At 58.5% G+C, this 57,671-nt stretch carries 43 protein-coding genes and 3 pseudogenes (1 of these 46 running past the window's edge); 26 read left to right on the top strand and 20 right to left on the bottom strand.

The genetic code is table 11. The annotated features are described in order from the left end of the window. The 3 genes and pseudogenes from ahcY to SO139_RS25095 form a co-directional block, all read right to left on the bottom strand. A protein-coding gene (gene ahcY, locus SO139_RS25105) for an adenosylhomocysteinase (protein ID WP_498540745.1) crosses the window boundary here: on the bottom strand, window positions 1–1,165 show its 5' portion. 257 nt of this gene lie to the left of the window's left edge; the window shows 1,165 of its 1,422 coding nt (coding positions 1–1,165); it begins with the start codon at window positions 1,163–1,165; its stop codon lies beyond the left edge, outside the window. Between the two features lie 123 nt (window positions 1,166–1,288). Continuing rightward, on the bottom strand, window positions 1,289–2,485 hold the full coding sequence (gene metK, locus SO139_RS25100; protein WP_498540744.1) for a methionine adenosyltransferase: 1,197 nt from the start codon (window positions 2,483–2,485) through the stop codon (window positions 1,289–1,291). Window positions 2,486–2,723: 238 nt separating this feature from the next. Continuing rightward, window positions 2,724–3,377 (bottom strand): annotated as a pseudogene (locus SO139_RS25095) (isocitrate lyase/PEP mutase family protein); the annotation flags it as partial. A 678-nt stretch (window positions 3,378–4,055) separates the two neighbouring features. On the opposite strand from SO139_RS25095, the gene SO139_RS25090 reads away from it, so the two are divergent. Continuing rightward, complete coding sequence (locus SO139_RS25090) at window positions 4,056–4,298, top strand: hypothetical protein (RefSeq protein WP_498540743.1); 243 nt, start codon at window positions 4,056–4,058, stop codon at window positions 4,296–4,298. Window positions 4,299–4,791: 493 nt separating this feature from the next. Then, window positions 4,792–5,556, top strand: a complete 765-nt coding sequence (locus SO139_RS25085; RefSeq protein ID WP_498540742.1) for an autoinducer binding domain-containing protein — start codon at window positions 4,792–4,794, stop codon at window positions 5,554–5,556. 1,122 nt (window positions 5,557–6,678) lie between these two features. Here the strand turns inward: SO139_RS25085 and SO139_RS25080 are convergent. Continuing rightward, on the bottom strand, window positions 6,679–7,425 hold the full coding sequence (locus SO139_RS25080) for an outer membrane protein (RefSeq protein WP_498540753.1): 747 nt from the start codon (window positions 7,423–7,425) through the stop codon (window positions 6,679–6,681). 310 nt (window positions 7,426–7,735) lie between these two features. Here SO139_RS25080 and SO139_RS25075 point away from each other — a divergent pair, with 310 nt between their 5' ends. Continuing rightward, the gene (locus SO139_RS25075; RefSeq protein WP_498540741.1) at window positions 7,736–8,389 is read left to right on the top strand and encodes a methyltransferase; all 654 of its coding nucleotides are present in this window, start codon (window positions 7,736–7,738) and stop codon (window positions 8,387–8,389) included. A 332-nt stretch (window positions 8,390–8,721) separates the two neighbouring features. Here the strand turns inward: SO139_RS25075 and mddA are convergent, their stop codons facing one another. Beyond that, window positions 8,722–9,507, bottom strand: coding sequence for a methanethiol S-methyltransferase (gene mddA, locus SO139_RS25070; RefSeq protein WP_498540740.1), 786 nt, complete (start codon window positions 9,505–9,507; stop codon window positions 8,722–8,724). A gap of 1,377 nt (window positions 9,508–10,884) precedes the next feature. On the opposite strand from mddA, the pseudogene SO139_RS25065 reads away from it, so the two are divergent. After that, window positions 10,885–12,977, top strand: a pseudogene (locus tag SO139_RS25065) (prolyl oligopeptidase family serine peptidase). Window positions 12,978–14,206: 1,229 nt separating this feature from the next. Here the strand turns inward: SO139_RS25065 and SO139_RS25060 are convergent. From SO139_RS25060 to SO139_RS25015, 10 genes are all read right to left on the bottom strand, one after another. Then, the gene (locus tag SO139_RS25060; RefSeq protein WP_498540739.1) at window positions 14,207–15,373 is read right to left on the bottom strand and encodes an aminotransferase-like domain-containing protein; all 1,167 of its coding nucleotides are present in this window, start codon (window positions 15,371–15,373) and stop codon (window positions 14,207–14,209) included. A gap of 11 nt (window positions 15,374–15,384) precedes the next feature. Continuing rightward, window positions 15,385–16,971, bottom strand: coding sequence for a class I tRNA ligase family protein (locus tag SO139_RS25055; protein WP_498540738.1), 1,587 nt, complete (start codon window positions 16,969–16,971; stop codon window positions 15,385–15,387). A gap of 1 nt (window position 16,972) precedes the next feature. Further along, window positions 16,973–17,302: a cupin domain-containing protein gene (locus tag SO139_RS25050; RefSeq protein WP_449382492.1), complete on the bottom strand. Its 330-nt coding sequence runs from the start codon at window positions 17,300–17,302 to the stop codon at window positions 16,973–16,975. 24 nt (window positions 17,303–17,326) lie between these two features. Further along, the gene (locus SO139_RS25045) at window positions 17,327–18,106 is read right to left on the bottom strand and encodes a phytanoyl-CoA dioxygenase family protein (protein WP_498540737.1); all 780 of its coding nucleotides are present in this window, start codon (window positions 18,104–18,106) and stop codon (window positions 17,327–17,329) included. A 24-nt stretch (window positions 18,107–18,130) separates the two neighbouring features. After that, the gene (locus SO139_RS25040) at window positions 18,131–19,378 is read right to left on the bottom strand and encodes an MFS transporter (protein WP_498540736.1); all 1,248 of its coding nucleotides are present in this window, start codon (window positions 19,376–19,378) and stop codon (window positions 18,131–18,133) included. A gap of 10 nt (window positions 19,379–19,388) precedes the next feature. Further along, window positions 19,389–20,699 (bottom strand): lysine N(6)-hydroxylase/L-ornithine N(5)-oxygenase family protein, encoded by a 1,311-nt coding sequence (locus tag SO139_RS25035; RefSeq protein WP_498540735.1) that lies wholly within the window; start codon window positions 20,697–20,699, stop codon window positions 19,389–19,391. Between the two features lie 404 nt (window positions 20,700–21,103). Further along, complete coding sequence (locus tag SO139_RS25030; protein ID WP_498540734.1) at window positions 21,104–21,688, bottom strand: anthranilate synthase component II; 585 nt, start codon at window positions 21,686–21,688, stop codon at window positions 21,104–21,106. Continuing rightward, a complete protein-coding gene (pabB, locus tag SO139_RS25025) occupies window positions 21,685–23,079 on the bottom strand; it encodes an aminodeoxychorismate synthase component I (protein WP_498540733.1) in 1,395 nt (464 codons plus the stop codon). Before pabB ends, SO139_RS25030 begins: the two co-directional genes overlap by 4 nt. Window positions 23,080–23,195: 116 nt before the next feature. Next, window positions 23,196–23,525 carry a Dabb family protein gene (locus SO139_RS25020; protein ID WP_498540732.1) on the bottom strand — a complete coding sequence of 110 codons (330 nt, stop codon included), beginning with the start codon at window positions 23,523–23,525 and terminating at the stop codon, window positions 23,196–23,198. A 157-nt stretch (window positions 23,526–23,682) separates the two neighbouring features. Then, on the bottom strand, window positions 23,683–24,315 hold the full coding sequence (locus SO139_RS25015) for a GntR family transcriptional regulator (RefSeq protein WP_498538828.1): 633 nt from the start codon (window positions 24,313–24,315) through the stop codon (window positions 23,683–23,685). Between the two features lie 114 nt (window positions 24,316–24,429). Between SO139_RS25015 and bioB the strand changes: the two genes are divergently transcribed. The 15 genes from bioB to SO139_RS24940 all read left to right on the top strand — a co-directional run bounded on the left by bioB (window position 24,430) and on the right by SO139_RS24940 (window position 42,095). Further along, entirely contained in the window at window positions 24,430–25,425 is a 996-nt protein-coding gene (gene bioB, locus SO139_RS25010) for a biotin synthase BioB (protein WP_498540731.1), read from the top strand. A gap of 54 nt (window positions 25,426–25,479) precedes the next feature. Next, the gene (gene panD, locus SO139_RS25005) at window positions 25,480–25,833 is read left to right on the top strand and encodes an aspartate 1-decarboxylase (RefSeq protein ID WP_498538826.1); all 354 of its coding nucleotides are present in this window, start codon (window positions 25,480–25,482) and stop codon (window positions 25,831–25,833) included. 79 nt (window positions 25,834–25,912) lie between these two features. After that, entirely contained in the window at window positions 25,913–27,067 is a 1,155-nt protein-coding gene (locus tag SO139_RS25000) for an 8-amino-7-oxononanoate synthase (RefSeq protein WP_498540752.1), read from the top strand. Beyond that, entirely contained in the window at window positions 27,064–27,708 is a 645-nt protein-coding gene (gene bioD, locus SO139_RS24995) for a dethiobiotin synthase (RefSeq protein WP_498540730.1), read from the top strand. Before SO139_RS25000 ends, bioD begins: the two co-directional genes overlap by 4 nt. Further along, complete coding sequence (locus tag SO139_RS24990; protein WP_498540729.1) at window positions 27,695–28,978, top strand: adenosylmethionine--8-amino-7-oxononanoate transaminase; 1,284 nt, start codon at window positions 27,695–27,697, stop codon at window positions 28,976–28,978. Before bioD ends, SO139_RS24990 begins: the two co-directional genes overlap by 14 nt. Window positions 28,979–29,115: 137 nt before the next feature. After that, a complete protein-coding gene (locus tag SO139_RS24985; RefSeq protein WP_498540728.1) occupies window positions 29,116–30,198 on the top strand; it encodes a hypothetical protein in 1,083 nt (360 codons plus the stop codon). After that, complete coding sequence (locus tag SO139_RS24980) at window positions 30,180–30,782, top strand: hypothetical protein (protein WP_498540727.1); 603 nt, start codon at window positions 30,180–30,182, stop codon at window positions 30,780–30,782. The genes SO139_RS24985 and SO139_RS24980 overlap by 19 nt, the downstream gene beginning before the upstream one ends. Before the next feature lie 961 nt (window positions 30,783–31,743). Further along, complete coding sequence (locus SO139_RS24975) at window positions 31,744–33,819, top strand: methyl-accepting chemotaxis protein (protein WP_498540726.1); 2,076 nt, start codon at window positions 31,744–31,746, stop codon at window positions 33,817–33,819. Between the two features lie 584 nt (window positions 33,820–34,403). Then, window positions 34,404–34,784 carry a hypothetical protein gene (locus SO139_RS24970; protein ID WP_498540725.1) on the top strand — a complete coding sequence of 127 codons (381 nt, stop codon included), beginning with the start codon at window positions 34,404–34,406 and terminating at the stop codon, window positions 34,782–34,784. Window positions 34,785–34,806: 22 nt separating this feature from the next. After that, window positions 34,807–36,156, top strand: a complete 1,350-nt coding sequence (locus tag SO139_RS24965; protein WP_498540724.1) for a ThiF family adenylyltransferase — start codon at window positions 34,807–34,809, stop codon at window positions 36,154–36,156. Further along, on the top strand, window positions 36,153–36,662 hold the full coding sequence (locus tag SO139_RS24960; protein ID WP_498540723.1) for a Mov34/MPN/PAD-1 family protein: 510 nt from the start codon (window positions 36,153–36,155) through the stop codon (window positions 36,660–36,662). Before SO139_RS24965 ends, SO139_RS24960 begins: the two co-directional genes overlap by 4 nt. Window positions 36,663–36,985: 323 nt before the next feature. Beyond that, a complete protein-coding gene (gene panB / locus SO139_RS24955) occupies window positions 36,986–37,858 on the top strand; it encodes a 3-methyl-2-oxobutanoate hydroxymethyltransferase (RefSeq protein WP_498540722.1) in 873 nt (290 codons plus the stop codon). A 14-nt stretch (window positions 37,859–37,872) separates the two neighbouring features. Next, window positions 37,873–38,721: a pantoate--beta-alanine ligase gene (gene panC, locus SO139_RS24950; protein ID WP_498540721.1), complete on the top strand. Its 849-nt coding sequence runs from the start codon at window positions 37,873–37,875 to the stop codon at window positions 38,719–38,721. Between the two features lie 1,750 nt (window positions 38,722–40,471). Then, a complete protein-coding gene (locus tag SO139_RS24945; RefSeq protein WP_498540720.1) occupies window positions 40,472–41,407 on the top strand; it encodes a S1/P1 nuclease in 936 nt (311 codons plus the stop codon). 484 nt (window positions 41,408–41,891) lie between these two features. Continuing rightward, the gene (locus SO139_RS24940; protein ID WP_498536658.1) at window positions 41,892–42,095 is read left to right on the top strand and encodes a hypothetical protein; all 204 of its coding nucleotides are present in this window, start codon (window positions 41,892–41,894) and stop codon (window positions 42,093–42,095) included. A gap of 463 nt (window positions 42,096–42,558) precedes the next feature. Here the strand turns inward: SO139_RS24940 and SO139_RS24935 are convergent, their stop codons facing one another. The 5 genes from SO139_RS24935 to SO139_RS24915 form a co-directional block, all read right to left on the bottom strand. Beyond that, the gene (locus tag SO139_RS24935; protein WP_498540719.1) at window positions 42,559–44,187 is read right to left on the bottom strand and encodes a radical SAM family RiPP maturation amino acid epimerase; all 1,629 of its coding nucleotides are present in this window, start codon (window positions 44,185–44,187) and stop codon (window positions 42,559–42,561) included. Window positions 44,188–44,272: 85 nt separating this feature from the next. Then, on the bottom strand, window positions 44,273–44,545 hold the full coding sequence (locus SO139_RS24930; protein WP_498540718.1) for a hypothetical protein: 273 nt from the start codon (window positions 44,543–44,545) through the stop codon (window positions 44,273–44,275). Between the two features lie 257 nt (window positions 44,546–44,802). After that, window positions 44,803–45,237 carry an IS66 family insertion sequence element accessory protein TnpB gene (gene tnpB, locus SO139_RS24925; RefSeq protein ID WP_498540751.1) on the bottom strand — a complete coding sequence of 145 codons (435 nt, stop codon included), beginning with the start codon at window positions 45,235–45,237 and terminating at the stop codon, window positions 44,803–44,805. Window positions 45,238–45,321: 84 nt separating this feature from the next. Continuing rightward, the gene (locus tag SO139_RS24920) at window positions 45,322–45,483 is read right to left on the bottom strand and encodes a hypothetical protein (RefSeq protein WP_449380716.1); all 162 of its coding nucleotides are present in this window, start codon (window positions 45,481–45,483) and stop codon (window positions 45,322–45,324) included. Window positions 45,484–45,706: 223 nt separating this feature from the next. Continuing rightward, window positions 45,707–46,744, bottom strand: coding sequence for a cytochrome-c peroxidase (locus SO139_RS24915; RefSeq protein ID WP_498540750.1), 1,038 nt, complete (start codon window positions 46,742–46,744; stop codon window positions 45,707–45,709). A gap of 487 nt (window positions 46,745–47,231) precedes the next feature. Between SO139_RS24915 and SO139_RS24910 the strand changes: the two genes are divergently transcribed. The 7 genes and pseudogenes from SO139_RS24910 to SO139_RS24880 all read left to right on the top strand — a co-directional run bounded on the left by SO139_RS24910 (window position 47,232) and on the right by SO139_RS24880 (window position 57,641). Next, window positions 47,232–47,909, top strand: coding sequence for a lytic polysaccharide monooxygenase (locus SO139_RS24910; RefSeq protein WP_498540717.1), 678 nt, complete (start codon window positions 47,232–47,234; stop codon window positions 47,907–47,909). Between the two features lie 354 nt (window positions 47,910–48,263). Next, the gene (locus SO139_RS24905; RefSeq protein WP_498540716.1) at window positions 48,264–48,875 is read left to right on the top strand and encodes a TetR/AcrR family transcriptional regulator; all 612 of its coding nucleotides are present in this window, start codon (window positions 48,264–48,266) and stop codon (window positions 48,873–48,875) included. 479 nt (window positions 48,876–49,354) lie between these two features. Continuing rightward, window positions 49,355–50,776 (top strand): annotated as a pseudogene (locus tag SO139_RS24900) (efflux transporter outer membrane subunit); the annotation flags it as partial. 9 nt (window positions 50,777–50,785) lie between these two features. Next, complete coding sequence (locus SO139_RS24895) at window positions 50,786–51,901, top strand: efflux RND transporter periplasmic adaptor subunit (protein ID WP_498540749.1); 1,116 nt, start codon at window positions 50,786–50,788, stop codon at window positions 51,899–51,901. A gap of 29 nt (window positions 51,902–51,930) precedes the next feature. Then, the gene (locus tag SO139_RS24890) at window positions 51,931–54,987 is read left to right on the top strand and encodes an efflux RND transporter permease subunit (RefSeq protein ID WP_498540715.1); all 3,057 of its coding nucleotides are present in this window, start codon (window positions 51,931–51,933) and stop codon (window positions 54,985–54,987) included. Window positions 54,988–56,053: 1,066 nt separating this feature from the next. Continuing rightward, the gene (locus SO139_RS24885) at window positions 56,054–56,332 is read left to right on the top strand and encodes a helix-turn-helix domain-containing protein (RefSeq protein ID WP_449380722.1); all 279 of its coding nucleotides are present in this window, start codon (window positions 56,054–56,056) and stop codon (window positions 56,330–56,332) included. Window positions 56,333–56,336: 4 nt separating this feature from the next. Further along, the gene (locus SO139_RS24880) at window positions 56,337–57,641 is read left to right on the top strand and encodes a type II toxin-antitoxin system HipA family toxin (RefSeq protein WP_498540714.1); all 1,305 of its coding nucleotides are present in this window, start codon (window positions 56,337–56,339) and stop codon (window positions 57,639–57,641) included. Window positions 57,642–57,671: the final 30 nt, after the last annotated feature.

Below are 57,671 nucleotides of genomic sequence, written 5' to 3'. Positions count from 1 at the left end.
CGTTGCCGAGGTTCACGAGGCGGCCTTCCGACAGCATGATGATGCGATGCTTGTCCGGGAATTCGATCTCATCGACCTGCGGCTTGATGTTGGTCCACTTCAGATTGCGCAGAGCCGCGATCTGGATCTCGTTGTCGAAATGGCCGATGTTGCACACGATGGCGCGATCCTTCATCGCGCGCATGTGCTCAATGGTAATGATGTCCTTGTTGCCGGTGGCGGTGACGAAGATGTCGGCGCGCGGCGCGGCGTCTTCCATCGTCACGACCTCATAGCCTTCCATCATCGCCTGCAGCGCGCAGATCGGGTCGACCTCCGACACCATGACGCGGCAGCCGGCCTGGCGCAGCGACGCCGCCGAACCCTTGCCGACGTCGCCGAAGCCCGCGACCATCGCGAGCTTGCCCGACATCATCACGTCAGTGCCCCGGCGGATGCCGTCGACGAGCGATTCACGGCAGCCATAGAGGTTGTCGAACTTCGACTTGGTGACGCTGTCGTTGACGTTGATGGCGGGGAACAAGAGCGTGCCCTTGTTGGCCATCTCGTAGAGGCGATGCACGCCCGTGGTGGTCTCTTCCGAGACGCCCTTGATGTTCTTGGCGATCTCGCCGAAGTAACCCTTGGGCTTCTCCTTCAGGAGGCGCTTGATCAAGGCGTAGAAGATTTCCTCTTCCTCGGAAGCAGGCTTATCGAGGAAGGCGGTGTCGCCCTTCTCGGCGCGGACGCCGGCATGCACCAGCATGGTCGCGTCGCCGCCGTCATCGAGGATCATGTTCGGCGTGCCGCCGCCATGCCAGTCGAACAGCTTTGCGGTGTAGTCCCAGTATTCGGTCAGCGTCTCGCCCTTCACGGCGAAGACGGGAATTCCGGCCGCGGCGATCGCGGCAGCGGCGTGATCCTGCGTCGAGTAGATGTTGCAGGAGACCCAGCGGATGTCGGCACCGAGGGCTGCGAGCGTCTCGATCAGCACCGCGGTCTGGATCGTCATGTGCAACGAGCCGGCGATGCGCGCGCCCTTCAGCGGCTGCTTCGGGCCGAACTCTTCACGGGTGGCCATCAGGCCGGGCATCTCGGTCTCGGCGAGCGAGATCTCCTTGCGGCCGAAATCGGCCAACGAAATGTCCTTGACGATGTAATCGGTGAAGCCGGGCTTCGCGTTCATGTCGAGCTTCCTGTTGTTTGAAAAAGTCGTTCCGGGGCGCTCGTGAAACGCGCGAACCCGGAATCCAGAGGTTCGAGATTCCGGGTTCGCCGCTGGCGCGGCGCCCCGGAATGACGGAATTGATCAGACCGCGCGCTTGAACGGCTCGACGAGGTCGGTCTTCTCCCAGGAGAAGCCGCCTTCATTGTCGGGCGTCCGGCCGAAATGGCCGTAGGACGAGGTGCGCGCGTAGATCGGACGGTTGAGGTCGAGATGGCTGCGGATGCCGCGCGGCGTCAGGTCCATCACTTCGGCTGCGGCCTTCTCGAGCTTGTCCTCGGAGACCTTACCGGTGCCATGCGTATCGATGTAGATCGACAGCGGCCGCGCCACGCCGATGGCGTAAGCGAGCTGGAGCGTGCAGCGATCAGCGAGCCCTGCGGCCACGATGTTCTTGGCGAGATAGCGCGCTGCGTAAGCGGCCGAACGGTCGACCTTGGTCGGGTCCTTGCCGGAGAACGCGCCGCCGCCATGCGGGGCCGCGCCGCCGTAGGTGTCGACGATGATCTCGCGGCCGGTCAGGCCGGTGTCGCCGTCGGGACCGCCGATGTAGAACTTGCCGGTCGGGTTGATGTGCCAGATGGTCTTGCCGTTGATCCAGTCCTTCGGCAGCGCCTCGCGCACATAGGGCTCGACGATGTCGCGAATCTGCTTGGACGAGATGTCCTCGACCAGATGCTGGTGCGAAACCACGATCTCGCGCACGCCGACCGGCTTGCCGTTCTCGTACTGCACGGTGACCTGGCTCTTGGAGTCCGGGCCCAAGACCTTCTCGCGGCCGGAGTGGCGCGCTTCGGAGATCAGCCGCAGGATCTTGTGGGCGTAGAAGATCGGTGCCGGCATCAGGTCGGGCGTCTCGTTGGTGGCGTAACCGAACATGATGCCCTGGTCGCCCGCGCCCTCTTCCTTGACCTCGCCCGGCTGAAGCGCATCGACGCCCTGCGCGATGTCGGCCGACTGCGGATGCAGGAGGATCTCGATATCCGCGGTCTTCCAGTGAAAACCTTCCTGCTCGTAGCCGATGTCCTTGATCGCGCCGCGCACGACGCTCTCGATCTGCTCGTTGGTGACCGATGCGGGACCACGGGTCTCGCCCGCGATCACGACCTTGTTGGTGGTCGCAAGCGTTTCGCAGGCGGCGCGGATCTGCCACGGGTCAATGCCGGCTTTCGGCCCCTCGCGGTAGAACAGATCGACGATCTCATCGGAGATCCGGTCGCAGACCTTGTCCGGATGGCCTTCAGATACGGACTCGCTGGTGAAGAGATAGGACGCTCGCATCAGTAACCCCTTGTCCCGCCCCGTTGGGCGGTCGTTTGCGATGTTTACTTTTGGATTATGTCAGTCACGCCGGCGCGAGATGACGTAGGAGTCGTCGTAAAACCAGAGCCCGTTGTACTTCCGCAGCACGTCCCTGGCGGCATCCAGAGTGCGGCCGTTTTGAGTCATTTCTGTCAATCGGTCGTTGACGCGTGGCTCAGCTGAACAGCGAGCTCTATGGGCAGACGGCTCGCTAGTGGTAAGCATCGGTGGGTTTGGCAACATAGTACTTTGTTAGGATGATCACGATGGGCAGTCGATTCTGCCAAGCACTCGCAAATCTAAGGATCTCGTCCGCAGTGCTCTTTCGCGAGTAAATGAGTATCGCGTCGGCTCCCGCGTCAGCGTAAGCGTGAGCGCGCGAAACCGCTTCGTCCATAGGACGACCAACAATCAGCGCTTCGATCCGCGCCACGAGAACCAAGCCTTATCCAACCGCATCCCTAACTGCCCGCAGACGGCACGAGAACTCATCGATGTCGGCGCTGCCATGCCGCTCGCCGACAAATGAGTTAATTTTCGGTAAACAGCTGTCCTGGAGCGCGAGACCGGCAGCCCCACATTGCAGGAGTTTGCGTGCAAGGAGACGCGCATTATTGAAGTTTCCGAAGCCGCTATCGCCGTCAACGAGCACCGGCAGATCGGTCGAGTCCACGATGCGTTCGACCACCTCGACGAGTTGGCTCCATGAAGTCTCATTGGCATCGCGGTAGCCGAGAGAGGAGGCGATAGACAGGCCTGAAGCCCACAAACCTTTGAAGCCTGCGCGCTGGGCGATTGCTCCCGAAAGCCCATCATGGGCTTCCATGAGAAAGGAGAGGTCGTTGTTCGAGCAAACCTGAGGTCGAAGCATATCGGCTGGCGGCGAGTTCGTGGCTGGATCGGGTCCGTTTGCGCGAACTGATCTATGTTGCATGCCGAATTTCCTGAGGCGTGACCCGCGCGGCTTTGGATAAGTATTGATTGGCACACCTCCGTCGTCTCGATCAATTGCTAACGCTGGTAGTTGACTGGAGCGCAAAGCTTTCGATGTCGACAATCGAAGGCAAAGAATGTCGGGCCTGGTGTTGGTCGACGACCATGATGCCTTGCGACGGGCTCAAAGGGTGCGGAGATGCATGAATCGTCCGGCGTCGACTGGTAAAAGCTTTTTTGATTGCTCGCGACCGTGCGGTTCCAGTTTTCACGCGGTTAGCCTTTTGAAATGCGAGGAGGAAATCGTATGCCGTCCTAGACCGGGAGAGTCTCGAGCCAGATCCACGGATGTCGCGGCTGATGCAAACGGCGTTGTCGTAATTCCGACGTGTGTCGCAGTGCTTCAATTCGGTTAAAGCCGGACGATCCTCGAAGTTTTGTCTGACAACTGAGTTTCGCGTGGGGGGCGACTGGTATGACACTTGCTGGTCTCATCTCAGTCCCTTGTGAAGGTACTTGGAGAAGTGCATGCACAGCGTCATTTGCATTAAGCAGGTTCCCGAGTCCACTCGAATTCGCGTGCGGCCTCTCGCCAATAACAGCGAGCGCCAGAGCGGTGACCATCATCGGTTGGCTCGAACGGCTCTTGCTGGAGGGGCTGGACCTGAGCGAGGAGTTCGACGGCGAAATTACCGTCCTCACAGTAGAACCTGCAGATGGATCGGAGTCCTTACCCAAGGCGGTGTCCCTATCCGAGCCCGCCGTGCTCTTCGCAGATCCCGGGTTCGCCGACGCCGGCTCACTGTCGATCAGCTATACGCAGGTGGCCGCGATCTACAAGAACTTGCAGGAGATATAGCCCGGCCGAGCTTATCTTCGCTCTCCAGAAGATCATCGAGGTTGAGTTCAAGCAGCTGGAGCCCGGCATCAGGCGGACCTGCGCACTGCAGCTCACGCAATTGGCCAAAAGTGGGGCGCGGAATATTGCCGCACGGGCTATCGAGCAGCCGGCGGACGCCGGACTGGCGGATCAGGGAGACCACCAAGGTCGTTCAGTGTATGCGTGACACGGGTGCAAGCGTTGCCTGCGCGATTCACCATCGTTGGGGCGGAGGGAGAACTAATGTGAATGCCGTCGTCCAAACCCGCGAAAACGCGTGGAAATCCGACTTCGCTTGTGTCGCCATCGTGTGCAGCTCCTACCTGCGCTTACAGCCGCTTTCGATCCGCAGGTATCGCCGCATTCGCGCGATCGCAATGGCTGGAGCAGTTCGGGAATAGCCCAAGCTCCGTCTGAATAAGTCAGTCGAACGGCGCAATAGCGGCCTTCTGCCGATCGCGTGAGGCGCCACATGAATCTCTTCAGCTTCGTCGAATGCGCTAATCAAACGCAATCTCTCAAAGCGCTGTTTGATCTGCTTGTGAGCTGTGCGAGCGAAGAGGGCTTCACTGAAGTCGCTTACGGAGCACTCACCTTCGCGGAGCCGCTTCGTCTGCCGGGGTGCCCACCGCCTCTTATAGCCATGAAGGTTCCGCCAGACTGGTGCCAGCGCTATTTGGAACGCAAGTACTATACGGTCGATCCGGTGGTCCGGCGGACTCCGATGTATGCGGGGCCGTTTCTATGGGACCAGCTGGCCAAGGAATATCAGCTTCAGGCATGTGAACAACGTGTACTCGAAGAGGCCAGAGAGGCGGGCCTGAAGCACGGCATCAGCGTGCCACTATTTGGGCCATCAGGCCGTATATCCGTGGTATCGTTCGCATCCCGTTTTGAAGATGCCAATCCTCAGCGGAATGTGATGCGTCTCAACGCGTTGGCTTGGCATTTTCATGTTGCGTTTGCGGAGGTCGCAAGACCTTTAGACAGCGCTAGCGATAGGAAAGTGACCTTATCAGAGCGCGAAAAGGATTGCCTGCGATGGGTGGCGGAGGGCAAATCGTCCTGGGAAATCGGGAAGATACTGAGCGTGAGCGAAAATACGGTGAATTTCCATCTTAAGAACGCAATACGAAAGCTCGGGACAGCGAACCGGACACAAGGTCTTGTAAAGGCCCTTCGTCTTGGTCTTATTGAATTTTCGGTGACTGCAGCGGCAACACCAATGTTCGCGTAGCTGGTGTGGCGTCTCCTCGCAGGACCACCTTGGCATCTGCAAAGGAGCGGCCTCGCGGTACCGCCGCGGCTGCGTTTGTCGCCATGTATCTCGGGGAACGTCTACTGGGTAGTGACTCCGACTGATTGGTGCTGCTATTCGATCGGCCGTGGTAGCAGACCAGCTTTGCCTGGCCTGGTGAATACCTGGCGTGCTCGACAAGATCACTTAGCGGGAGATGCATTGACTGATTCTGATTGGTCCCATCTATTTCTACACAAAGGTAGGCGCGTGCGAATGGCTTTCAAAATAGATCACCCAGGTATATACTTTGCGAGAGAAGCTTCTGCAGAAAACTGGGACTTGAAAACCGCGATAAAGCTGCCGCTTTTGCCGCTGAACCTAGTCTCAGCATGCCTTGGTACATGACTTATTGGACTGCTGTTGCCGAGCGCGACTTGACGCAACACACCGATCACAAGGGGCAACGGCGGGTCGATCGACCTATGCCTGGCTATTTCGATCTTCACGTGTGCGAAATGCGCGTGCGTCAGCGATTTCGCTGAGCGACGCCAAACGATGATGCTGCCGAAAATTGGCGGCGAGATCCATCTGATTTTCGCAAGCCATTGAGTAAGATACCCCTCGTAGTAACCGAGCGCTGCGGGGGATATTGAGAGGCATGCATCATCGCAACGTTCCAGATCATGCCGAAGAGTGGTGTAAGAGTGCCTCGCCGAGCACAATGGGAGATTGCCTGCCTGTTACGGCGCCTTGATTGCTGAACGCCAAAGTATTTGTGTGTCGAAGCTTTCAAAGTCAAAGTCGGAACACGGGAGTACCGCGGTGGTGGTTTCGGCGATGGTTCGACGCTGGATCACTGAGGGCGAGACAAATCTACCGTCTAGACCGAAAATCTTCCGGACCGATTACATGCTGGCGATTTGCGCAGGCGGTGTCGCTCAGCACTACTTCAGCAACGCATCCGTGGGCCGTCAGAGCGGACCTGAGTTACGTTAACGCGGAAATTCTCGCAAAGCACAAAAGGTGCTTAGGTGACCGTTGCATGCAGAGGAATATCTCGACAAAGAACCCCGGCCAACGGCCGGGGCTCTCGATCGCCGATTGAAGATCAGGTGACCGCTACTTGAGAACCAGGGGCCAGCCAAACTTGTAATTGACCCGCGCGGTCACGAGATCAAAATCCTGGCGGATGCGATCGTTCCCAAGCGCACCACCACCGGCGGCCGTGAAGTTCACGTCGCTGGTCGGCATGAACACGTGGTCGTACTCGACGCCAGCTGACCAGTTCGGCGTGAGGTTGACTTCAAGCCCAGCGCCAACGGCGCCCCCCCAACGCGTAGTGTCCGCGCTCCCAAGCTGCGTCCCTGGGGGAACGGAGTTGATCTGATAGCTGCTGCCCACGACCGCGGCGCCCCCTTTGGCGTATAGCAGTACGTTGCTAACGGCATAACCGATCTGACCAGTGATTAAGCCGAACGCATCTATCCTTGTGTGATTGCTGTTGGTCGGAAAGGCAGCGCTGACATTGGAGCCGTTGAAATCGGCCCAGTTGCCCTGGCCTTCGACGCCAAGCACTGTCTGGCCAATCTGCCAGCGATATCCGATCTGCCCACCGACCGTGCCGCCGCTTGCATCGTGGGAGCCCTCAGGGGTTGTACCTGCAAAATCCCAGGAATTATGGCTCGAACCCCAACCGCCGTTGATGCCAGCATAGAAACCGCTCCAGTCGTAGGCTGCGATCGCGACCGGCGCGGCTTGCGGCGGCGCCTTGGTGTAGACGGGCTGTGCCGCGAGATCCGCGGCGAACGCAGGCGCCGCAACGCTGAGTGCGACGATGCTCGCAGTCATAAGCAACAAGTTTTTCATTTCGAGCTTCATTTCCTTAGAGTGCCCCCGCCTCGCGCGTCATAACAGCACCAACACGAATTGCTGTAACTGCGGCGCAACATTTACTCGAAAGAATCGACTTGAATCTGACGCTGCGTGAAGTTGTACGCTTTGGTCTAGTAGCATCGCTCGCATCGAGACCTAGCGGGCGATCAACGCGACAACAGGAAGCAATTCGCTAAACGTCTGGCCGATACGCAGGTGGGTCCCGACGGCCCGCGACGACGTCTGCCCCCAAAGATGGAGCGTTAAAATGAGTACGTGGGCAGGCGCATCTGCACGGTGCCAAATGACGGACGTGGACGCAATGCTAGCCGAACTGCGGCTATGCGAACTGCCGCACGATGTGGAGGTGAGCGGCATGCCCCTGCACATCCTGCCAGGCGTTCTGTCACCACGACTAAGTCACGGTCCGGACGCCTTAATGTCGAAATGGCGCATCGAACATGACGCAACGGTACTCGATCTCGGATGTGGATCAGGTGTGCTAGGGCTCGCTGCGCTCCGTGCCGGCGCAGGGCGCCTCGTGGCTCTCGACATAAACCCGCAAGCCGTGCGCACAACGGAGATAAATATCGAGCGACTAGGTTACGCCAGTAAAGCCGACGTACGCCATAGCGACACTTATTCTGCATTGCAATCCGGAGAGAAATTCGACGTCATTCTCTTTGCTGCCCCCTATTGGAATCGCGAAGCAAGGGATGACCTCGAGCGCTCGTGTTTCGATCAAGATTACCAAGTCATGGCGGCGGTTCTCGCAGGAGCGCACCTCCGCTTAAATGAGAAGGGCGTAATGTATGTGCTCTTCTCTGACCAAGGAGATGTTGGGCACGTTGTGAGCTTGATCGATGAGAGTAAGCTGCGTGTCAAAGATATGCATATTTTCCGACCAACGAGCCCAGGGGGCCACGTCCGGATCGTTTGGGAACTCGAAGTTCGATGAGGTCCTTGAATTTCGTGACGAGTTGCTTCTCATGCTGTGCGATTAGAGTATTGAGGCCACCTGATCAGACCTTTCGAGATGTTGCTCAAGTGTGTCGCTCCGGTTCCGTCGCTTAGCTGGTTCATGACATAGGTGCGCGAAAACGGCCATTGCAGCTCGTTCATTGGGTCGGACTTGCTCGGCGCGACGCTTTGCTGCGTGCGGCGAAGCGCCGAAAGTCAGAGTGCCGAGAAAACGGCGCCCTCGCGATACAGAGCTGCCGGGGGTGGATGTTTCGTCTCTCGGATCCTAGCGGCCGTGTGCCTGACGACGCGTGGTCGGGTCTTCTTGACTTAATCGCTTTCCTCCGATTTGGGCCAGGGAATGAGCATGGAAACGTTTCTTCTGTATTGGCGATACTGCCTCCCGAACAGCTTGAGGAGGTCTCGCTCTTCGAAGAAAATTCCGACAAAGATGTAAGCGGTTGCCCCGATTGCAAAGAGCAGATGCCCGATCGTCATGACGGGCGCGGCCCAGAACGCGATAATGAAGCCGAGGTAGATGGGATGTCGCACAAATTGGTAGTACACGGGCGTCCGGAATTGCGGCTCCGGTAGGCCTTGGCCCGTGAGATTGGCCGTGACTTGCCGTAGTCCGAACAATTCAAAATGATCGATCAAAAACGTACTGGTGAACATCAGCACCCAGCCAAGGAACGCTGCCGTCCCGATCATGACCGACACATCGGGGTCCGTGACTTGCCATGCGATTGCCGATATGGGACGCCACTGCCAGAATAGCAACAGCAGACACAGGCTCGCCATTAGCACATAGGTGCTTCGTTCAACGCATTTCGGGACACATCGCGTCAACCAATTCTTGAAGCATTTGCGCGCCATGCCGGTGTGTTGGATGGCAAACAGAGCGATCAACAGCGTATTTATGGAAAGCGCTTCGACGAGCGAGGTGCCAGGCCCCGTGTCAATCGTTTTCGGTACGACGAGGCCGCTCACGAAGCCTACCGCATATAGAATTGCGACGAGGAAAGCCACGTAGGCGAGCACGCCGTAGAGAAATGCGATCCATCGTGACAAACGGCTCTGGGAAGCTGCGTTGCTCTTGGATTTTATCTCGCGCATGGTGGACTCTGCTTGCGGCAGCCGCTTACCCCACGCAGTGGGACGGCGAAGAGTCCGGAAAGGCACGCGACCAAAACCTTGTGGCTTGTTCGCAAACGCCGAAGATGTAGCTGATAGCCACATGCCTCGGCAAACGTCTCGCTGGTCGCGATTACCACGAAAAGGTCCCCCGACCGTAGGCGCGAGCCAAGCACCGCGGACAATGGGAAAGCCTGGCCTGAATAGGCGGGCAGTGATACGACAATTGAGCTGGTTTCATCGGGAACTCCTAGCGCCGCCCGTTGCGTGCAGCCTTGGCTGCGGGGCTTTCGTCCTCATCTCAGCAAAGGACGTGCCGATCACGGCATGCGATGCGGATCTAGCCTGTCGAGAGAACAGCGTCGCTAACGGCGTGCCATTGGGAATAGTACTGCCAGTTGTTGGATCTCTGACATCGCGGCAGTCACCGGGACACGGTTGGCAAGATGGGCGTCTCTATGAAGCCAGCCACCCCTTGTGCCGGTTTGCACGAGTGTTTGACGGTGATGTACGTTCTCCGAAACTAGGTGTCCTGGTGTTCGGGTGTTGCTGAGTGTCCGACGCTCCGCGTTCTTGCACGGGATCCCGCGGGATTGCGCCCGACGAGGATTGGGGCGCGCGATTTGGCTCCTCGGTTATGAATCAGTTGCCAAATTTGGGGGACAGCTCGTTCGGAGGTCCGCGCGTCTCATCGCGATGGCGACCGCACCTGCCTTAGCAATCACTGTCGGCTACGATGCGCATGTTCATAGGCCCGAACAGATACAGGGTGCTCTGTGAAAAGTGATTGGCGGTCATACGATGCATAGGGAGGCGGATTTGCGTGGACCGCACGACGCCATCCGCGGAAAAACGCTCCCGATGAATTTATGTCAGAGGCAGATGTCGAGCATTGTCGGCGACATGCCCTTTGGACGAAGCTCCATTGCTTCGCACAGTTGGTGCAGATAGCGTCAAGTTGACGCTGAAGAAATCAGGATAGTATGCGAGTTTACAGGGCGCACTGTGAATTCCAAGTCGATAGCTTGCCGGCCCATCAATCGGCTTTAGCAAGAGGGGACTTGGTCCCGAAGTCAATCAGGCGAGCGAGGGCCACGCGGCATTGAAAGTTTATCCGTCGGCGATCTCACATAATGTGGCGATCTGAACAAACAGGATCGCCTGCAGCCTTCTTCCAAATGCGGAGATGCGCCCAGCTTCTTAGACCGTGCCAGGCCCTAAGCCGCGGACATTCGCTACGCAATTGTAGTTCACAGAATGAGCTTGAATCTAGTGCCGCGTCAGGTTGTAGGCTGGAAACCTCATGCCCGCCTCGATGACGTATCGAGGGCGCAGTTGTTGCTAACATTGGAGTGAACGGTGTCTAAAGCAAGCTCGCCGTCAGCGCCAAGGGGTGGAAAGCCAACACTCTCAGCCCCTGATGATGATCCCTATCTCTGGTTGGAAGAGATAGAAGGCCCGGAAGCGCTCGAGTTTGTCGAGCAACAGACCGGCAAAACTCTGCAGGTGTTTGGAGGCGCGACATTCGCGCGGGATCGCGACGCGCTGGCTTCGATCTACGACCGTCCGGACAATATTCCCTATGTCAGCCGGCACGACGACCATCTCTACAATCTTTGGAAAGATGTCAAGAATCCACGGGGCCTCTGGCGTCGGACCACTTTAGAAGAATTTCGAAAGCCTGAGCCATCATGGGATCCTCTACTTGACGTCGATCAGCTCGCGGCGACCGAGAACGACGACTGGCTTTTGAGCTGGACCGCCATGCTGTCCGGTAGCTCGCACGTCATGACCGCGCTATCGCGGGGCGGCAGTGATGCCGTGACGCTGCGCGAATTCGACCTGGCCACGAAGAGCTTTGTGGCTGACGGTTTTGTGCTGGCGGAAGCGAAGAGTAGCGTAAGTTGGGTTGATCCGGACACGCTGCTGTTGTCCAGCGCCTATGGCGAGGACATGTCGACAGTGTCGGGCTATGCGAGGACCGTACGGTTGTGGCATCGCGGTGAACCCATCGAGCGTGCGGCGGTGGTGTTCGAGACGTCGCCCGATCGCATGGGCGTCAACTGCGGGATCGATCGTCCGGACGGGAGCAACGCGTCTGGTTCACCGACCAGCTGGATTTCTTCAATTTCCACGCATGGCTCGGAACCGAAGCAGGGGCGCACGTCAAGCTCGATCTTCCCACCGATATCTGGCTGCAGGCGCATCAGGACTGGCTCGCGGTGAAGCTCCGCTCGGCTGCGACAATTGCCGGAGTGATCTACCCGGCTGATACCCTGATCGGCATATCGTTGACCGACTTTCTTGCCGGGAAGCGCAATTTCGTGGTCCTTTTTGTGGCGAGGCCGCGACGAGCACTGCAGGGATTTTTCTGGGTCCATGGCAAACTCGTCCTCTCCATCCTCGACGAACTCCGGCCGGTGTTCGAGATCTGTACGCCATCCCCCACCACCTGGAGCCGCGAGCAGCTGGACTTGCTTCCCGATATCGGCGTCGTTGATGTCTGGCCACTTGATCGCGATCCATCTGAGGGCAATGGTGACCTTCTGGCCAAGATCCAGGATCCGCTCACGCCTCCCTTCATGATGCTCTTGGAGCGGGGCGTCGCCCGTCCAGCCCTGCTGAAGGAGGCGCCTAAGACCTTTACCGCTGATGGTCTCGTGGTCACCCAGCATGAAGCGATCTCGGTCGACGGCGAGCGCATTCCCTATGTGCAGACCGGCCCCAAAGGTGAGACCGGCGAAGCGCCCGTCCATATGAGCGGATATGGCGGATTCGGCATCTCGGTGAAGCCGTACTACAATTCCGCGCTCGGTAAGCTGTGGCTCGAGCGCGGGGGTACCACGGTGCAGGCACATTTGCGCGGCGGCGGCGAGTTCGGCACGCGGTGGCACGATGCCGGGCGATTAGCGGGCAAGCGGCTCTCCCATGATGATTTCGCAAGCGTCGCGGCCGACCTTGTCCGCCGCGGCGTCACGAGGGCAAAGCGCATCGCGGCCGAGGGCGGATCGAACGGCGGCATTCTTATCAGCAATATGCTAACGCGGTACCCCGAGCGTTTTGGCGCCCTGTTCTGCACCATCCCGCTGATCGATATGCGCCGCTACACCAAGCTGCTCGCGGGCGCGAGCTGGATTGCGGAATTTGGCGATCCCGACAAGCCCGCAGAGTGGGAATGGCTTAAGACCTATTCCGCCTACCATACTGCCAAGCCAGGGCAGGACTATCCGCCGATCCTGATCGCCACCACCCGGCGGGACGATCGGGTCCATCCTGGACACGCCCGCAAGATGGTCGCCAAGCTCCAGGGGATGGGCTATGAGGCTTATCTCTACGAGCCGGACGGCGGCGGGCACGGCTATGGCAGGGACAACAAGGAGCATGCCGCCTTTCAGGTGCTCGGCTTCGAATTCCTGAAACGCAAAATTGGCTGGCTGGACGAGAAGACTTAAAGCGAGGTTCACCCCGATCTGGCAAACACCGGGGCTGAAACTGCTGCTCTTAATTTCGGCGATCTCGACCACTGCGAGATCGGGACCGAACGCAAGCCTCTCGAGATAGGTCTTGCCAACACTCATTCGGCATTGAGCTCGCGCAGAATCAATCGGTTGCGTCAGATTTTTGCTTACGGATGACATATTCGCCGCGGCCCCGGGGGCGAGATTAAGCCTCCATCTGGGAGCCGCGCGCTTCCAAGCTTGGAAGAAACTGTGGGATATTCGACACATGAGGAGGCGTCGTGTTGCAACTCACACGCGCTTGGCAGTTTCATTTCATTCCTGCTAGATGTGCGTAAGAATGCCAACGGAGTTGTTATGGCCAAGACGCAAAACAAGAAGATTGTCCGTCGCGAGTACACGAAGGCGGACGTAAAAGAACTACGCGCACACTCGAGGGCGAAAACACCCGTTACGAAAATTTCAAAGCTTACAAAGCGAAGCGTCGGTTCATTGCGTCAGAAGGCGCTAAAGTTAGGCATTCCGCTCGGACATCGGCGGTAGTCGCGCGCACAGCAAAAAGCAGCGACGGAACTACCGGAGATCGAGTACATCAGCAAGAGGAAGCCTCAGCCATATCGGTTCGGCGTCAAATCACTTCATCGTCACCATCTCGGGCTGCGCTCCACTGGGCCAGCCCGTGCTGCACCTAAGGTGTACTCTGACCGTTTGATGGCTACAGGTTTCGGCGGCATCTCAAATTACCGCCGAAATCTCACCAGTTGCTCATCGCGTCCGACATGCTGACGAGGTAGCTATCTCGTCGGAAAACCCGCGTCCTGTCGTGATCTTCGGCTAGAAGCGCGGCCTCGTCATCGGGATCAAGCGCGAGCTCAGGCGCCACTTCGCCATTGAGCTTGTAGATTGGTCACATGGAGGCCGACGGCCATCTTGGCCGCTGACATATCGACCGCTATGAAGCTGGCGCGAAAACGTCATCCTCGCCGCCATTGGCTAAGATCTCGACTTCTTTTTGGCCTGGCCGGAGTTGCTGGTGCGTCTGGCCTCAACGCTTCGGGCGGCTGGTCGTCACTTGGGCCGCGCTCATGACCGATTTTTATTGTTGCCAGACGTTAAAGGTCACCCCGCCGGAGTGCCGTTCGGGTGCCGCTCAAGCTCGAATGCATGTTGAGGTGCATGTCGCAGCTGGCCAGAAAAACGGCGTATCTCACCAGTTTGAACCGTCAATCTTCGAAAGATGTGCGTGACGATAATCCGTACAGCTTGGCATGCAATTTATCCAATCTCGCTATGCCCTCTTCAATTAGGGTTGTCGGGAGATAGCTGAAGCACAGGCGTACAGAATGGCCGCTTCGTGGGCCATTATCTCCGCCGTGTCTAAGATGCACGTCATGCTCGCAGCACGCAGCCTTAATGAAAGTCTCAGCCTCAATTCCTGCAGCTAGCCGTACCCAGAACGAAAAACCTCCGCTTGGAAGGAGGTATTCTAAATCGCAAAAATGGCTCCGCTGCAGCAGCGCGTGCATGCTGTCTCGCTTGGCACGATAATGCTGGCGCAATCGCACGATGTGCGTATCGAGCGCGTCCGATTGCAGCAACGATAAGGCGATATTGCTGACGATAGGGCTGACGCCGCCGTCGCATTTGAGGCGCGCCAGTCTGTTGATGACATCCGTGTCCGCAAGCACCCAGCCGACCCGTAACCCCGGTCCGGCGACCTTGGAAATGCTATGGATATTGATGACGTTACCGCCCGGTGGCAGCCAGTCAACTTCGCCGTCGTAGGGCAGCTCCGCATAAACGAGATCCTGGACAAGTGCCACGCCATATTGGGCCAGCATCGCTGCAAGGCGGGTCATATGGGGACGCGACATCTGGCGCCCAGTCGGGTTATGAAATGCTGGCGTCGTGTAGAAAAGTTTCACGCGGGCATTATGACGCAAGGTCTGTTCGAGTTCGTTCAGATCGACGCCATCGGCGCCCATCCCAAGCTGGAGAATGGTTGCCCCCGCGATCGAAAAGATGCGCAGTGCACCCAAGTAGGACGGGTCCTCGGTCAGGACGACATCTCCCGGGTCGAGCCAGACGTCGCCGATCAATTGCAGAGCCTGTGAAGCACCAGCGGTCAGGATAATCTGGTCCTGCTGCACATTATAACGTTGTGCGAGCTTTTCTCGGAGCTTGGGCAAACCTACCGCATCCGTATACTGAAGCAGATCGGCGGTGGCGACACCGGTATTTTGGCTCAATGCGTCCGGCCAGGCAAGTTCTGAGAACATCGCCGGATCGGGAAGCCCATACCCGAAATGGATGGCGTGCTTCGCAGTTGAGTAGCTGAAGGGTGCAAAGCTCTGCGCCAGAGAGCTGCGGTTAGAGACAGGTGAGTTCATGGCTTTGTCGTTCAAATTCCGCTAATCTGCTTAGCCTGTTGTGGTCGAAAACGTTCGTTGTAAGCTGCGATGAAGTTCGCGGGTATCGCTGTGCTGACACGCGGGAAGTCGACCTTTGGTGGCAGGCCAGCTTTTGCAGCAGGTTTGCCGAAGGATGGCTGCCATGCGGCACCAAAGAAATGGCGGCCATATCGGATCGCTAGCTCGGGAACCACAGGATAGAGTAGGCTCAGGAACAGCGAGATCTGCGCTGGATTCCACATGCCGCTGTCGTCACGCGCAAAATCGGCTACCTGGAAGTAGGTATCAACGACATCAAGCGCATCCCAGAATCGGAGCTCCTCGATCGCATCAGCGTAACGCTGAGCGAGGATTTGCAGACGAGATCTGAGACGCCTGCTGTCCAATGTGCGTGCATTATTGGCATATTGGCGTAATGCCGTTTCCCAGACCCGAAGATGTGATGCCGCCCTGATCAGCTGATCAACGTCGAATTCGTTTTCATCTCTGCCGAATGGCCGCGCAATTCGAGCGAGCGCATAGCGAACGACATTGGGGTCTACCTCGCGCGCAACTTCATCGGCCCAAAGCGCATGGTTACGGCTGGTGGAAAATTTCTCCCCTTCGAGCTTGTAGAAATCCTGGATGGAGTGATTGGTGGGGATCGGGTAGCCGCGCGCGAGCAGGGCGCCGGAGACACCTACCGTATAGTAGAAGCGGTTGTCCTGGCCCATGAAAAACACAAGCCGGGTGCTGGGGTCGTGCAAGGTTGTTTCTGGGCCCAGAAAATCATTGGCGCATTGTTCGCGAATTCCGGTGTCAAAGCACCACAGGCCCTCAAACCATGTGAGCAGGGTTTGGCCGAACAACGGTTCGGGCTCGAGTAACTCCACACCATGACTGAAGTGGCGCGACATCGGCAAGCCATGCATATCGCTGGACAGCCAAGCGCGCGCCTTATCCCGAATGACCTCGGGCCAGGCACTTTCTCCAATAGCTGTGTTCAGAGCCTTTGCAAGGCGAGGCGTATCGAGTACCGCCTGCTCAATGGGCCTTAGTATAAGATTGTGACCGCAGGTGACGTGACGGGCATTGCATAAGGCGTCGTGCCGAATGGCGAGGCCACAGTTCTCACATAAGTTGCTGTCGGTCGCAGAGCCGCACGCGGGACAATTCCCAGCTGCCAGCGAGTCCGCGACAAATTCGTCGCAATGCTCGCAATAGAGCTGAACACCATTGCGGACCTCGACATAACCGGCTTCCTGCAGCTCGCGGAAGATCGCGAGCGCATTCTCCTTGTGTATCTCGCTGGATGTGCGAACGAAAACATCGGGCGTGATGTGTATGGCACGCAGGCACTGCAGGATCTCGTCAATGTGCTTTTGTGCAACATCGCCAACGGGTTGGCCGAGCTTTCGTGCCTTTACAAGCGTATAGGTGCCGTGCTCATCCGCGCCGGTGATATAGTGCGCGCGGTGGCCGGCCAGGCGCTGAAAGCGTACGAAGATGTCGGCGAGCAAATATACGCCGCCAACGTGACCGAGATGTAATTTGCCATTAGGACAGGGGGGAGCGGGACATACGAAATAGGTGCGCATGTCAATCCCACCAGATAGAGAGGAACTTAAGAGTACTCTCCTGGCTGACATTGCGGATGGCGTGCTTCTGGTGTGGCGGCATGTAGAACAATGTCACCTCGTTCACCGACCGCGTCTGCCCGTCAGCTTCGAATTCTCCCTGACCTGAAATCAACAGCCATAGCTCGTGTTCATGGTGGGCGTGCAGATCGACCGCGCCACCGGGGGCGACCTCAACGACAGAGGCGCCGAACTCGGGGCTGAGATCATCCGGTAAATGCTCCAGCAAGCGGCAAACCAGCACGCCATATTCGGTTCGCATCAGGGAGCGATCGATCTGCTTGGTGTACACGTAGTCTTTCCTTATGGGCTGCGATCACTCGCGATAGAAGATACCGTTAGGCGTCTTTAGATTCTCAGGGTCAGCGACCTTCCCCTCTGGCGGGTTGTAGGCGCGTTTCATGCGATTGTATTCGGCACGATCAGGACCGCCGGTAGAGGCGCGTTGGAACACCAAATAGAGCGTGCGGCGAGAGCGATCGCTCTTATTCGGGAGTGAATAGTGGGGCGCGTAGTCGTCGAAAATAAAGACGTCGCCAGCCTTCCACGGCACTGGTTCCCATTCAAAGCTCTCCGCCACGTCCGGATTGATGACGCCGCCGGCATCCATGGGGAAAACTCCCTCCTTATGGCGACCCGGCGTGAAGAATAGGCCTCCATTGTCCGGAGCCGAATCGTCGATGGCAACGGCCGCTATGGCGTGCACCATCCGATCGGGGAGCTTGTGGGGTATATGGTATATGTCCTGATGAGGGCGATACCCGCCGCTATCAGGGTACTTGAAGATCAGCAGCTCCTTTAGCATTCGCGCGTCTTCATCGAGTAGCGTCTCGATCGCGTTGCAAAGGCGGCCGTCGGCCAGCAGCGTTTCGCGTAGAGCGCCATGGTAGTCCAGGAAGTTCTCGACCTTTGAGATGATCTTGCGATCATCGGCCGTTTTCTCGAACCACATCATCCACTTGTCGACGCTCACATCCCAGCGCGCGACGCCGTCCACGAAGTCAGAGATCTTGTCGCGTGTAGGCGCATCAAAGAAGCCTTCAAGCCGAAGATATCCATCCTGATGCCATTTCGCCTTTTGTGTCTCGGTTAGCATGTGCGAGCTCCTTTTTTTTGAAGATTACGGAGAGTAGGTTCTTGCCTTTGGCCGAAGTGCGATTGCCAGCACCCCGTTAAAGGCAGTCGCGCCCAATAGCGTGAGCAACATCGCGTCAACACCCAATCCACCGATCAACTGCCCCCCGAGAAACGGAAAGCCGAACAACCCGAGGAAATAGGCTAAGGTGAAGATTTGTGAGGTAACTGGGACGGAAAGCCCGCGCTCGCCGGCGAGATTGACGGCCATTCCGATAAGGGCGGAATAGCTGAGCCCGTAGCCTGTGGCGAAGATTGCGGCGGCCAACAGATAGAGCAAAGTGTCGCCAGGATTGATAATGAGCAACGCCAATGAGGCGCCGGTAGCGATAAAGAGCGTGAGCGCAAGCCGGTGTACGGGCACTTGGTTCAGCATATGGGCAACAGAAAAGCGGAGCGCCACGCTGGTGACGGTGAATACGAGGAAGAAGAGATCCGGATTGAGCTGACGTGATGCTGCATAGGCGCTCTGATATGTCGATAGTCCGGAAAAAATGCAGGCCGCAACCACGATCATGAGGATCGGTGCGACCGTTGCGTGTCGAAGCAGGGCGACGGTTTCGACCACGGTGACCTCGATGTGAGGCATGGGGACCGAGGGGATGCTCAACATGGCGTGTCGTGCGACGCCTACGCAGATGGCTGCAATTGCGCAGGCCATCGCGAAAAGCGCGTACATCACCGCCATTGAGCCGGTGCATTCTGTCAGAAAGTGGCCGAGTGGGGCCGCGAGCCCAAGTCCTGCCATCTGGGCGCCGGACAGGATCGTCAGATGTTCTATGCGAGCTGCGGGACGCAAATGACGGATGATCTGCAGCGGCGAGAGGATGAACAACACCGACCATCCGGCACCGACGAGCATGCCGCCCGCATAGGCCATTCGCGTGTGGTACGCTGCAGCAGCGAAGGCCGCCATGGCCAGCGCCATCACCAACGATGCGGCAGCTATCGTCGGCATGATGCCAATGCGCTGGGCAACTCGGCCTGCAAAGCAACAGCACACGATCGTTGCAACCATGCCACTGGAGATAACGGTACCGGCGGCGTCGCCCTCTATTCCGAGCGCTTCCATATATTCCGGCAAAGTGAAGCTCGTGCCGTAAGCTGCCGCAATGATGCTGGATGCGACCAAAAATGGTCCAAAGGCGCGGTAGGGCAGTTTGCAAGATAGCCGGTCCGCAGCTGAAGGAGGCACATCGACAATTCGCAAGATGGAGGATCGGGCCGCACTCATGTGATTGCGCTCATATGTTCTGCAAGTCTCGTTGCATCCGCACGGTGCTCAGCTCCGCATCCTCTGGGGACTCGTAACCATCGAGGATCCGCTGGCCTGGTTGATCCAGATAAAAGGGACGTCCGAGGAGGCTGTTGATGATGAGACTGTTGCGGTACGCCACGAGTGATAAGTTTGCGCTCTGCAATCCGTGCTGCAGACGGCTCTGATTTTGGAGATAGACCGGTCCTGGCATATGCTGATTGAAGCTAACCGCGTAGTCCGAGCCGAGCACAGGTAGGTCATCCTCCATGTGCGCGGCGCCCAGGAGCGATTGTAGAAAGGGTGGGGTGCGCGGCTGAAAACCCGTCGCAAGTACGATGCGATCAACGAGGATGCTGTGATGCTGCTGCGTGGCAAGATCGGTCAGATTGACCCCCCAGCGCTTGTTAAGGGGCGCGATGTCTTTGACAACGACGCTGGACAAGAGAAGGAAGCTGTCAGACGGCGTACCTTGCACGTTCCTTTCGTACAAAATGTCGTAGAGGCGATTGCACAATTCGGCAGAAATGCCATCACTTGTCAGCTTTTCACGCTCGATGATTGTACGGCGGTGCTGGAGTGGCAGGGCATGAAAGCGCCGGCTGTAGCCCGGCCCATAGGCCTCGTTCACAAAACTGGTATCGTCCATGGCAAACAGGTTTGAGCGCGATGTGACCCAGGTAATCCGGGGAGCGCTGGGACGATTGAGGAGGTGCTCGACAATCTCCGCGCCGCTCTGACCACCTCCCACCACAAGCACATGCTCGTCTGCGCCAGGTGAGTCCTGGTCGAGATAGTCAGCGGCGTGATAAACGGTGTTGCAAATGAAGGGTCTGGCGCACGGGGGGATCGTTGGCTCAACGCCAACCGCTATCACGACGGCCCGCGCCAGGTAGGTCGTTGTGCTCGTATTGACGCGATAACCGTCCCTGAAGGGCGCGACGTCGACGACCTCTTCGTTGTAGCGAAGCGTGCCAAGTTGTCGTGCGACCCACTGGTAATAGTCAGTGAACTCCCGCCGCGAGGTCGAAGCATTGCGTTTGTTGATGAAGCCGTAGAGCCGTCCGTGTCGTGCCAGGTAGTTCAGGAAAGAATAGGGACTGGTGGGATCGACCAGCGTCACGCAATCCTTGAATGGCGACACTTGTAACCGGCTGTGCGGCAGCGCCAGGCCTGGATGCCAGCAGAATGCCCCGCGCTTCTCCAGGAATAGTGCGCGGAGCGGGGTAGGGTCGATCAGGGCTGCCAGGCTGAGATTGAAGGGACCGATCCCGACGCCAATGACATCCAGCGTATCCACGAAGTGCTCTCTCACGACTGTAGTAAGGTCGAAGGTGGTCGGTTGCTGCGTTCGGAAGCCTACAATCTGACACCGCGTGAGATACAAGATGTTTTATAGCCCGACCCGACCGGGATTTAGGTAAGCTGCGCCTTCTCGCCGCGCGAGAGATTCGCCTCTCCTGCCGAGCAGTCTCATGGATGACGAAGAAATGGTGGGGATTGCCGTCAATCGCTGGTCGGCAGTCGCGGATCTGTGATGACCGGCCGTGCCCGGGCGACGTAGGCGCCCTTCGCACCTGCCGAAAGCGCGGCCAATAGTTGCTGGTGCAGCCAGAGGGCAGTGAAATGCGATCGGACTTAAAGTGTTACGGATGCCGCCGACGCCTCATTGGGGGGAGAGGCGTGCGACATAAATGCCCATCCTTACGTTTTGAAACTCTTTGCCAGTCGCAAAAAGTTCATAAGCAGAGCCTCTCCTTGTTGGGTCAGTATCGATTCAGGGTGGAATTGCACGCCATAGGTAGGTTGATCGCGATGTGCAAGCGCCATGATCTCGCCCTCGTCCGAGCGCGCCGTGACCATAAGACACGACGCGTGTGATTGATCAATCTCAACAACGAGGGAATGGTAGCGCCCAACGCAAAGAGGGGAAGGAAGTCCTTCGAATAGCCCGCGGCCGTCATGCGCAACGTGTGAGGAGCGACCGTGCATGGGCCGACGTGCGCGTGCGACGCGTCCGCCGAAAACGCTCCCGATGCACTGGTGTCCAAGACAGATGCCGAAAATCGGGACGCGACCTGAAAGCTCGCGAACGACTGAGGTCGATATTCGCGCCTCTGTTGGGGTGCAGGGACCGGGGGAAATGACCACGGCGTGCGGCTTGAGACGAACAATATCATTGAGGCTGATCGCATCATTTCGGACCACTTCGGTTGATTCACCAAGCCGGCGGAAATAGCGGGCAATGTTGAAGACGAAGGAGTCGTAGTTGTCGATGATGATAATCAAAGTTCACCGGTAGAATTGGCGCGAAACGCGTCAAAAATCCGCTGCGCCTTCGCGAGCGTCTCCTCATATTCGGCAGTCGGATCCGACATTGCCGTTATCCCGCCCCCTGCGTGAAAGACAGCCAGGCCGTCGTCGATCGTGACGGTGCGGATCGCAATATTCGTATCCATGTGCCCGTTGAAGCCGATGAAGCCGATCGCCCCGCAATAGACCGCTCGCGCGACTTGCTCGAGTTCCGCAATGATTTCCATCGCTCGCACCTTCGGCGCCCCGGTAATGGAGCCGCCGGGAAAACAGGCGCGAACAAGGCCGACCGCGTCCTGGTCCCCCGCAAGCTCTCCCGTGACGACCGACACGAGGTGGTGCACCGAGGCATAGGTTTCGAGGGTGCACAGCTCTGGAACGTCGACTGAATGCGGCGTGCAAACACGTGACAGATCGCTTCGTAGGAGATCGACGATCATGATGTTCTCGGCACGGTCTTTATCGGACGCGGCCAGGAGTTGTGCGCGACGCTGATCTTCCCCAAAATCCGTTGAACGGGCGATCGTGCCTTTGATGGGGCGCGTTTCGACCCTTCGTCCGTCGAGCTTCAGGAATCGCTCCGGCGAGCTTGATGCAATGGTGAGATTGCCGTAACGCAGGAGCGCTGCAAACGGTGCTGGGTTCAATGATCGCAGTTGGCAGTAGAAGGCAACAGGATCAAATGAGGTTGGGAGCCTGGCGCTAAAACGCTGCGCAGTGTTCGCCTGAAAGATATCGCCAGCCAGAATCAGGTCGATGACGCGCTGGACCGCCGCCATGTAGGACGCGCGGCTGAAGTTCGAGTGCCATGGTCCGACCGCGCCATGGGCATCATCCCGCGGCAAGTCTGGGCCGGCAAGGAGAGCTGCAAACTCATCGGCTCGATGGCGGGCACGCGCGGCTCGGCGTGCGGGATCCTGCTCCGGCCATCCCGTCGACACAAGCCAGCATCTGTTGCGATAGTGATCGTAGCTGACGACCACATCATAGAAATGCAGAATGGATTGAGGCAAGCGGTGTCCGGAACTTGCCGGCGCGGGCAATCGCTCCAGTGTCCTGTTCAGATCGTAACATAAGAACCCTGCCGCTCCTCCCTGAAATGGCGGCAGATCAGGACGATGCTCTTGCGGATACTTGGCGAGCAGGGTGCGAAGGACGTCCCAGGGGTCACTGTCAATGCGATGGCCGTTCCAGCTCGCCTGCCCGTCCGCGATGATATAGGTGCCGAACGGGTTGCAAGTCAGGTATGAATTGCGCCCAAGGAGTTCGTGGCTTGCCGCGCTATCGAGAAATGTAAGATGGGGGCGGCGGGCGAGGCGCCGCATTGCCGTGACAGGGCAAATCCATTGCAGTTCGCGGACGTACATCGGGCTATCGCTTGACTTGCGAGTTGGCGTCCGCGCGCTTCCGATTATAGGCCGCCAAACGCGCGCAACGTTCGATCGGAACTTGCAAGAGCGTGAGACCGACGGTCAGCTTAGCCTCAGCCGGCCGATACCGCACGGCGAGTGAGGAGCCGCACATCCGCCGACACACAATAGTCTGCCGCGAAACGCAACTCGCGCAGTGGCCGTACCCGCCTGATTGATTCCTGGTAAAGATCGTGCGCCTTGTAGGCCTCGAGTTTCGCCTCGTTCTCGAACTCACCATAGACAACGACGTCAATGTCGTTGCCGAACTGGTCGCTCTTACGGTTGCGAGCGACCTCGAGCCGGCTTGCATGCGGGATTTTCGTGAGAACCGACAGGCCTTCGACGATACGATCGATGTTGGCCTGATCTTTTGCGCTGAACAAGACAATGTGGCGAATCATGGATGGCCTTAAGGAGAGCTATCAGAGATAGGGCGCATAACTAACTTGGGATCGAGATCTCTGCAACGCTTCGCTGCTGCATCGCCGATTGATGATCGAGTTTTTGACAGTGTTGCGCCTCGCAGTCTGAACTGAGCCCATAAAGACGTTTTCCTGATCAAGAGGTGGAAAGCGCCAGGCGCTCAATGCTCTGAATGTGACGTGTGAGCAGATTACAGGCTAGGTCGAGGTTGCGCGCTCGCAGGGCCTGCAGAATCAGGCGGTGATCCTGGTTGGACCGTGGACGCCAGCCGGCCGTCCGTGCCATCGCGAATACCAGCCGTGAATTTGCAAGCTGTAGTTCATCGAGGCTGGCGAGCAGGCGGGGCATCGCGCAGGGCGCAACCAGGGCATAATGAAAGGCCCGGTTGGCCATCTCAAAATCCTCAATCGTCTGAGCGCTGTCTCCTTCAATCAGCGCGAGTTCAATTCGTGCCAGGTGGACTGACGAGAGCTTTGGAGCTGCATTGCGCAGCGCGACCACTTCGAGCGCGGCGCGCATCTCGGCGATCTCCTTCACCGAATTCGCATCAAGCGGGGCAACCCGCACGCCGCGGCGCGGTGCACTCACGACAAGATGCTGCGCCTCGAGTTGCCGAAAAGCCTCGCGCACCGGAACGTGACTTGAATTGAATTCCCGCGCCACATGATCCTGCCGGAGTTTTGCGTCTGGCTGCAGCGCGCCGTTAATAATGCGCTCACCGATCGACTCCGCGATGCGTCCAGCAGTCGTCCTGTTCTCACTCATCATAGATTATCTATCGGAAAAATGGGTGCGCCCCGATACCGCATCGATTAGCATCGATCCAATGTCGATGACGAGAGATAATTCACGCGATTATCTATGATTGCGGACTTGAGACCTATGGATGTTGCTGTTGGGGTTGATCGGAACGGAAGCTGCGAGCTCGAAGAAGTCGGCGGACAATGGAAACGTACCGAGGCCGAAGCGCTCTACGGTCTGCCGTTCGCTGAGCTGATGTTTCGAGCGCAAAGCGTTCACCGCGGCAATTTTGATCCAAACCACGTTGAAACAGCAAGCCTCCTCAGCATCAAGACGGGTGGCTGCCCGGAAGATTGCGGCTATTGCGCGCAAAGCGCACATTACGAAACCGGAGTGAAAGCGACCCGCCTGATGGATCGCGCTGATGTGGTCGCCACCGCGCAGCGTGCCAAGGAGGCAGGTGCGACCCGCTTCTGCATGGCCGCGGCCTGGCGCAGTCCGAAAGACCGCGATCTGGATCGGGTCTGCGAGATGGTCAGCGCGGTCAAGGACCTCGGCATGGAAACTTGCGTCACGCTGGGCATGCTGACACTGGGGCAGGCAGCACAGCTTTCCGAGGCCGGGCTCGACTTCTACAATCACAACATCGATACATCGCCTGAATTCTACGACAAGATCATCACCACGCGCGCGTTGCAGGATCGAATTGACACGCTTGAACACGTGCGCGAAACGGGGATCAAGGTCTGCTGCGGCGGCATTATCGGCATGGGCGAGCGCGTTGAGGATCGCCTCGACATGCTCGTCCTGCTGGCTAATCTGCGAAAGCCACCGGAAAGCGTGCCGATCAATCTTTGGAACGAGGTCAAAGGGGTTCCGGTCAACGATACCGCCGAGCGCCCCGATCCGATCGCGCTGGTGCGCCTGGTCGCCACCGCCCGGATCATGATGCCAACGAGCGTGGTGCGGTTGTCGGCCGGGCGGCATGACATGACCGACGAATTGCAGGCGTTGTGCTTTTTAGCCGGCGCAAACTCAATTTTCATCGGGGACGTGCTGTTGACGACCAAAAATCCGAAGACCGAGCGCGACGCAAATTTGCTGACCAGGCTCGGCATCACGTCCGGGCTTGCCTGAACCAACGGGACGGCGAGCGGTCTTCACGAAACTCCTTTAGGCATAGGTTGAGAAATGCAAATTACCTTGATGAAAGGCAAGATCCACTGCGCATCGGTGACTGAAGCCGATCTGCACTATGAAGGCTCAATCTCGATTGATCGTACGCTGCTGGATGCAGCAGGGTTCCTGGTCAACGAACGCGTCGAAATTCACAACGTCGAAACCGGCGCGCGTTTTGCCACTTTCGTGACCGAAGCGCCTCCCGGCTCGGGTGCCATTGACTTGAACGGTGCGGCCGCGCGACTGGCGTTACCCGGAGACAAAATTAGCGTCATTGCATACGCCTCATTTGGTGAGGTGGAAGCCAAAACGTTCAAACCTCGCATCGTGTTGGTTGATCGCGAAAATCGGATCACGCCGGTTTAGTGGCCGAAAAACGGACCTAAGGCCGTTTTTCTTCGCACCCATTGTAATTTTGCGTGATTTCGTCACCCGAGAAATGAGAATGAATTCAATCCACGGGGGAAAAGTTGCCGGATATGCCGCGGCATTGCATGTTCTGAAAGAAGACCACCGGTTGCGCCGTCTCAATCCGCGTGAAGGAATCGATTTCACGTCGAACGACTATTTGGCGCTCGCGAGCGCGCCGCGCATGAAGGCGGCTGTTTTGGCCGCGATCGAGGCCGGCACACCGATCGGCGCCGGCGGCTCGCGCCTTCTGCGCGGCAATTGCGAGGAGCACGAAACTCTGGAAGCTGAAGCTGCTAGGTTCTTTGGGGCCGAGACAGCGCTCTTCTTTGGCGGCGGTTATGTCGCAAATTTTGCGGTGCTGACGACGGTGCCGCAGAAAGGCGATCTGCTCGTTCTCGATTCTCTCGTGCATGCGAGCATTCATGAAGGGGCGCGGGCAAGCCGCGCTAATTTTCGTATAAGCGCGCATAATGACCCGGAGGCGGTCGACCGCACGATTCGTGACTGGCGGGCAAATGGCGGGGTGGGCCGCATTTGGGTCGTGGTCGAAAGTCTCTACAGCATGGACGGTGATTTTGCGCCTCTCAAGGAGCTGGTTGCGCTCGCCGACCGGTATGATGCGTTCCTGATGGTCGATGAGGCCCATGCCACCGGTGTCTACGGCGAGCAGGGACGGGGGCTTACCGCGCCTTTTGAGGGACGAGAAAATCTCCTGGTCGTTCATACCTGCGGCAAGGCGCTAGGCGCTGCGGGCGCGCTCGTCACTGCGTCTGGCGTGCTGCGAGACTTCCTGGTCAATCGTTGCCGTCCGTTTATCTTTGCCACCGCACCTTCGCCGTTGATGGCGGTCGCCGTGCAGGAGGCGATTCTGATCCTGCAGCAGGAACCTGTGCATCAGCGGCGTCTCACCGAGCTGGTCGCGTTCACGCACCGGCAGATGAGCGAGTGCGGTTGGAAAAGTCCGTCCGGTTCGCAAATCGTGCCATACATCGTGGGTGACAACGCCCGTGCGATGCGGCTCGCTTCTGCACTGCAGGCTCGCGGCTTCGATATCCGCGGAATCAGGCCGCCAACCGTGCCAGTGGGCACGGCCCGTTTGCGAATTTCACTAACACTCAACGTCAGCGAGGACGACGTGCGTGCAATGCTCGATACCTTGATCGAGGAGACGAGAGGTGAACTTCGATGAATCCAAGGATCGTGGTAACGGGCACAGATACCGGAATCGGAAAGACGGTGTTTGCCGCAGGGCTTGCGAAACTCCTTGGCGGGATTTATTGGAAGCCGATTCAGGCGGGCCTTGGAGAAGAGACCGATGCCGAGGCTGTGGCGCGGCTGGGCGGCTTGCCCGCCGATCGCGTCCTGCCAGAGCGTTACCGCCTTCGAACGCCCGCCTCGCCCCACTATTCTGCCGAGCTTGACGGAGTTCGCATCGAGCCAGATTCGCTCGAAGTGCCTGATACCGGGGGGCAGCCATTGGTTATCGAGGGCGCGGGCGGGCTGATGGTGCCGCTAAGCGGCGACACACTCTACATTGATGTGTTCGAGCGATGGCGGCTTCCGGTCGTGCTTTGCGCGACCACAGAACTGGGGACCATCAATCATTCGCTGCTGTCGATAGAGGCCCTCCGAAAGCGCGACATCCCCGTTCTCGGGATGGCCTTCATTGGCGAAAGAAACGCCGAAACTCAGACCATCATTCGCGAGATGGGACGGGTGCGTTGGCTAGGGCGATTGCCATGGCTCTCTCCCCTCACGGCGGACACGCTGGAGGCAGCATTCAAGGTCTCATTTCGTGCAGATAGCTTCAAATTGTATGCCAAAGAATAAGTCGCCGATCTGGCATCCCTTCACGCAACACGCTCTTCAAGACGAGATGACGAGGATTGTTCGGGGCGAGGGCGCCTATCTTCACACCGCGGATGGTCGCCGCATCATCGATGCAATCTCATCCTGGTGGGTGGTGACGCATGGTCATTGTCATCCATATATTGTGCGCGCGATTCAGGAACAGGCAGGCAAGCTCAACCAGATCATCTTTGCCGGCCATACCCACGATCCGGCCGAGGAAGTTGCGGCCGAGCTTCTAAAACTCGCGCCTCGCGGGCTCGAGCATGTCTTCTTCTCCGACAGCGGCTCTACAAGCGTGGAAGTCGCGCTAAAAATGGCGCTCGGCTATTGGCATAATGTCGGCCAGCAGCGAATACGCATCATCGTGATGCAACATTCGTATCACGGCGATACGGTTGGCGCGATGTCGGTCGGGGCTAGGGGCGTGTTCAACGCGGCGTACGGGCCCTTGCTGTTCGACGTCACCTCGGTCCCGTTTCCCGCAACAGGTCATGAGCAGGACACGCTCGACGCCCTTGAGTCGGCATGTCGAAACGAAATTCCAGCGGCCTTTATTGTAGAGCCTCTGATATTGGGCGCTAGCGGAATGCTGATGTATCCGCCTTTGGTGCTCAGAGAGATGAAGCGTATCTGCGAGGCCTCGGATGTCCTGTTCATTGCGGACGAGGTCATGACGGGCTGGGGCCGCACTGGAACACTCTTCGCGTGCGAGCAGGCCAATGTCACCCCCGATATCGTCTGCTATTCCAAGGGGATTACAGGTGGAGCGCTTCCCCTCGCGGTAACACTGTGTCGCGCGGATATTTTCGATGCGCATTATTCGAAAGACCGGACGCGCACGTTCTTTCATTCGAGTTCATATACTGCAAACCCCGTAGCCTGCGCGGCAGCAAAAGCTAATCTGGATCTCTGGAAAGATCCCCAGACTCGCCAACGGATGGCGGCGGTTGCCGCGATGCAAGAACAGGCAATTGAGCCATTCCGGGCCGATGCGCGCTTTGAAAAAGTTCGTCGAACCGGCACGATTACAGCACTGGATCTAAAGACGAGCGATCCGGGCTATCTGGCGGACATGGGCCCAAAACTTCACGCCTTCTTCAAGAAGAGAAATCTACTGCTGCGGCCGCTCGGCAATACGATCTACGTGATGCCGCCGTATTGTGCGACAGCGGCAGACCTCGATGAAATCTATGCTGGCATCTGGGAGGCCGCCGATGCGCTGTCTCGAAGGCACGCTTTGCCTGCATAGGCAGTTAGGAGCGCCAACTTCTTAATTTCATTCCAATGATAGGGCGAGTATTGCGCTTGCCCGTACCGGAGTCCGAGGTTTGAGATTAAAAAGGGACGTCCGATTTGGCTAACAGAATGTTTGGGCGGGAGGGGCTGTTGAGTGAGGAATTTCAGCGTTTTGTGATTTTGAATCGGCTGGCGAGCATCTCGGTCTCGCGGGCGCCGGGAGCGTTCAAACCGCCCCTCGTCGAAGGCCACGAGATGTTCAAGATCATGATGGAGCGCCAGGAGAACGGCGCCGCGATCGAGTTCTTCGGTCTCGAGGAAACCGGCCGTGACGCTGCCGAGGAGAGCGACGACGATCGGATCAAGCGAGGCGCCGGGCATAACTTCATCTGGCTTCGCCAGATGACGATCGTTAATCGCGGGGGGCACCGTTATGTCACGATGCTCATTGAGTTCGTCGATCATAGCAAGACCAGCTTCTCGGTCGTCGATACCAGCAGTCTCAAGGGGCGCGACATCACCGGCGGGAGGAACGAGCGAGGCGGCATATCCTGCCACGTGCTCGTCCGCCTGCCGATTGGGCAGCACGACGATGGCCTCTATCGATGTGCCATCGAGTCCGTGCATCATATCAACCGGAGTATGATCGAGACCTTCATTTGCAAGCAACTTCGACGGTGGGCTCGGGCGAACGAGCAGACTTACGAGGTTCACACGCCCGACAAGAAGGGGCGCATGCATATCAAGACCTATCGATACACGCCCAGGCTCGAACTGCATGCAGACGTCGGGCGCTCGCTGTCCTTCGCCAGCTCCGGCGGCACGGAGCTGGCGCAGATGACGTTCTCGAAGCGGTCGACGAAACAGTCGATCGCAGGTAAGGACCACGTCAAGCAGCAGGAGTTGATTGCCGACGTCGAGCTGCGTGTCAACGCAAAACAGGGTCCAGAAGAGAAGAAGGAGCGTATGGCGTGGTTGACGCGGATACGATCGTACTATGAGGAACAGGGATATCAGACTAGACTGACATACCGGCACCTCGCTAGCGGTGGTGTGCTTTCCGGAAACGTGCACAAGACCTTGGCTGGCGCTGCCGACCTTGTGATGTGCCCGAGGGAGCTCATGTCATTGAAGCAGGGGCTCCGCGACTGGTATGCTAAGATTGACGGTGAAATCGAAGAGCAAATGGCCACCTTGCTTGACAAGGACCAGCTATGGGAACGCGGCAAATAAAGCTTCTGCAGGTGCAGCATGGCGGAAAGCAGTCGAGCCTTCGGCTGCTCGCTCCGCTACGCTACCTTCAGATCCGCCATCCTGAGAAACGCAAGTACGATGTCACCATCCCGGCCGTCATCGGCGTCGTGGCCTGGGGCATCTACATGGCTATTGATCCGAGGCCGGCGCTATTTGGTGATGCTGGTTTGCTGCGCTTTGCGCGCGACCTGCTCATCATGGCCGTGCCGTTCATGATCGGCGCGTTGGCTGCCGTTTCGATGGGGGCTCCCGGCCCGAACCTCGATCGCCGGCCGATCGGCGCCGAGCTCTGGCTCGACAACGATGCGCTGACGATGCGGCAATTCCTTTGCTTCTTGCTCGGCTATCTCAGCTTTCTCGGTCTCATCGTTCTGATCGGAGTTGTGGCCGCTGGGTTGCTGAAGGATGGCGTTGTGGCATGGACGTTAGCACTGCCGCATGTCCGCCTGGCGGCTCGAGCGGTGGGCTCGCTCGTGTTGTCGCTGTCACTATCGTTTCTTTCCGTCACAGTGCTATGGTCGCTCTATTTCTTGACTGATGTAGCTAACCGGAAGGGCTCATAGTCCGCCGGTGGCGAAAGGAATTTGCAATGATCGTGATTCGTGAGGTCGACCGGCTTAAACGGACTATCAACGCCGTTCGTCCCTACCCCACGCTGCGGCTCACGAGGGAGCTTGCCTTTGCGCGCCCGTCCGGTGGAGTCCAACACAACCGGGTTAAAGAATCGTCGGCAAGAAGACGGTTTTCACCCTAGGCGCCGGCTCTAGCGCGGGGTTTTGGAATGTCGACAGGAAGAAATTGAACGGTGAAATTCCCACTCTTTCAAGACCCGAGAATTTGGTTCGCTTCCAGAAAATCCTCATAAGAGAGGAGGAGACTGGGTCGACTACTCGATGCGGCAAACACTATGCCGGAGCCCTTTCCAGCTTGGCCTCCATCGACGAGGCATCCTCAGCCATCACCGCCAGTTTCGAGGCGAACCTGTGCACCTGCTTCTTGGCGACTGCCCCTTCCTTCGTGTGAACTCGTTCTTGAACTTGCCTGTGCTGGTGTTGATGAGGTCGGGAAATCTGCCTCGCGTATGAGCGGGCGTCCTTGCCCGCGAGCATCTCCGGCAATCGTTTGCGGAACTCGTAGTCGTAGACCCGGAATGCCTTCGCTGGACCTAGCTCAGTGCCCTGAATAACCCTTGCGGTCTACAGTTGCGCCGCAGGGCAGTCTCTCTAAGTCGATGAAAGGTGGTTGGCTTGCAGCTGACGATTTTTGAGTGGCGGGCGTGAATCCGGCGAAGTTATGCCAAAGATTGCTCGATTTATGCGCGAGCCACCACTTCGGTGCGAGTCGGCAGCAAGACGACGTGATATGTCGACCTCGTCGTTGGACGATCGGCCAATTGGCGACGCGGAATCTAAGGACACGAAACAAAAGTCCAAGGCAAACAGCCCGGCCGCTTTCGTCACGGGACGTCATCGATCCCTGTCTCTTCGTCAACGTTGCGTAACAAGCCCAACCTAGAGGTTGTGAATGGTCAGCATCTCGCCGAGCTCCTGTTTCGACCGTGTTGATCAGAAGCGCACCGGAAATGTTCACGGATTGATTGGCAATTTGATGTCTGTATCAACGGCTGCGAAACGCTTCGTATTGCCAATTCTTCGTCGAACTCGGCCAAGCCTACGAACCAAGATTGCCATGCTTGGAATAGTGGGCGTGCTTGTCACAGGGGCGGCTTGCATCGTTGGGCTCAATTATGTTGCGCAAGTGCAGCTCGCGGCAGATCAGAGCATCCATCTTCGTGCTCACCTAGCGGCGCTTTCAGAAGCGTTTCTTGAATCGCAGCAGCTAGCACTCGAGTTTCTGCGTAAGCATGATGAAGCGTTGATCGAGCGGCACGCCCAAGGCATCAGGAAGGAGCTGGCCGACCTCAATCAAATCGAGGAGTATGTTGCCTCCTTGCCGGAGGGCGATCCCCTGAGAGACGTGTCGTTCCTGCGCGCCGGAATCGGCCTCTATGCAACTCGTTTCAACAACATTGTTTCGGCACAGCGCGTGCTTGGGTTCGCCGAGAATGATGGCCTCCAGGGCAAGCTGCGCGATGCCGTGCATCAGGCCGAATCCCGCCTTACGCAGTTCAATCAACCGCAGCTAACCGTGTTGATGCTGATGATGCGGCGGCACGAAAAGGATTTCATGCTGCGGCGCGAGGAAAAGTACGGCGACGAACTAGACAGGCGAGTCGCCGAGTTCGGAGCCGCGCTGGCGTCTTCCGACTTGGCGCCGGACGCCAAGACCGAACTGAAGGCGCTCATTGATTCCTACCGAGCTAGCTTTGTGGCCTTCATGGTTGCTCAACAGGCGTTGGATGACCAGGTTGATGATCTCGGGCAGATCTACGGTCGCAATCGTCCTCTCTTGTTGAAAGCGATCGCGGCAGCTGATGCTAGGTCTGCCGCAACGGAACAGCGTGCCTCTCGGATCCGCCAGATGCTGGGATGGGGAATTGGAGTTGCCACGCTCGCAATCAGTTTCGTTGCCATCTTTGTCGGGCAGAGCATGGCTCGGCTGATTACTCGCATGACCAAAGCGATGCGGCAGCTGGCGGCCGGGCATTTCGAGGTGACCCTACCCGGAATTGGTCGTTCGGACGAGATCGGTGAGATGGCACAAGCCATGGAATCGTTCAAGCTCAAATTGAGAGAGAAGGCGCAGGCCGAGCTTGCAGCGAATCTGGAACGGGATCGCTTGGCGGGAATGCGACGTAAGGCGGAGCTTGAGAAGCTTGCGAGAACGTTTGAAAATGCGGTAAGCGGCGTCATCGACACTCTGTCATCCGCCTCGACCGAGCTGGAGGCGTCCGCTCGCAGCCTGACGGACACCGCGTACAATACACACGAAATCTCTGACAAAGTCGCCTTTGTCTCGGAAGAAGCTTCAGGCAATGTTCGGATTGTCGCTGCACGTACGGCGGAGATGATGGAGTCTGCTACGGAGGTTGGACGCCAAGTCGAGCAATCTGCAGAAATCGCTAGGGTCGCCGTACGTCAAGCCCAAGAAACCGACAGTCGAATAAAGCACCTGTCGGCTGCAGCGCTAAAGATCGGTGGCGTGGTTGAGCTCATTGCCGCAATCGCCAGGCAAACGAACCTTTTGGCTTTTAACGCAACGATCGAGGCTGCACGCGCGGGCACGGCCGGCCGCGGCTTTGCCGTTGTGGCGCACGAGGTAAAGTTACTGGCGACACAAACAGCCAAGGCGACCTCGGAGATTGCAGAGCAAATCTCAGATATCCAGGCGGCCACGGAGGAGTCGGTCAATGCCATCACGGAGATCGGCAACAGTATCGGCAGGATCTCGCAAATCGCATCGACGATAGCTGCTACAAGCGAAGAGCAGGGTACTGCAACCAAAGATATTGCACAGAATATCCAACGTGCGGCAGAAATGTCGAGGCAGGTCTCCAGCAACATCCGGCAGGTTGCACAGAGCGCCTCGAGCACAGGCGCGTTTTCCTCGCAGGTACTGACATCTGCGAATGCGCTGGCCCAAAGCAGCCATCGTCTCAAACTCGAAGTCGATGGCTTTCTCGCCGGGGTTAGGTCGTGATCAATCCTTCTGTAGAACTGTGGACCATGGGAGCGCCCGGTGCCGATACAAGTGGCACAGTCAACAAGGAAGGCTTGGGACCAAGTTTTGCGTTTGCGGCCTTGCGGAAGGTCGGACGAGTCCCGTGCGTTGCCTTGGTGTTGGGGGAATGTGATAGCGCGCCAGAGCTACAGCTTTCCAATGATCAAGGCGCGGCCACTGGAGCGACATGGAATTCGCGATGTCTCAAGCGAACTGTATCGCGCAACGACGATTCCAATAGACGTCGTCACGCTGATCTTGCTCCTCGAGTGCAGCGACGGAGCACGTTTCTTGGAAGCAAGCCCCCTAACCGCGGCAATATAGGTCTCTGCTCGGCGCCACGGCGCCCGGCGTGAAGTAAACAGAGAAGGATTAAGTATGGCCAAACCGCCCAATCAACGCCCTGAACACCCGCCACATCCGGCGCACCCCGACGTGCCTCCCGGCCCTCCGAGCGAGACACCGGGCAAGGGGCCGCCGCGCCCCAGTTCGCCACCTAGACATCGTCCCGTGGGCTAAGTTTGGCTAAGCAAAACCAGCTCGGTCCCGGCCACGATTGGTGGATGATCTGGCCGGAGCTCCTCGAGGCCGAGCTGGCGGCGTTCGCGCGTCTGGGGATTGAATCTCGAACCATTCATAAGAAAAACGGGGTTCTGATTCTGGAGGCGGACTGGCCGGTGGACGGGCAGCCCGCTTCCATGCTGTTGCGCATCGGATATTCCCCGATGCACCCCTTCTTCCGACCCGCGGTGGCAGCGCCAAACGAGAGCTTCGAGCGCCATCAAAACCCCCTCAGTCGTGAGCTGTGTTTGCTCACACAGGAGGCGGGCCAGTGGGACTCCAACCAACTCGTCGCCGATTTCGTCCAGGAGCGATTAGACCATCTCCTGCGCACCCTCGCGGCGAGAAGGGAGGGCCCGCTGGGACGATGCAGCCGAGCTTGAGGAGCAGACCGCCGAGCCGTTGATGCCGTATTTTGCGCCAGCGGCGGAAGAGGATTCGGTCATCCTCTTCGATGGTCAGGTGGAGTTGCCGCCGGTGCGGCACGGCTTAATGGAGGTGGTCTGTTCCTCTCGGTCTAGTCGGAACAACGGCGTTGCGATCGAGGGAGTCCTGCGGCAACTGAAGGCAAGCAGCGGCGCGTCGCTCGGAAAATGGTTCGGATTTCCGGTGGAGCCGGAGCAAACTAAGGTGATAACCGGTCGCTTCGTCAAGTTCACTCCCCCCATTTCAACCGACGCCGACGAACTGCTTCGGTTTGCCGAGGCGGAGCTCGCGCGTCAGGCGGTGCTGGAACAGGAGAGTGTGCGGAAGGTCAACGAAACGGCGCATGGTCCCTTATCAATCACCGGCATCGTGTTTCCCGAGGAGACCAAGTACGGCTCGCAGAAAAACGGCGCTGGGTGGCTCTTCCTGGTCACCCGGCGTGCGGTAGGGAATGAAACCAACGGGCCAGCCGAGACCAGGCTGGTTCTCGGAGAGCGGGCGGGAAAGGACGACGTTTTTTCCCGGCTCCCAGTCGCGAAGTCGCTTCGGACCAAAAAGGCCGTCGTTGTCGGAGGCGGCGCGATCGGAAGCTTCGCTGGGCTCGAACTGGCTCGAGCGGGCCTCGGAGAAGTTGCTTTCGTTGATTTCGACACGGTCCAACCTGGCAATAGCCTGCGATGGCCATTGGGTCGTTCAGTCTGGGGAAGAGGCAAAGCCCAGGCTCTCGCGAACTTCATCGCAGAGAACTATCCGTGGACGAGGGCGGGCTTCTTTCCCGGACGTCTCGGCGGGGCATTTACCAATGCGTTGACGCTCCCGCGCGATTTCGGCAACGTGCTCACGCCGTTGTTCGAACTGCTGCGCACTGCCGACGTGGTGATTGACGCTTCGGCTTCGGAAGAGGTGCAGTTGGCGCTGTCCTACCATTGCAAGCGTTTCGGTGTGCCCTACGTAGTCGGCTACGCAACTTATGGCGTCGCGGGCGGCATTGTCGCGCGCTTCCTGCCGGATGCGGAAGGCTGCTTCGTCTGCCTCAGGGAGCACTGGAAGGACAAGCACATACCCGAGCCACGCGTCGACGATGCCGGCGTCGTGATTCCGGTCGGCTGCAGTGCTCCGACCTTCATGGGGGGCGGCTTCGACCTGCAGGAGATCTCGCTGGAAATCGCGCGTACTGCGGTCGGGGTGCTTTCCAAGGGAAACTACGACCCCGGCTGCTGGACGGTGGCCGTGCTGACGTTGAAGAACGGCGACGGATCGAGGACATTGCCCCGCTGGGAGGGATATCCCTGCCCCCCTCACCCCAGATGCTGCGGAGCCAAGTGGTGACCGTCTGGCTTTCCTCGCGCGTGATGCAGTCGATGTGCGAGGGCGCGCAAGATCTGTCTCCACTGGAGAATGGAGGGATCTTGCTTGGCTGGCGCTCGGGAGAGGACCGCATCATCGTTGAATTGCGCGGCGGTGGCCCGCGCGCCCTTCACGGACGCTATTGCTTTCTGCCGGATCACCAGTGGCAGGTGGCGGAGATCAAACGCGCCTTCGAAGCCAGCGGCGGCGACCTCGACTACCTCGGCGATTGGCATTCGCATCCGGACGGGATTGCAGAAATGAGCCATCTCGATTCGGCCACGCTCTTCCGAATAGCCCGACGAGTGAGCGCCCCGCTTATGCTGATCGTGGCCGGCAGCGGAGCGGAGTGGTCGCCGCAATGCTGGAAAGGACAAATCGTAAGATCCTTCCTTCGGCGCCGATTGCTAGCAGCCCAGCAGGAACTTAGGATATTTGATCCGCCTGCGACTTGGGCGGTCAGTAGCTCCAATTCGCTCGCTCTGTGATTTATCCTGCGTTCGGCGCCCGTATCCAAGCAGCAGTGCCTATCTTGAGAAACCCTATATGTCTTCGGCGAGCTGCGCTCTCGCCGTGATTGCGCGCCGTGCGAACTGCAAAGAGTCAGCTCATGTTCGCATCTTGCGCGTTCTCGGGTTCAAATGACCACGTAGCTCTAGTTGTTGGTGCAATCATTGGATGATTTTATGAGTCGATACTTGATTTTTGAGATGTAAGTTTCCTTTTTCCTGCTCGCCATTGACAATTTTCTCACGTCTTCCATAGGAATACACGACTCTGGGGGGCGTGTCAGTGACGGATCGGACTTAACATGAGCCACATTTCGGACGCGCCTGTCGAGCGCGTCACCATTCCAGCGCTGCAGCGGTGGAAGGAAGAGGGGCGGCGTGCTGTAATGACCACGGCTTACGATGCGGTGACGGCACGCATCGCTGACCCCGTCGTCGACATCATCCTTGTCGGGGATAGCGTTGGCAACGTCTGCCTCGGATTTGACAACACGCTGCCGGTCAGCATGGCGATGATGAATCATCATCTGGAGGCCGTGGCGCGGACAAAGCCTCATGCGTTACTTATAGCCGACATGCCCTTTCTTAGCTTTCACCTCAGTCCCCAGGAGACCATCCGCAGCGCCGGAGGCTTCCTGCAGCGTGGGGCCGACGCGGTGAAGCTCGAGGGTGGAACCAAGCGTGCCGAAATCGTACGCGCCTTGGTTGATTGTGAGATTCCGGTCATGGGCCATCTCGGCCTGACGCCGCAGAGTGTCAATGTTATGGGTGGTTTCAAGGTGCAGGGCCGGAAGGCCGATGATGCCTTACGTCTGCTTGACGACGCTTACCGTCTGCAGGAGGCTGGATGTTTCGCTATCGTTCTGGAGGGGATCCCGGCAGAGCTCGCTGCCCGAGCGACCGAGATTTTGACAATACCGACGATTGGAATCGGGGCGGGCCCCAGTTGTTCGGGCCAGGTTCTTGTGTTTCATGATGTGCTGGGCTTAATCGAAGGCCGTCGGCCAAGATTCGTTCGCACCTATGTCGAGGGTTTTCGGCTGTTGCAGGAGCCGCTGTCACACTGGGCCGCAGACGTCCGCAACGGCGCGTTCCCGACGCCACAAGAATCCTATCGGCTTCCCGACGGCTTGAGCGCGGCGATCTCAAACTGGACGCCTCGCAATCCAACCTGATGTAAAGCTCAAACATGCAAACAATTACGACGGTCGCTGAGCTTCGTACCGCCCTCGCGAAAGCTCGTGACAAACGGATCGGCTTCGTCCCGACAATGGGTTACCTGCACGACGGCCACCTGGCATTGGTCGAGGCGAGTCGTGCGCAATGCGATGTCACGGTCGTAAGCATCTTCGTCAACCCCACTCAGTTCGGGCCGAACGAAGACCTCGGTACCTATCCGCGTGCTTTTCTGCGCGATGAGAGGCTGTGCCGTGATGCCGGCGTGACTATTCTTTTTGCTCCGGTTGCTGGGGAGGTCTATCCGGCGCGGTTTGAGACCTTCATCGATCCCGGCGAACTATCAAAACCCTTGTGCGGATCTTTCAGGCCTGGGCACTTTCGCGGTGTCGCGACAGTCGTCTGCAAGCTGTTCAACATGGTGCGGCCGGATATCGCATTTTTTGGGCAGAAGGATTTCCAGCAATGCTCGGTCGTCCGTCGCATGGCAGTTGATCTCAATCTCCCCGTCGAGATCGTCACAGTGCCAACCGTTCGCGAGCCGGACAGGCTCGCAATGAGTAGCCGCAATCGCTATCTCAATAAAGACGAGCGCCGGCGGGCTCTTGCGATCAGTCGCGGACTATTCGCGGCGGAGGCCGAATTCCATGCAGGCGAGCGCGAATGCGAGAAGCTTATCATGATCGCCAGGCGGCATTTGGATGAGGTCGACCGGCTGCAATACCTTGAGCTAGTCGATGCCGACACGCTTGAGCCGGCCGCCAGTCCCTTAGCTAATCCTGCCGCTCTGTGCGCTGCGGCCTACGTCGGCTCGACGCGGCTGATCGATAACGTAATCCTCAAGGCGGACGAGAGCACGTAGTACGAGCGATCGGGCTCGAGCGACGATATCGCGGCTCCACGATTCTGGGCGGTAAGGCGCGATCGCGGCACACGATGACTCACTGCTGAGCATGAGTGCGAGCCTCACGTTATCAAGCACATAACGAAAGAGACGAAGGGGGCGGCATGCTTTCTCTCTCTCGCCCGATGGCGCGGGCCAACGGCTGCAAGAAGATATGAAGGGTGTGAATATCCCTCGCGTCACACCTTCCGATTCGTGTCGTGTAGTAGTTTTGCGGTGATTGGCCCGCAACTGCGCAGTTGCTGTACCTTGATTTAACGAAACGCAGATAAGACCAAGTTTGATCTGCCGTGTCGTCCGCCTTCGCAAGGAACGCTGAGGGCCTCAGGCTAAGCCAGCCACAGAGGCAACACATCGGCCGGTCCGGGTGTCCATGCTGATTTGAACAGTTCGAGACCACCGGGCGTCGGATTGCTGCGCTTTGAGAGTGCGAAGGCGGCGCTAAAACTACATTTCAGTGTGTCCAGATGCAAGTTATCGATCGATCTCGCTAAATTTCGTCAAAAATTGCCGATGGAGTGCAGGATTTAGGCTCAAGTCCGCTACTGATTGCACTAATCAAGATCGAACGACGCTTATAGTTAGCAACATCGGCGAAGTCCTCCAATGGAGCGATTACTTCGTCAATCGGTGCGCAACCAAGCGCTTGCGCGCGGTGTCCCGTACACATTGGAAGCTTGGCGCGGATCGAAGTCGCGCGTGGTTTGCGCGTGTAGTGCTGCGCCGAAGGAAATGCCGGGCGCGAGGCCTATCCACGTAACGCCGACAGGAGGCAAGAATGCAAAACAGCTCCCATAATTCGGGGCATGGTACAGCAAGGTGCTGTGCGATCTGCGGTGGAAGGTTCGGTCTGATCCGCTACTACTGCTGGCGAACGGCTCTTTGTTCCAAGAAGTGCGTCGACCGTTTCAGGCTGCGGCGGGAGGGCGATCATAGATGGCTCTCCTGGCTGCGAGCGGCCTAGCTCCATCGAGATCGGCAGGACATGCCATGTGGTGTGCGGTTGCCCCGAGATCGGCGCGACTTCGATACAGCATCGCTGACAAGTCCCAGGCTGGATAAAAACTCTAACGGGCCACGCTATGAAGTTCATCCTCGTGAATCACAGGACCCCGCACGGCAACAGAACCTGCAGCGGATGTGCTCGGTCCTTAGGTCCAGGTTATGTGCGAGACGTGACAACGGGAGGAGGATATTGCGAGTACGACTGCTATCGTCGTCGTCACCTGACAGCCATCGCCTTCCCTTACCTGACAGCCCGGGACTTTTTTAGGCCCGATACGCAAGCTCTCGTTCCTGTTGGATTCGAGGCCTTGCTGAGTGCAGCCTTCATGCTGGCTTAAGGTCGGCCTCGCCACAATGTCATGGATCAATACGGTGGCGCGTCCCGGCGCGCCCTCCAAGTCTGAAAGATCTCCATCGGCTTAACCTCGGAGTGGTGGGGACCGCGCGGGACTTGCGATGGTGTGTGCGGATTGAGCTGATGGGGAGCTTGCGTGATGACGAGGACGGCGACCAGGCGTCGCTCCGGCAAGACGTCCACGGGATTGCGATCCGCACTTGGTTTGAACCACGCGTTGCCCCCCAAAGCGGCTCTTACGTGGCAAGCACCGTTTTTCCTTCTTTTCGACGACATAAACGACGTGTATGAATCCGTATCCGCAACGTCAGCGGGTTCTTTTGCATTTCCTATTCAATGAGGATTTCCATGAAGACACGTTTCTGGATCGCTTTGAGCTGTGCAGTGCTCTTGGGGGCGCCCACCAACGCCTGGAATAATTTCGGACACATGGAGGCAGCTGCGCTGGCCTGGAGTCAGCTGACGCCCGCCGCCAAGCAGGAAGCCACGCGCCTGCTCAAACTCAATCCTCAATATGATGGCTGGGTCCAGGGCGTGCCGGCGAGCCAGCGTGACCAAATCGCGTTCGTGAAGGCGGCGACGTGGCCGGACCAGATCAAATCGCTCAGCGACTACCATAACGACGGCGACAGAAACGGCGATGTTGCGCCCCAGACGCCCGAAGCTTCGCAGAACATCGGCTATGCAGATCACAACCGACACAAGTACTGGCACTTCATTGACGAGCCCTTTTCGACGGATGGTACCCCCTTGCAGCAGCCGCAATCGCCCAACGCGCAAAGTCAGGTTGCTATCTTCAAGAGCACGCTTGCGGATAAGACGGCACCGGACGACGTGCGCTCATACGATCTTTCCTGGCTGCTGCATCTGGTCGGTGACCTGCATCAACCGTTGCATGCGACCTCCCGCTTTACGCACGCCGAGCAAGATGGCGACGCTGGCGGGAACGACGTAAAGATCAAGTGCACCAAGTGTGGAAGCGCCAGAGAGCTCCACGCGTTCTGGGATGGGCTGTTGGGACCGACCAGCGCGCCACCACAGGATGCGATCGACGCCGCGGCGGATCTTCGTACGGTCGATAGCGGTTCGACGGATGAGAACGATTGGATCCAGGAGAGCTTCGAGATCGCCAAGCAGTCAGTGTACGCGCCGCCGGTCCGCGGCGGTGATGGCCCGTACAAGCTCACGCAGGCTTATCAGTCGAGGGCCCACAGGATCGCGAACCAGCGAATTGCGCTCGCCGGCGCCAGGATTGCGGCTATCCTCAACGACGCATTCAAATGAGCGTCCGTCTGGGTGCTCATCTTAAGTCGTTGCACACGCCGGCCAAGCATCCCAGCAGCAAATGTTCGAGAGGCGAGGATTGCGGCTAGGGTCCACGGCAGCTTGTCGTATTGCTTTCGCGTGAGAACCGGCATGCCAAGACGAAGTGTGCTTCCATTGAGACGCATGCCAGCGCCTTCGGGAAAATAGAAGGTACGACGAAAAATCGGCGCGCTTCCGTTCGTTTGGCAGCCGCTCTGGCATTGGTCGCTCGCGTTGAGCGGGGCCGCCGCTTCTGGAGGCGGCGGCCACTTGCCGCGAAGGCGCCGGTTACGCGAGACAACGGCACGTCCGCGACCGCCACCAAAATGCGCGGTTCATGTGCGGCGACAAGGAGCTTTGCTCGTTAGTCTTACTAATCAAGGTTTCCGCAATACGGTGCTGCGTGGTGCTGCGGGATCCGATATATTAGTAAATTCAGGGTATTCGTTTATTTGAGAGATAAATGTCGCATTCAGTTGAGTTGATCGTCAACGGCTATGTCAGGCTGAATGACCGTGGCGCGCTGGAGAGCCTGCTTGCGCATCGGCAGGGGCTGCTGAGGCAACTGAAGGGCGTCACCGGCATCGATCCAAGGCAAGTCGTCGCACAAGTAAGCCAAGAAATCGCAGTCATCGAAGCTGGACTTGCGACGATCACGCCAGAGTGACGAGCAGACGGCCGCTCAGTGGAGAAATCTGGTGTTGGCTTTGTCGCCCTTTCTTTCACGCCGTGCGGGCTAATCCGGAAACGAAGAGCGCGAGCATGGTGATCCGACGGCACGAGCTACGGCGGCTCACGACCGGTGTCGGTAACCATTGCACAGCAACAGAATCATCTGCGAGCCAATTGTTCATGTGACGCCGGCTCGCGCGCGAAGGCCCCCGAGCGGGGGTTCTCGGCAACGATCCGCGAGGTCTCTTCGAATTGCCCAACACCCATCGTACAATATCCAGCCGAGAAGCGTTTCGAAACAGGCTTGTAGCTGAGCGTTCGCCAACGGGTTGGATACAAGTACCAGCATCAGGCCCGGGGTAGTCAGTTCGCTTGCTTATGGAGATATGCCAGGCCACGATCATCACCCCCCGATCGTTGGACATCCCCGGCTCGCCTGACCGACTTGCGCTGATTTGTCACCCCGCTCGGCGACTTGCGAGATGGCAAGATGGTGCAGCTCGTTCAGGGCGATGTGCGGACTCAATAGGAGCGAAATGATCCACGCCCGTGCGAGAGGGCGCGTGTTTGGTCCCTTCGATGCGGCTCGTCACGTCGTCGCTGGTCTGCCAGGCGAAGCGGTCATCGAAGTCCTCTTCGATTACCCCGGCTGCGTATAACTGATCGAGCAGGTCGGCGACCGCAAGGACGCTCGTTCCGTCGGTCGTGACCCGCATCACCAGCTCCGAGGCTGTGCAATTGCCGCACGCGATTTGATGGCCAACGGAAGTTGGAGCGACATCGTCGAGCACGTGGTGTTGCATGTTGCGTGAGCGTAGATGGAAGGAGCGGTTTCCTGCTTTGTATTGCAGGTTGCTGCGGAAGCGGATCGGCAGGTCGGGGGCTGGGCTCTCGAGCATATGCTGGTCGATCATTCTCTGCAGTCCCTCCCGGAACTCGTCAGGCGTCCTGAAGAAGCGTTCACCCACGATGCGGTACCCGAGAGGCCAGCGTTCGCTACCCGGTATCGGCGTGACCAGTTGTAAACGTCCCTGCGGCATATTTACCAGGAAGCCGGAAGCACAGGCGATCGTCGTTTGGTCGCGCTCCAGCAAGGCGATTGCATCATCCCTGTTGGCGTCCCTGAGCTTCTCCTTTCGCTCGCGCGCCCGCCCGGTGAGAGCCTTTGCGATCGGCGCCTCCTTGCCTTGCAGGATGAGTTCGACCCCCATCAGTTCCTCAGGCGAAAACGCCGTGTGAATCTGATTGAGATGTCTTGTGCTCAACACGGAAAAACGGTTCGTCGTAGTGCCATACCGGTTGAAAAGCTCGAGCACGCGCCTCGTGAGCGCCTCATCCTTGAGCGGCGCGGCCGTCGTTGTTTGCGGTAATGCGCCCGTGATCTGATAATAGTCGAACAAAAATCGGTCGTAGTGTGGGTTGTCCATAGGATCTGTGGCCCAGTAGCAGAAGCCAGTACGGGCTGCCGAACCAAACATCTCGGTCGCAACACCAGCCACGCGACGCCAAAGCTCTGCATGTTCTTTGCTATACTCGTAATAGCCTTTGAAGCGATCGGCCGAGAGGCCACAGAACCAGCAACCGACGCTGCAGCCCTCGCTCAGCTCAAAAGCGATAATGGGGTGCGTAAACGACGGCGCCGATCTGCCCAATTCGTCGTCGCAGCGCCGGATTTGGCGTTCGCGCCAGGCATGAAAGCGCGGGTTGATTGTCGACATCTCGCCTCTGTTGCGCAGGAAGTCCCGATGGCGCAACATCTCACGCGTATACTCGTCCCAAATCATAGCCAGCGGCCACGGGGCAGAATCCGACTTGAAGCGGTATTTCAGGTGGTCAGCGCGCCAGAGCGGCAGTATTTCCATCGGGTCAACTTCGATACCGTGGCGCTCTGTTACCGCTCGAGGCGCGTCGACGTTCTCCGAAAGCGCCCTGCGGAACTCCATATCGCCGGCAAGCCGCTCCATGAAGCGCTTGACGTGTGACAACGTGCGCCATTGTTCGGGTGTGCGGCGGTCGAAAAACGTTCGGCAGTGTTCGCCCTGACGATGCTGATGCGCCCTTGCCGCATTTTGTAGGACTGGTGGCATGGTCTCCCCCTGACGAAGTTTGCTTTCATGTTCTCTGCGCACTCGGCTTCCACCGAGCCAACGCGGCGAGAGCCAAAAACTTACGTCACTCTACGACCACAATAACAACGACAACGACGAGAACGACCGCGGCGAAGCTGGGGACCATTTCCGGGATTTGCACAGCGCTCATCGGTACGTCCGTGGTGGAGCTAGCCAGCGCAGTGCTATGCACAAGGCTCGTCGACATCGCAACGCTCGAACCTTGCTTTCGGCCTGCAATCGCGTCGACCTTAGTTGTGAACTCCCCTCGGTTAGGCAATGGGATGCAATTTTTGACCTCATCAAGCGTGAAGTCGTAGCCGAGGCGGTTTCCCATCGCCACAATCGGTGCAAGTCCCGTAGCGTATGGTTTGACGTTTTCGAGAAGACAACCGTGTTTCCTAGATCGTCAACGAATCTCTCTACATCAGTTTGCGACACAGCAAATCTCCGCGCGCCTTGTCCTAATGTTGCCTACCCATCCCTGCCGCCCTGACAAGCGATGACGTCGTAAACAAAGCAAGCGGCGTGCCGGCCTAGAATATTCTGCGCGGGTCGTTTGGCCGCACGTATCGTCAACTGCCGACATTTGGTCTAGATCCCGACAATGGGGCCCCTCAAAATGATGGCAAACCGCGAAGTTCTTCGCAAAGCAAATACTCTGTGGTCGCCAGCGCAGTTGCGGATCCCGCCAGTCGTTTCCTGCCGGGACAGGGGCGATCCGCGACGCTGGAATCGATATCGCATCGGCCGGTGCCTAGGCCCACGGTGAAGGCGTGGTGTAATGCGATAGTCCAATCCCGTCATGCCAAAGGCTCTAGCGGTCCAGGAGGATGTGAAACCGCTAGCGTGAGGATCGCGTTTCAAGCTCTCCTGAACCGTGCTCATCAGGCTTTGCATATCGCGGCGCATGTCGGTGTGGCCTGTTGCGATCCAAACCCTGACGCCACTGCAGACCAAGGGGCGAAAAGTACCGGGCTTCCGCCGCTGGGTGATACCGAGAAATTGATTACGAAGCGCTAAAGGCACGGCGGACACGATCCAAAGGCCAACGCTGCTAAAAAGCCAGAAGCACACATTCAAGATCGTGGTTGGGATTTTCGCCTCGGTTTCTCATTCGTTCGTTTGCTGAGGCCGATCGAGAAGATCAAGCGCAGTACCTATCTGCTCGAGCTGACGCTCAATGTTCTCGCGCTGCTCTTCGTCTTGGGTGGAATCAAGTTGCTCAATAAGCTTCTGCTTTCGGACCAGCAGATTTTTAATGACCGTCGTCATCTGATCTCCGTTACAGCTCGCGATCCATCGGCGATGCCTCTTTTTCCTCACCTTTGATCCAGCGCGTCCGCAGGCCGCGGTAGGAACCGTCGCGATGCTGAGAGACCACTTCGACAGGTTGGGCGGCGTTCGGGGCTCATGGTCGCTGCTAAAGCCGGCAGCTGCGCCGCAAGGAAACCGTAGAGACGGGCGACCTGACCATAGTGTACAGATAAGAACGACACTATTTGCTTAACGAGGGTGGAGGCGTCTCCTTTGTGCGCGGTGGCAATATCGGATACTCGACCTTGGGTAGACGCCCGCTCAGTGAATTAAGAAACGCGACAATATCGTTCTGCTCCTTCTCGCTGAGCTTGGCGCCGAGCTGGACTTCACTCATAACTTCTACGGCTTCCTTGAGAGTCCAAACCTGACCCGAATGGAAGTAGGGCGCCCGCAAGGCAACGTTGCGCAAGGGGGCGACACGAAATACGTATTCGTCACTGGGCGCCTTAGTGACGGCGAACCGTCCCTTGTCGGCAGCGGGAAGCAGTTTGTTATCGGGCTTTTCGATCACACCAAATGGGAAAAAATCCTGTCCCCCAATATTGATTCCGTTATGACAGGAGGCGCATCCTTTGTCCATGAACAGCTTCAAACCCTTCTTTTGCTGATCATCCAGAGCCTTGGCATCGCCATTTAAGTACCGATCGAACGGAGCCGCCGGTGTCGTGAGGGTCGCTTCAAAGGCCTCAAGCGCTTTGGCGAAATTGTCGAACGTGACCGGCGGTGTATCATCCGGGAACGCCATTCTGAACAGATCGACATAGTCTTTCATCGAGTTCAACGTGTTGATCACGTGATCCGCCGTGGCATTCATTTCGACGCTTGCCTGAACGGGCCCTTTGGCTTGTGCCTTGAGATCCGGCGCGCGTCCGTCCCAGAATTGAGCGACATTAAACACGGCGTTGTACACGGTTGGCGCCCGACGCGCTCCCTTTTGCCAGGCGTGACCGACCGAGGTTGGGCCGGCATCGACCCCACCGGTGCCAAGATTGTGGCAGGTATTGCAGCTAATGATCCCGCTCGCTGAGAGGCGAGGGTCGAAAAATAGCATCTTGCCGAGCGCTGCTTTCGCGACTGTGACAGGATTGTCCTTAACTGCGGGGATCGCCGAGGGGATCGGTTTGAAAATTCGTCTCGCCGCCGTCATTAAATCGTCGTTCGCAATAGCATGAGATGAGACGAGCGCTAGAACGATAGCAATAGACACCTTGCGCATGAGACTTCCGGTTTCTTCGAGGCCGCTACCGAGCAACACGTCTTCGGAAGGGCATCCAATAAGTTCGCCGGTTATCATGCAGAAACTGAGCCAAGCCTCACGAGCGAATGGATAGGTGCTCTCCTGCTCGACGTCGGCTTCGCGACATGTTGGCAGCAGCCCGACACAGGGCGCTCGGCCTCGAACGAAGCGTATCGGTTTGTCGCTATTTTCGAAGGCGCAAAGCACTTCTCTAACGGCACGCCAATTGCACAATACTTTGACATCGCGGGCCACCTTTGGATGCCAGGACAGCTAGGCGCGACCCACTAGACGCCGCCGCGATCATGAGGTGCGTGCCGAAGAAGCTGCAGGAGCTACGAGCGCCGCCTCGGCGAGGCGCTATTCCGTAACCAGCTGCGCGGCAGGTTGTTGCCTGACGGCGGATAGCAACCCAGGTTTCACGGTCTTCCTTTAACGGCCAATCCGACAATTCTCGAGGATAACCATGAGGTATATATTTCGACACTGGTCCGGAGTGCTCTTGTGCGCTGCGGTGTCGTTGTTCGCTGTTGCAAGCGTGCACGCGCAGGGGCGCCTCATCGAGCCAGCCTCGCGCGTCGTGCTCTGCGCCGAACACAGAAATAAGGACTGTCCAATTAATTTGTGGAGGGCAAACGTGATGGAGAACGGCAAGTTCTTCCCCGCTATGGAAGGAGGACTGCTAGACCCGATCGCGCCGACTGATGTGCAGAACGCGGCGCCGCCAAGGGACGGCTTTATCGCAGGCAGCAGCGTACGCGGCGATGTGCCGTTGCTCGATGAGCAGACCCCGACGCGCTGGGAAAAAGTTCGGTTACGCCCTGGCGCAAAACAGAAGTTCAGGTGGGAATACAGCGCGGCTCACCTGACACGGCGTTGGAATTACTTCATCACACGGGTGGGCTGGGATTCATCCTCTCCACTCGCTCGTAGCCAATTCGAAGTGAAGCCATTCTGCACAATCCAGAATCACGGCCAGCCGTTTTGGGATCCGAACGCCAACCTGATGCCCAAGGGGCCCACTGTGCATACGTGCGACCTGCCAAAGCGCACCGGCTATCACGTTATTTTGGCGGTCTGGGAAATCGCCAACAGCCCAATGGCGTTCTATCAAATCGTTGATGCGACGTTTGAGGAACACTAGGCGCGTCGAGCGCCGGCCGCTCCGATTGACGGCGAGGCGGTGTTGCCGCCGAAATGCCGCACTTGGCCGATTTGCACCGATCCACCACAGACAGCCTTTTCCAGCAAGGGAATCGCTGGATAAGCTGATTGCTTTCGACTGTTGAGGGGAGATGCGCATTCCAAAATATGTGTACCGACTAGTTCTATTTACTTCTGTCATGGCGCACGCTAAATCGCATTATGGGCAACGTAATATTTTCCAGGAGGCCCTTTTTCGAACTGCTGAGGCGAATGAATGCAGATGGGACAGAAGGGCAAGACACCGCAGAAGGCGGTCCGCGCTGGTCGCCCTCCGAAGGAGTTGGCTGCCGAGGTGGACGAGCGCATCCTCAATGCCGCGCGTGAGCTGTTCCTGGCACGTGGACTGGCCGGGGTCAGCGTCGGGGAGATTGCGCGCCTTGCTCGTGCCAGCAAGGGAACGATCTATGCACGTTTTTCAACAAAAGAGGCGCTGTTCGCTGCAATCGCGATGCGCAACGCGCAGAAGGTGCGGGAAGGATACGAAAGCGCGGTGCCATCGGGCGACACGCCCGAGGAGCGATTGATGGTTCTCGGGAGCGAGATACTCAAGCATGTCCTGGCCGCAGATAGTGTCGATTTCCTTCGTCTTGCGGCGGCCGAAGCGCGCCGTTTCCCTGATCTGGCCAAGGTAGAGCGAATGATGCGCGAACGCGGCATTCATCACACGGCTGGCGTCTTGGAGGACGTGACTGGCTCGAAGCATGGCAAGGCGTACGCCGCCTTCGCTCCGCAACGCCTGACCAAGACGGCCCTGTTCTTCCTGGATCTCGTCGTCGCACCGCTGGTGATGCGGGCGGTGTTCGGCGAAGATCCCAAACGGCTTAGGGCGCAGATTCGTGGCCATGTGGCGGAGAGGGTTTCGTTCTTCCTCGCGGCCTGCCGCGCCAGTGAGCCCGGTCAATAGCAATCCACTCCGTCCGGCTTTTGCGGGAATTCGCCCCCGGTTCGGTCTTTCACCGTCCACTTCTATTCTGTCGCACCCTTGGCTCTCGCGAGGCCATACGCCCGCACGCCCGCACGCACCAAACGGCGGGGCCCGAACACTAGCGTTCGCGAATCGGCGGCTTGGCGCCAGTCTTGCTTTTGATTCCCAATCTTTGTGGTTTGCGGGGGCTGACGCCGCCCGGCAGTCAAGGCGCCGGATGTGACGCTGCGAGCAAAGCCGGATTTGGACTTGTGGGAGGAATGATGCGGCGATCAAAGAATAGTACCTCGCGGTACGGTTAGTTGACAGGTTGGCGCAATATCGGTACCGAACCGTACGGTTCTATTGTTGGTCAGGAGAGAATGTCGTTTTTCGCTAATCACGTACCTTTGGTGGCAGCACGGCGCGGCGAAAGGAGTGTGATTGCCAGGCATCCCGTCACATTTCGGCTCGGATGCTTGCGCTATTTGGCGGGCGTCGTCGCGCCTGCCTTATTGCTCGCCTCTTGCGCGGTCGGACCGAACTTCGTTGCGCCCGAAGCCCCGGCTGTCGAGCGCTACACGCGGGAGCCTCACGTGGCCGCGACGGACAGCACCAAAACGCTCGGCGGCAATTCGCAGTCCTTCTCGCCAGGGGAGGACATCTCAGGCCTCTGGTGGACACTCTTTCGTTCGCGCAAGCTCACGGCATTCGTTGAAGAGGCTGTTCGGAACCATCCCGATATTCAGTCTGCCGAATTTGCGCTCCGCGCCGCCCGGGAGACTGTGCTTGCCGAACAGGGCGCCTTGTTTCCGCAAGTAACTGGGACCGGGTCGGCAGCACGCGAGCAGGGGGCGCTCTACAAGCTCTTCAACACGTCGGTCGGCGTCTCCTATGCGCTCGATATCTGGGGTGGCACACGCCGGCAGGTCGAGGCGCTCGAGGCGCAGGCCGACTACCAGGCGTTCAAGCTGGAGGCGACCTACCTGGCGCTAACCTCAAACGTGATCACAGCAGCGATCACCGACGCCTCGCTGCGGGACCAGATCTCAGCGACTGAAGAGATCGTCAAGGCAGAGACGGATCAGCTGGCGCGTATCCAGCATCAGTTCGAGATCGGCGCGGTCTCCAAGTCCGATGTGCTGTCCCAGGAATCGACGCTTGCGCAGGCCAAGGCGACGCTGCCCCCGCTGCAGAAGCAGCTCGCGCAGCAGCGCAATCAGTTGATGGCCTATCTTGGGCGGCTGCCGAGCGAAGATCGCGGCGAGCATGTCATGCTTGCCGAACTGCGTTTGCCTGGACGGCTTCCAATATCCTTGCCTTCGGAGCTCGTCCGCCAGCGTCCGGACATCCGTCAGGCCGAGGCGACGCTGCATCAGGCGACCGCGACCGTCGGTGTCGGTGTCGCGAACCTTTTGCCGCAGATCACGCTGTCCGGCAGCTACGGTGCAAGCGGAACGGGCAAGCTGTTTTCGCCCGGGACGATCGTCTGGGATGCGACCTCCACCATCACGCAGAAGGTGATCGACGGTGGCGCCCTCTATCACACCAAGGAAGCCAACGTGGCGGTCTTCGAACAGGATATGGCCGCCTATAAGAGCACTGTGATCACCGCGTTACAGAACGTTGCGGATTCGCTGCGCGCGATCCAGTATGACGCCGCGACGCTAAAGGCGCAGGCGGAAGCCGAGAGGGCGGTATCCGACAGCCTTTCGATGTCGATCGAGCAATTCAAGACCGGCGCAGTCCCCTACGCCAACATCATCACGGCCCAGCAATCCTATCTAAACGCGCGGATATCGCGCATCAAGGCGCAGGCGGCGCGCTTCGCCGACACCGCGGCCCTGTTCCAGTCGCTTGGCGGCGGTTGGTGGAACAGGGCCGACCAGACCGCCTATGCCTCGCTTGCGATGACCAAGCGCATGACGATCATGCTGGCCGTTATGGCCGTCCTGTTCGGCGGCCTCTACGGATTCCAGATCTTCAAGGACATGATGATCCGCAAGGCCATCGGGGCTATGACGAACCCGCTGCAGACCGTCTCCACGGTGGTTGCTACGACCAAGCCATGGCGATCCGCCCTTTCTTCTGTCGGCACGCTCCGCGCGGTAAACGGCGCTGATCTGGCGCTCCAGGCTTCCGGAATCGTGCAGAGTATCCAGTTCAGCTCCGGAAACGAGGTGGCGGAAGGCCAGCCGCTGCTGCAGCTCGTTGCAACCGACGACGTCGCCAAATTGCAGTCGCTGCAGGCGACCGCCGAGAACTACGCGATTGTGGTCAAGCGCGGCGAGGAGCAGATCAAGTTCAACGCCGTCAGTCAGGCCACGCTCGACAGTGACAAGGCCAATCTGAAGAATGCCAGAGCCCTGGTCGAGCAGCAGAAGGCCATCGTCGAGCAAAAGACGCTCAAGGCGCCATTCGCCGGGCGCCTCGGCATTCGTGCCGTCGATATCGGCCAGTTTTTGAGCGCCGGGACGACCATTGTCACCTTGCAGAGCCTCGATCCGATCTACGTTGATTTCTTTCTGCCGCAGCAGGCGCTCGCCTCGATCGTCATCGGCCAGGATGTCACCGGGACCGTGGATGCCTTCCCCGGCGAACGCTTCTGGGGCCAGATCTCGGCGATCAACGCCAAGGTCGACAGCGCCAGCCGCAACATTCAGGTCCGCGCGACCATCGGGAACAACCCGGCGCGGCTCCTCCCCGGCATGTTCGCCAAGGTGGAGATCGAGGTCGGCAAGGCCGAAGAAATCGTCACCGTTCCGCTCACGTCGATCGTCAACAACGCCTATGGCGACCTGGTCTACCTCGTGGATAATCTGCACGACGGGCAGGGCGCCGCGCGACAGATGTTCGTCAAAACCAAGCCGGCGAAGGGCGACCGCATCGCCGTGACTGACGGCATCAAGCCCGGCGAGACCGTCGTGATCGCGGGCCAGATCAAGCTTCGCAATGGCAGCCCGGTAAGGATCGACAATTCCCACGTTCCGCTGACCGAGGCGGCGCCGACAATCGTCGACCAGTGAACGCGGCACGAGCAGTAAGAGCCGATACGATGCGCTTCACGGACATCTTCATCCGTCGCCCGGTGCTGGCCCTTGTGGTCAGCGCGCTGATCCTGTTCCTCGGACTGCGGTCGATGACCTCGTTGTCGATCCTGCAGTATCCGCGGACCCAGAACGCGATCGTTACCGTGACAACAGCCTATGCCGGCGCGGATTCCGACATCATCACCGGCTTCATCACCACGCCGCTGGAGAACGCGATCGCCCAGGCCAACGGCATCGACTACATGAATTCCAGCAGCACCACCGGCTCCAGCACCATCACGGTGAACCTGCGGTTGAACTACGATTCCGGCAGGGCGATGACGGAGATCAATGCCAAGGTCAATTCCGTCCTCAACCAGCTTCCGGCCGGCACCCAGCAGCCCACGCTGACGCTGAAGGTGGGCCAGACCATCGATGCGATGTACATCGGGTTTGCGAGCGATGTGCTCGCTCCCAACCAGATCACCGACTACCTGACCCGGGTCGTGCAGCCCAAGCTGCAGGCCGTGCCGGGCGTCCAGACGGCAGAGTTGATCGGCGGCAAAAAGTTTGCCCTGCGTGCCTGGCTCGACGCCGATAAGCTTGGCGCCTATGGCCTGACGGCGAGCGACGTCTCCACCGCGATGTTTGGGAACGATTATATCGCCGGCCTCGGTTCGACGCGGGGACGGCTCGTTCAGGTTGATCTCTCGGCCACGACCAACCTCCATTCGCTCGAGCAGTACCGCAACCTCGTCATCAAGCATGTGAACGGCGCGATTGTCCGACTGAAGGACGTTGCCAACGTGACGCTCGGCAACGACGACTATGACAGCTCGGCCAAGTTCAACGGCAAGACGGCGGTCTACCTCGGCATCCAGGTGGCGCCGACCGCGAACCTGCTCGAGGTCATTAAGGGGGTGAAGAGGGTCCTTCCCGACATCAGCGCGAACCTGCCGAACGGCATCACCAGCGAGATTCTCTATGATTCGACGGAGTTCGTGAACAGCTCGATCGATGAGGTCGTCCGTTCGCTGGTCGAGGCGGTTGTCATCGTGACTCTTGTCGTCTTCCTCTTCCTCGGCCCGTGGCGGTCGGTGCTGATCCCGGTGATCGCGATCCCTCTGTCGCTGATCGGCACCTTCACACTCATGTTGTTGATGGGATTCTCGATCAATCTCCTGACGCTGCTAGCCCTGGTACTCGCGATCGGGCTCGTCGTCGATGACGCCATCATCGTCGTCGAGAGCGTCCACCGCCTGATCGATCAGGGTACGCCGCCCGTCGAGGCGGCGATCCAATCGGCCCGCGCGCTCGGTAGCCCTATCATCGCAATGACGGTGGTCCTGATCGCGGTGTACGTTCCGGTCGGCTTCCAGGGTGGTCTCACGGGCGCTCTGTTCACAGAATTCGCCTTCACGTTGGCCGGGGCGGTCACCGTGTCGGCGGTCATCGCGCTAACCCTGTCGCCCATGAACTGTGCCTGGCTGCTGCGCCGGACCGAGCGGGATGCCACGAATTGGGAGGCGCGCCTGGTACGCAGGATCGATCACGCGCTGGAGTGGCTGACTGCTGCCTATCGCCGCCGCCTCGAATCCATTTTTGCCACCAAGGCCGTCGTGGTGGTCTTCGCGCTGCTGCTGCTCGCCAGCATTCCCTGGCTCTATGCGAATTCGAAGAGCGAACTGGCGCCCGAGGAGGATCAAGGGGTGATCCTTACAATGACCAATTCGGCGCCCTCGGCCACTCATGAGCAACGCCAGTTCTACGAGCAACAGCTCTACGACCTCGTTGCAAAGCGTCCTGAAACGGGGGTTGTCTTCCAGATCGACACGCCCGCGCAGGCTATCGCCGGCTGGGTGCTCAAGCCGTGGGACAAGCGTACTGTGTCCACCGGTACACTTCAGTTCGAATTCCAGGAGCTGCTGAACGGCATCGCGGGCACGCGTTCGGTGGCGTTCCAGCCGCCGCCGCTGCCGGGCAGCAACGGCCTGCCGATCCAGTTCGTCATTGGCACGACGGGCTCGTTCAGCGAGCTCGACGAGGTTGCTCGGAACTTCATGGCGGAGGTGGTCAAGACCGGGCAGTTCATCTTCCTCGACGACGACCTCAAGATCGACAAGCCGAAGAGCACCGTCGTGTTCGACCGCGACAAGGCCGGCGATCTCGGGCTGAAGATGAGCGACCTTGGTGGCGCGCTCGCGACCATGCTGGGTGGCAATTACGTCGAGTATTTCAGCCTGGATGGCCGCTCCTACAAGGTGATCGCGCAGGTCCGGCAGAACGACCGCCTCACCGCCGAGCAACTACTGAGCTACCAGATCCGCACCAGCAACAACACAATGGTGCCGCTGGCGACGGTCGCCCACCTCGAGAATAAAGCCGCTCCGCAGGCGCTCAACCATTTCCAGCAGATCAACGCCGCGACCATTTCCGGCGTGGCGATGCCGGGCGTTTCCATGGGGGATGCGCTCGCGACCTTGAAGGCTCTCGCCAAATCCCTTCCAGCGGGCTACTCGACCGACTTTGCAGGCGCCTCCCGCCAGCTCGAGCAGGAATCGGGCGGCTTCGTCACCATGTTCCTGTTCGCGCTGATCATCATCTATCTTTCGCTTTCCGCGCTGTTCAATAGCTTCCTGGATCCCCTCATCATCCTGATATCGGTACCGATGTCGCTCGCCGGCGCACTGATCTTCATCAGCGTTGGCATCGGCGGCGCAAGTATCAACATCTACACTCAAGTCGGGCTCGTCACCCTGATGGGTCTCGTCAGCAAGCACGGGATCTTGATGGTGGAGGTGGCGAACGAGTTGCGCGCCGAGGGCAGGAGCCGCACGGAGGCCATCATCGAGGCGGCGACGATCAGGCTGCGGCCCATTCTCATGACGACAGCGGCCATGGTGCTGGGCGTGCTGCCGCTTGTCACGGCAAGCGGCGCCGGCGCGGTTTCCCGCTACAACATGGGCCTTGTGATCGCCACGGGCCTATCGATCGGAACGCTCTTCACCCTGTTCGTGGTGCCGGTCGCCTACTCGCTCATCGCCCTTCGCGGGCGGGAGGGCACAGCAGAGGCTTCGAATTGAAGCATTCTGGTCCGGTTGTGCGCCGGAGAGCTGCTGAGACGAATAAGGGGTCCAGCCTGGCATTTGGGTGCTCATCGAGATGCCTGCAGGTTAATGCGTTGTGCTGCCGGGCTTACTTGAGATTTGGCGTCGACATGGAAGGGGACCCGGGACCCGGTGCTCGTTACCGGCTTGGTGTCCGCCGCTGGCAGATGCCGTGGTTGATGTCTGGCAGCTCCACGATCACGGCTATAGACGCAGCAACTGGGCGGACCTGCGATCTCGTGATGTGTCCCCGGCTCCGTACCGACGCCGATGATCATTTGTACCTCTTCTAATCGATCAAAGCCCGCGCTCTTTCCGACCCCCCGCATGCGGCCCGGCGGGAAAGAGCTGGGGCAGGACGCCATCCCTTGCCGTCGGCGCATGGATTTCCCCTCCACCAGCAATTGGTGACGCACGTGTTCGTCGTAGGCGACAAGCACCTCGATTCGGGTGTGCTTTTGGCGTCAATGGCAGCCTGATCCGTGAAGTCGTCCGCCAGCCGTCCCGTCATGCTACAAGCTGATCCATAGCCCGCGGCGCGACGGTGTTGGCCTGCAAACGGAAGTCATCAGACCACCGTCTTAGGCCGCAATGGCGCAACTTCGCGGTCGCGCTCGTGCGACCAGATCAAATTACTGCCGTCGGCCCTAATCCGACCGGTACGCAGCGCCCCCTCTTGTGAATGCATGCAGCGGTTGCAACTTTTGCGGTCTGGTTGCTGGCCACGAATGGAGAGATCGAGGGCGATGATTGCCGCACCGAACGGCTACGACTGCTGCTGTTGCTGGTGCTTGCTGACGATGACGAATCCGGCGGCGACCGACAAAGAGGCGTTCCGAGCACTCCCGTGTTGCGGCGGACGTTAGTTAATATTCCCGATCGGGAACTTTTCTAAAAAATGGAATGTCTGTTACCGATCGGGAATATTTTAGGGGAGTTGCGGGTCTTGTTCCCGATCGGGAATTTTTGGATGCCCCACTTGATTTTATTCCCGATCGGGAATATTTAGGCTTTTGGTCTTTGAAATTTACCGATCGGGAAGATGGCCTCAATCACAACATCCCAAGAGTACGGTGCATTGATTCGCCAGAAGCGTAAGGCTCTAGGGCTGACTCAAGACGAGCTCGCCGAACGCTGCGGCGTTGGCGTGCGATTTATCGTGGATCTGGAGAGCGGAAAACCCTCCTGTCAACTAGGCAAGGCATTAACCGCCGCCGCCGAGGTTGGTTTGCGGTTGGGGGATGTTCCCGCATCCGTCGGTCAGACCCTCGCGCCACCGGACGAAGACGATCCGCTCTCCCACATCCCAACGTTCAAATGACCCCATGCCCGAAATCTACTTTGACCGACTGAAGGTGGCGACGATAGCCGTTGCGAACGAACGCGTCCAAATGCGTTACGAATCATCTTGGCTAACGCGACGCGGAGCCTTCCCGATCTCTCTCTCCATGCCGCTCGGTCCGGACCCCGTCGACCACGACAGGATCATCCCCTGGCTCGCCAATCTTCTTCCCGAGAGCCATCTCTCGGAAATCGGACAACAAATCGGTGTAGCTCCTCAAGATATCCTGGGCTTGCTCGAACACATTGGTCGCGATACGGCGGGCGCTCTTGCGATCGGTGCGCCTCGTCCCCAGCGAGACGAATTCCGCCCTGTCGCCAAGGAAGCTGATCTAGAGCGGATCATCAACGAACTTCCGCAGAAGCCCTTCCTCGTCGGCGAGCACGGGGTCTCGATGTCCTTAGCCGGCGTGCAGGACAAGCTTCCGTTAAGCCTTATCGACCGAAAGCTCGCCATCCCTCTCAACGGGACACCTTCGACGCATATCATCAAACCCGACAGCGATCGCTTGCCCGGCAACGTTCACAATGAAGCCTTCTGCCTGAAGCTTGCGGAAATGATCGGATTGGATACCGCCAAGGCAACAACCGGCCGAGCGGGAAAAAGGCTCTACCTTCTGGTCGAGCGCTACGATCGTCTCAAGACGTCAGAAGGCCAGATCGTACGCGTGCACCAAGAGGATTTCTGTCAATTGCTTGGGTACTTCCCAAGCTCAAAATACGAATTCACCTCTCCTTCCGTCAGGAGCGGTCCGGGTCTCAAGGCGTTGTTCGACGGTGCCGCTCGTTTCATTCAGCCAGGTGCCAGACTGGCGCTTATGGATGCTGTCATCTACAACATCTTGATCTGCAACGTCGACGCTCACGCCAAGAACTATTCTATCCTGATAGGTGCGAGCGGGTCGGCGAAACTCGCGCCGCTCTATGACCTTATGTGCGGCGAAGTCTATCCTAAGATCACGAAGCGGCTGGCGCAGGCCCTCAACGGTCGAAGGGAAGGTATCCACGTTCACGGCTCCGATTGGCAGCAACTGGCAAGACAGGTATCGCTGAGCCCAGCTCGAACCCTCAAACGAGTCGAAGAACTTTGCGAACTGGTCAACGCGAATGCCGACGCGGCAAAAGATGCAATCGCATTATCGCCTGTAGGGTCGCACCAAATGCTCGATCGGATCGCGTTCGAAGTGAAGAAACGGGTCAAGCGAATTCGCAACCAACTATCGAAACTCGATCAATCTCTTCCAGAGTCGCTCGTGAAGAATTCGGAAGCGATTGATCTGTCGCTGTGATTTTGACGTGAGTAAGTATTCGATTGTGCA

This window comes from Bradyrhizobium sp. UFLA05-89, from assembly GCF_059803475.1.
This window is presented reverse-complemented; position numbering and strand designations above follow the sequence as displayed.

Excerpts from the sequence above, each read along its gene's own strand:
- pabB (WP_498540733.1), bottom strand. The coding sequence starts at position 23,079 with ATGTACGTCCGCGAACTGCAATGGATTTGCCCTGTCACGGCAATGCGG.
- SO139_RS24970 (WP_498540725.1), top strand. The coding sequence starts at position 34,404 with ATGATCTGGCCGGAGCTCCTCGAGGCCGAGCTGGCGGCGTTCGCGCGT.
- SO139_RS24980 (WP_498540727.1), top strand. The coding sequence starts at position 30,180 with ATGGGAACGCGGCAAATAAAGCTTCTGCAGGTGCAGCATGGCGGAAAG.
- mddA (WP_498540740.1), bottom strand. The coding sequence starts at position 9,507 with ATGCGCGAGATAAAATCCAAGAGCAACGCAGCTTCCCAGAGCCGTTTG.
- SO139_RS24930 (WP_498540718.1), bottom strand. The coding sequence starts at position 44,545 with ATGGGAAACCGCCTCGGCTACGACTTCACGCTTGATGAGGTCAAAAAT.
- SO139_RS25080 (WP_498540753.1), bottom strand. The coding sequence starts at position 7,425 with ATGAAAAACTTGTTGCTTATGACTGCGAGCATCGTCGCACTCAGCGTT.
- bioD (WP_498540730.1), top strand. The coding sequence starts at position 27,064 with ATGAATCCAAGGATCGTGGTAACGGGCACAGATACCGGAATCGGAAAG.
- SO139_RS24890 (WP_498540715.1), top strand. The coding sequence starts at position 51,931 with ATGCGCTTCACGGACATCTTCATCCGTCGCCCGGTGCTGGCCCTTGTG.
- SO139_RS24885 (WP_449380722.1), top strand. The coding sequence starts at position 56,054 with ATGGCCTCAATCACAACATCCCAAGAGTACGGTGCATTGATTCGCCAG.
- SO139_RS25020 (WP_498540732.1), bottom strand. The coding sequence starts at position 23,525 with ATGATTCGCCACATTGTCTTGTTCAGCGCAAAAGATCAGGCCAACATC.
- panD (WP_498538826.1), top strand. The coding sequence starts at position 25,480 with ATGCAAATTACCTTGATGAAAGGCAAGATCCACTGCGCATCGGTGACT.
- SO139_RS24920 (WP_449380716.1), bottom strand. The coding sequence starts at position 45,483 with ATGACGACGGTCATTAAAAATCTGCTGGTCCGAAAGCAGAAGCTTATT.
- SO139_RS25000 (WP_498540752.1), top strand. The coding sequence starts at position 25,913 with ATGAATTCAATCCACGGGGGAAAAGTTGCCGGATATGCCGCGGCATTG.
- SO139_RS24965 (WP_498540724.1), top strand. The coding sequence starts at position 34,807 with ATGCCGTATTTTGCGCCAGCGGCGGAAGAGGATTCGGTCATCCTCTTC.
- SO139_RS25015 (WP_498538828.1), bottom strand. The coding sequence starts at position 24,315 with ATGATGAGTGAGAACAGGACGACTGCTGGACGCATCGCGGAGTCGATC.
- SO139_RS24880 (WP_498540714.1), top strand. The coding sequence starts at position 56,337 with ATGCCCGAAATCTACTTTGACCGACTGAAGGTGGCGACGATAGCCGTT.
- bioB (WP_498540731.1), top strand. The coding sequence starts at position 24,430 with ATGGATGTTGCTGTTGGGGTTGATCGGAACGGAAGCTGCGAGCTCGAA.
- SO139_RS24915 (WP_498540750.1), bottom strand. The coding sequence starts at position 46,744 with ATGCGCAAGGTGTCTATTGCTATCGTTCTAGCGCTCGTCTCATCTCAT.
- SO139_RS24895 (WP_498540749.1), top strand. The coding sequence starts at position 50,786 with ATGACCAAGCGCATGACGATCATGCTGGCCGTTATGGCCGTCCTGTTC.
- panC (WP_498540721.1), top strand. The coding sequence starts at position 37,873 with ATGCAAACAATTACGACGGTCGCTGAGCTTCGTACCGCCCTCGCGAAA.
- SO139_RS25045 (WP_498540737.1), bottom strand. The coding sequence starts at position 18,106 with ATGCTAACCGAGACACAAAAGGCGAAATGGCATCAGGATGGATATCTT.
- SO139_RS24935 (WP_498540719.1), bottom strand. The coding sequence starts at position 44,187 with ATGCCACCAGTCCTACAAAATGCGGCAAGGGCGCATCAGCATCGTCAG.
- SO139_RS25060 (WP_498540739.1), bottom strand. The coding sequence starts at position 15,373 with ATGAACTCACCTGTCTCTAACCGCAGCTCTCTGGCGCAGAGCTTTGCA.
- SO139_RS25040 (WP_498540736.1), bottom strand. The coding sequence starts at position 19,378 with ATGAGTGCGGCCCGATCCTCCATCTTGCGAATTGTCGATGTGCCTCCT.
- metK (WP_498540744.1), bottom strand. The coding sequence starts at position 2,485 with ATGCGAGCGTCCTATCTCTTCACCAGCGAGTCCGTATCTGAAGGCCAT.
- SO139_RS24945 (WP_498540720.1), top strand. The coding sequence starts at position 40,472 with ATGAAGACACGTTTCTGGATCGCTTTGAGCTGTGCAGTGCTCTTGGGG.
- SO139_RS25085 (WP_498540742.1), top strand. The coding sequence starts at position 4,792 with ATGAATCTCTTCAGCTTCGTCGAATGCGCTAATCAAACGCAATCTCTC.
- SO139_RS24910 (WP_498540717.1), top strand. The coding sequence starts at position 47,232 with ATGAGGTATATATTTCGACACTGGTCCGGAGTGCTCTTGTGCGCTGCG.
- SO139_RS25055 (WP_498540738.1), bottom strand. The coding sequence starts at position 16,971 with ATGCGCACCTATTTCGTATGTCCCGCTCCCCCCTGTCCTAATGGCAAA.
- SO139_RS25075 (WP_498540741.1), top strand. The coding sequence starts at position 7,736 with ATGACGGACGTGGACGCAATGCTAGCCGAACTGCGGCTATGCGAACTG.
- panB (WP_498540722.1), top strand. The coding sequence starts at position 36,986 with ATGAGCCACATTTCGGACGCGCCTGTCGAGCGCGTCACCATTCCAGCG.
- SO139_RS24990 (WP_498540729.1), top strand. The coding sequence starts at position 27,695 with ATGCCAAAGAATAAGTCGCCGATCTGGCATCCCTTCACGCAACACGCT.
- SO139_RS24975 (WP_498540726.1), top strand. The coding sequence starts at position 31,744 with ATGGTCAGCATCTCGCCGAGCTCCTGTTTCGACCGTGTTGATCAGAAG.
- SO139_RS24940 (WP_498536658.1), top strand. The coding sequence starts at position 41,892 with ATGTCGCATTCAGTTGAGTTGATCGTCAACGGCTATGTCAGGCTGAAT.